At 67.1% G+C, this 56376-nt stretch carries 51 protein-coding genes and 1 pseudogene; 34 read left to right on the top strand and 18 right to left on the bottom strand.

Features of this window, described 5'->3' with window-relative positions; all coding sequences use genetic code 11:
• Window positions 1-15 precede the first annotated feature (15 nt).
• From ACYQ1Z_RS16470 to ACYQ1Z_RS16460, 3 genes are read left to right on the top strand one after another with little or no spacing between them, the layout of a single operon-like run.
• Complete coding sequence (locus ACYQ1Z_RS16470) at window positions 16-360, top strand: DUF4244 domain-containing protein (RefSeq protein ID WP_459793625.1); 345 nt, start codon at window positions 16-18, stop codon at window positions 358-360.
• Window positions 357-839 (top strand): TadE family type IV pilus minor pilin, encoded by a 483-nt coding sequence (locus tag ACYQ1Z_RS16465; RefSeq protein WP_459793624.1) that lies wholly within the window; start codon window positions 357-359, stop codon window positions 837-839. The genes ACYQ1Z_RS16470 and ACYQ1Z_RS16465 overlap by 4 nt, the downstream gene beginning before the upstream one ends.
• Window positions 836-1207, top strand: coding sequence for an Rv3654c family TadE-like protein (locus ACYQ1Z_RS16460; protein WP_459793623.1), 372 nt, complete (start codon window positions 836-838; stop codon window positions 1205-1207). The genes ACYQ1Z_RS16465 and ACYQ1Z_RS16460 overlap by 4 nt, the downstream gene beginning before the upstream one ends.
• Window positions 1208-1243: 36 nt before the next feature.
• Here the strand turns inward: ACYQ1Z_RS16460 and ACYQ1Z_RS16455 are convergent, their stop codons facing one another.
• Both ACYQ1Z_RS16455 and ACYQ1Z_RS16450 read right to left on the bottom strand, forming a co-directional pair.
• Entirely contained in the window at window positions 1244-3643 is a 2400-nt protein-coding gene (locus ACYQ1Z_RS16455; protein ID WP_459793622.1) for a DEAD/DEAH box helicase, read from the bottom strand.
• A gap of 87 nt (window positions 3644-3730) precedes the next feature.
• Window positions 3731-4423 carry a GNAT family N-acetyltransferase gene (locus ACYQ1Z_RS16450; RefSeq protein ID WP_459793621.1) on the bottom strand — a complete coding sequence of 231 codons (693 nt, stop codon included), beginning with the start codon at window positions 4421-4423 and terminating at the stop codon, window positions 3731-3733.
• A gap of 149 nt (window positions 4424-4572) precedes the next feature.
• Here ACYQ1Z_RS16450 and trhO point away from each other — a divergent pair, with 149 nt between their 5' ends.
• The gene (trhO, locus tag ACYQ1Z_RS16445) at window positions 4573-5466 is read left to right on the top strand and encodes an oxygen-dependent tRNA uridine(34) hydroxylase TrhO (protein WP_459793620.1); all 894 of its coding nucleotides are present in this window, start codon (window positions 4573-4575) and stop codon (window positions 5464-5466) included.
• Between the two features lie 39 nt (window positions 5467-5505).
• Here trhO and ACYQ1Z_RS16440 read toward each other — a convergent pair whose 3' ends face one another.
• Together ACYQ1Z_RS16440 and ACYQ1Z_RS16435 are read right to left on the bottom strand one after the other, a co-directional pair.
• Complete coding sequence (locus tag ACYQ1Z_RS16440) at window positions 5506-6078, bottom strand: hypothetical protein (protein ID WP_459793619.1); 573 nt, start codon at window positions 6076-6078, stop codon at window positions 5506-5508.
• Window positions 6079-6127: 49 nt separating this feature from the next.
• Window positions 6128-6580, bottom strand: a complete 453-nt coding sequence (locus tag ACYQ1Z_RS16435; RefSeq protein ID WP_459793618.1) for a hypothetical protein — start codon at window positions 6578-6580, stop codon at window positions 6128-6130.
• Between the two features lie 90 nt (window positions 6581-6670).
• On the opposite strand from ACYQ1Z_RS16435, the gene ACYQ1Z_RS16430 reads away from it, so the two are divergent.
• From ACYQ1Z_RS16430 to proC, 5 genes are all read left to right on the top strand, one after another.
• Window positions 6671-8290, top strand: coding sequence for a DUF7059 domain-containing protein (locus tag ACYQ1Z_RS16430; RefSeq protein ID WP_459793617.1), 1620 nt, complete (start codon window positions 6671-6673; stop codon window positions 8288-8290).
• 123 nt (window positions 8291-8413) lie between these two features.
• Complete coding sequence (gene topA / locus ACYQ1Z_RS16425) at window positions 8414-11140, top strand: type I DNA topoisomerase (RefSeq protein WP_459793616.1); 2727 nt, start codon at window positions 8414-8416, stop codon at window positions 11138-11140.
• A 50-nt stretch (window positions 11141-11190) separates the two neighbouring features.
• A complete protein-coding gene (locus ACYQ1Z_RS16420) occupies window positions 11191-11610 on the top strand; it encodes an SseB family protein (protein WP_459793615.1) in 420 nt (139 codons plus the stop codon).
• Window positions 11611-11617: 7 nt separating this feature from the next.
• A complete protein-coding gene (locus tag ACYQ1Z_RS16415; protein ID WP_459793614.1) occupies window positions 11618-12607 on the top strand; it encodes a Ppx/GppA phosphatase family protein in 990 nt (329 codons plus the stop codon).
• A gap of 283 nt (window positions 12608-12890) precedes the next feature.
• Window positions 12891-13724 carry a pyrroline-5-carboxylate reductase gene (gene proC, locus ACYQ1Z_RS16410; protein ID WP_459793613.1) on the top strand — a complete coding sequence of 278 codons (834 nt, stop codon included), beginning with the start codon at window positions 12891-12893 and terminating at the stop codon, window positions 13722-13724.
• A gap of 61 nt (window positions 13725-13785) precedes the next feature.
• On the opposite strand, the gene ACYQ1Z_RS16405 is transcribed toward proC, so the two are convergent.
• Both ACYQ1Z_RS16405 and ACYQ1Z_RS16400 read right to left on the bottom strand, forming a co-directional pair.
• Window positions 13786-14424, bottom strand: coding sequence for a potassium channel family protein (locus ACYQ1Z_RS16405; RefSeq protein ID WP_009358540.1), 639 nt, complete (start codon window positions 14422-14424; stop codon window positions 13786-13788).
• 40 nt (window positions 14425-14464) lie between these two features.
• Window positions 14465-15898 carry a TrkH family potassium uptake protein gene (locus ACYQ1Z_RS16400; RefSeq protein ID WP_459793612.1) on the bottom strand — a complete coding sequence of 478 codons (1434 nt, stop codon included), beginning with the start codon at window positions 15896-15898 and terminating at the stop codon, window positions 14465-14467.
• A gap of 105 nt (window positions 15899-16003) precedes the next feature.
• On the opposite strand from ACYQ1Z_RS16400, the gene ACYQ1Z_RS16395 reads away from it, so the two are divergent.
• Complete coding sequence (locus ACYQ1Z_RS16395; RefSeq protein WP_459793611.1) at window positions 16004-17215, top strand: acetoin utilization protein AcuC; 1212 nt, start codon at window positions 16004-16006, stop codon at window positions 17213-17215.
• 26 nt (window positions 17216-17241) lie between these two features.
• Here ACYQ1Z_RS16395 and ACYQ1Z_RS16390 read toward each other — a convergent pair whose 3' ends face one another.
• Entirely contained in the window at window positions 17242-17742 is a 501-nt protein-coding gene (locus ACYQ1Z_RS16390) for a hypothetical protein (RefSeq protein ID WP_459793610.1), read from the bottom strand.
• 95 nt (window positions 17743-17837) lie between these two features.
• On the opposite strand from ACYQ1Z_RS16390, the gene ACYQ1Z_RS16385 reads away from it, so the two are divergent.
• Window positions 17838-18419 carry an ArsR/SmtB family transcription factor gene (locus tag ACYQ1Z_RS16385; protein ID WP_459793609.1) on the top strand — a complete coding sequence of 194 codons (582 nt, stop codon included), beginning with the start codon at window positions 17838-17840 and terminating at the stop codon, window positions 18417-18419.
• Window positions 18420-18443: 24 nt separating this feature from the next.
• Here ACYQ1Z_RS16385 and ACYQ1Z_RS16380 read toward each other — a convergent pair whose 3' ends face one another.
• Window positions 18444-19793 carry an alpha-hydroxy acid oxidase gene (locus ACYQ1Z_RS16380; RefSeq protein WP_459793608.1) on the bottom strand — a complete coding sequence of 450 codons (1350 nt, stop codon included), beginning with the start codon at window positions 19791-19793 and terminating at the stop codon, window positions 18444-18446.
• A 92-nt stretch (window positions 19794-19885) separates the two neighbouring features.
• On the opposite strand from ACYQ1Z_RS16380, the gene ACYQ1Z_RS16375 reads away from it, so the two are divergent.
• A complete protein-coding gene (locus ACYQ1Z_RS16375; RefSeq protein WP_459793607.1) occupies window positions 19886-20572 on the top strand; it encodes a FadR/GntR family transcriptional regulator in 687 nt (228 codons plus the stop codon).
• 5 nt (window positions 20573-20577) lie between these two features.
• On the opposite strand, the gene ACYQ1Z_RS16370 is transcribed toward ACYQ1Z_RS16375, so the two are convergent.
• The gene (locus ACYQ1Z_RS16370; RefSeq protein WP_459793606.1) at window positions 20578-21612 is read right to left on the bottom strand and encodes a LacI family DNA-binding transcriptional regulator; all 1035 of its coding nucleotides are present in this window, start codon (window positions 21610-21612) and stop codon (window positions 20578-20580) included.
• Between the two features lie 364 nt (window positions 21613-21976).
• Here ACYQ1Z_RS16370 and ACYQ1Z_RS16365 point away from each other — a divergent pair, with 364 nt between their 5' ends.
• The 5 genes from ACYQ1Z_RS16365 to ACYQ1Z_RS16345 are packed head-to-tail and all read left to right on the top strand — an operon-like array spanning window position 21977 to window position 27881.
• Window positions 21977-23395 (top strand): Gfo/Idh/MocA family oxidoreductase, encoded by a 1419-nt coding sequence (locus tag ACYQ1Z_RS16365; protein ID WP_459793605.1) that lies wholly within the window; start codon window positions 21977-21979, stop codon window positions 23393-23395.
• Between the two features lie 34 nt (window positions 23396-23429).
• On the top strand, window positions 23430-24389 hold the full coding sequence (locus tag ACYQ1Z_RS16360) for an NAD-dependent epimerase/dehydratase family protein (protein ID WP_459793604.1): 960 nt from the start codon (window positions 23430-23432) through the stop codon (window positions 24387-24389).
• On the top strand, window positions 24386-25291 hold the full coding sequence (locus tag ACYQ1Z_RS16355; protein ID WP_459793603.1) for a 5-dehydro-4-deoxyglucarate dehydratase: 906 nt from the start codon (window positions 24386-24388) through the stop codon (window positions 25289-25291). Before ACYQ1Z_RS16360 ends, ACYQ1Z_RS16355 begins: the two co-directional genes overlap by 4 nt.
• On the top strand, window positions 25291-26394 hold the full coding sequence (locus ACYQ1Z_RS16350) for a mandelate racemase/muconate lactonizing enzyme family protein (protein WP_459793602.1): 1104 nt from the start codon (window positions 25291-25293) through the stop codon (window positions 26392-26394). The genes ACYQ1Z_RS16355 and ACYQ1Z_RS16350 overlap by 1 nt, the downstream gene beginning before the upstream one ends.
• 35 nt (window positions 26395-26429) lie before the next feature.
• Window positions 26430-27881 (top strand): aldehyde dehydrogenase (NADP(+)), encoded by a 1452-nt coding sequence (locus ACYQ1Z_RS16345; protein WP_459793601.1) that lies wholly within the window; start codon window positions 26430-26432, stop codon window positions 27879-27881.
• A 212-nt stretch (window positions 27882-28093) separates the two neighbouring features.
• On the opposite strand, the gene ACYQ1Z_RS16340 is transcribed toward ACYQ1Z_RS16345, so the two are convergent.
• The 5 genes from ACYQ1Z_RS16340 to ACYQ1Z_RS16320 all read right to left on the bottom strand — a co-directional run bounded on the left by ACYQ1Z_RS16340 (window position 28094) and on the right by ACYQ1Z_RS16320 (window position 33049).
• Window positions 28094-29209 carry a M24 family metallopeptidase gene (locus ACYQ1Z_RS16340; RefSeq protein WP_459793600.1) on the bottom strand — a complete coding sequence of 372 codons (1116 nt, stop codon included), beginning with the start codon at window positions 29207-29209 and terminating at the stop codon, window positions 28094-28096.
• Entirely contained in the window at window positions 29206-31305 is a 2100-nt protein-coding gene (locus ACYQ1Z_RS16335; protein WP_459793599.1) for a DUF6807 family protein, read from the bottom strand. The genes ACYQ1Z_RS16340 and ACYQ1Z_RS16335 overlap by 4 nt, the downstream gene beginning before the upstream one ends.
• A gap of 30 nt (window positions 31306-31335) precedes the next feature.
• A complete protein-coding gene (locus ACYQ1Z_RS16330; protein WP_459793598.1) occupies window positions 31336-32478 on the bottom strand; it encodes an acetylxylan esterase in 1143 nt (380 codons plus the stop codon).
• 77 nt (window positions 32479-32555) lie between these two features.
• Window positions 32556-32786: a hypothetical protein gene (locus ACYQ1Z_RS16325; RefSeq protein WP_459793597.1), complete on the bottom strand. Its 231-nt coding sequence runs from the start codon at window positions 32784-32786 to the stop codon at window positions 32556-32558.
• Window positions 32786-33049: a hypothetical protein gene (locus ACYQ1Z_RS16320; RefSeq protein ID WP_459793596.1), complete on the bottom strand. Its 264-nt coding sequence runs from the start codon at window positions 33047-33049 to the stop codon at window positions 32786-32788. Before ACYQ1Z_RS16320 ends, ACYQ1Z_RS16325 begins: the two co-directional genes overlap by 1 nt.
• 345 nt (window positions 33050-33394) lie before the next feature.
• Between ACYQ1Z_RS16320 and ACYQ1Z_RS16315 the strand changes: the two genes are divergently transcribed.
• The 3 genes from ACYQ1Z_RS16315 to ACYQ1Z_RS16305 all read left to right on the top strand — a co-directional run bounded on the left by ACYQ1Z_RS16315 (window position 33395) and on the right by ACYQ1Z_RS16305 (window position 36901).
• Complete coding sequence (locus tag ACYQ1Z_RS16315) at window positions 33395-34339, top strand: carbohydrate ABC transporter permease (RefSeq protein WP_459793595.1); 945 nt, start codon at window positions 33395-33397, stop codon at window positions 34337-34339.
• Window positions 34329-35270 (top strand): carbohydrate ABC transporter permease, encoded by a 942-nt coding sequence (locus tag ACYQ1Z_RS16310; RefSeq protein WP_459793594.1) that lies wholly within the window; start codon window positions 34329-34331, stop codon window positions 35268-35270. Before ACYQ1Z_RS16315 ends, ACYQ1Z_RS16310 begins: the two co-directional genes overlap by 11 nt.
• Before the next feature lie 281 nt (window positions 35271-35551).
• The gene (locus tag ACYQ1Z_RS16305) at window positions 35552-36901 is read left to right on the top strand and encodes an ABC transporter substrate-binding protein (protein ID WP_459793593.1); all 1350 of its coding nucleotides are present in this window, start codon (window positions 35552-35554) and stop codon (window positions 36899-36901) included.
• 179 nt (window positions 36902-37080) lie between these two features.
• Here the strand turns inward: ACYQ1Z_RS16305 and ACYQ1Z_RS16300 are convergent, their stop codons facing one another.
• The gene (locus ACYQ1Z_RS16300) at window positions 37081-39096 is read right to left on the bottom strand and encodes a beta-galactosidase (RefSeq protein WP_459793592.1); all 2016 of its coding nucleotides are present in this window, start codon (window positions 39094-39096) and stop codon (window positions 37081-37083) included.
• Window positions 39097-39266: 170 nt separating this feature from the next.
• Here ACYQ1Z_RS16300 and ACYQ1Z_RS16295 point away from each other — a divergent pair, with 170 nt between their 5' ends.
• From ACYQ1Z_RS16295 to ACYQ1Z_RS16275, 5 genes are all read left to right on the top strand, one after another.
• Window positions 39267-40556, top strand: a complete 1290-nt coding sequence (locus ACYQ1Z_RS16295) for an ABC transporter substrate-binding protein (protein ID WP_459793591.1) — start codon at window positions 39267-39269, stop codon at window positions 40554-40556.
• A gap of 49 nt (window positions 40557-40605) precedes the next feature.
• Complete coding sequence (locus tag ACYQ1Z_RS16290; RefSeq protein WP_459793590.1) at window positions 40606-41559, top strand: carbohydrate ABC transporter permease; 954 nt, start codon at window positions 40606-40608, stop codon at window positions 41557-41559.
• The gene (locus ACYQ1Z_RS16285; protein WP_459793589.1) at window positions 41556-42473 is read left to right on the top strand and encodes a carbohydrate ABC transporter permease; all 918 of its coding nucleotides are present in this window, start codon (window positions 41556-41558) and stop codon (window positions 42471-42473) included. The genes ACYQ1Z_RS16290 and ACYQ1Z_RS16285 overlap by 4 nt, the downstream gene beginning before the upstream one ends.
• 12 nt (window positions 42474-42485) lie before the next feature.
• Entirely contained in the window at window positions 42486-43115 is a 630-nt protein-coding gene (locus ACYQ1Z_RS16280; RefSeq protein WP_459793588.1) for a Poxvirus protein I5, read from the top strand.
• Window positions 43116-43223: 108 nt separating this feature from the next.
• Complete coding sequence (locus ACYQ1Z_RS16275; protein ID WP_459793587.1) at window positions 43224-44486, top strand: MFS transporter; 1263 nt, start codon at window positions 43224-43226, stop codon at window positions 44484-44486.
• Window positions 44487-44498: 12 nt separating this feature from the next.
• On the opposite strand, the gene ACYQ1Z_RS16270 is transcribed toward ACYQ1Z_RS16275, so the two are convergent.
• Both ACYQ1Z_RS16270 and ACYQ1Z_RS16265 read right to left on the bottom strand, forming a co-directional pair.
• Window positions 44499-45719 (bottom strand): Gfo/Idh/MocA family protein, encoded by a 1221-nt coding sequence (locus tag ACYQ1Z_RS16270; RefSeq protein WP_459793586.1) that lies wholly within the window; start codon window positions 45717-45719, stop codon window positions 44499-44501.
• 246 nt (window positions 45720-45965) lie between these two features.
• Window positions 45966-46979 carry a LacI family DNA-binding transcriptional regulator gene (locus ACYQ1Z_RS16265; protein ID WP_459793585.1) on the bottom strand — a complete coding sequence of 338 codons (1014 nt, stop codon included), beginning with the start codon at window positions 46977-46979 and terminating at the stop codon, window positions 45966-45968.
• Window positions 46980-47127: 148 nt separating this feature from the next.
• Between ACYQ1Z_RS16265 and ACYQ1Z_RS16260 the strand changes: the two are divergent.
• The 7 genes and pseudogenes from ACYQ1Z_RS16260 to ACYQ1Z_RS16230 all read left to right on the top strand — a co-directional run.
• Window positions 47128-47469: pseudogene (locus tag ACYQ1Z_RS16260) on the top strand (L-rhamnose mutarotase); the annotation flags it as partial.
• Window positions 47470-47511: 42 nt separating this feature from the next.
• Complete coding sequence (gene rhaI / locus ACYQ1Z_RS16255; RefSeq protein WP_459793668.1) at window positions 47512-48678, top strand: L-rhamnose isomerase; 1167 nt, start codon at window positions 47512-47514, stop codon at window positions 48676-48678.
• A 6-nt stretch (window positions 48679-48684) separates the two neighbouring features.
• The gene (locus ACYQ1Z_RS16250) at window positions 48685-50721 is read left to right on the top strand and encodes a bifunctional aldolase/short-chain dehydrogenase (protein ID WP_459793584.1); all 2037 of its coding nucleotides are present in this window, start codon (window positions 48685-48687) and stop codon (window positions 50719-50721) included.
• Complete coding sequence (locus ACYQ1Z_RS16245; protein WP_459793583.1) at window positions 50718-52247, top strand: rhamnulokinase; 1530 nt, start codon at window positions 50718-50720, stop codon at window positions 52245-52247. Before ACYQ1Z_RS16250 ends, ACYQ1Z_RS16245 begins: the two co-directional genes overlap by 4 nt.
• Before the next feature lie 166 nt (window positions 52248-52413).
• Window positions 52414-53517, top strand: coding sequence for a 3-deoxy-7-phosphoheptulonate synthase (locus ACYQ1Z_RS16240; RefSeq protein ID WP_459793582.1), 1104 nt, complete (start codon window positions 52414-52416; stop codon window positions 53515-53517).
• 158 nt (window positions 53518-53675) lie between these two features.
• A complete protein-coding gene (locus ACYQ1Z_RS16235; RefSeq protein ID WP_459793581.1) occupies window positions 53676-53885 on the top strand; it encodes a helix-turn-helix domain-containing protein in 210 nt (69 codons plus the stop codon).
• Between the two features lie 192 nt (window positions 53886-54077).
• The gene (locus ACYQ1Z_RS16230; protein ID WP_003792170.1) at window positions 54078-54176 is read left to right on the top strand and encodes a 30S ribosomal protein bS22; all 99 of its coding nucleotides are present in this window, start codon (window positions 54078-54080) and stop codon (window positions 54174-54176) included.
• A 122-nt stretch (window positions 54177-54298) separates the two neighbouring features.
• Here ACYQ1Z_RS16230 and ACYQ1Z_RS16225 read toward each other — a convergent pair whose 3' ends face one another.
• A complete protein-coding gene (locus tag ACYQ1Z_RS16225) occupies window positions 54299-55117 on the bottom strand; it encodes an HAD family hydrolase (protein ID WP_459793580.1) in 819 nt (272 codons plus the stop codon).
• Between the two features lie 77 nt (window positions 55118-55194).
• Between ACYQ1Z_RS16225 and ACYQ1Z_RS16220 the strand changes: the two genes are divergently transcribed.
• Complete coding sequence (locus ACYQ1Z_RS16220) at window positions 55195-55449, top strand: glutaredoxin family protein (RefSeq protein WP_459793579.1); 255 nt, start codon at window positions 55195-55197, stop codon at window positions 55447-55449.
• A 138-nt stretch (window positions 55450-55587) separates the two neighbouring features.
• Window positions 55588-56292 (top strand): redox-sensing transcriptional repressor Rex, encoded by a 705-nt coding sequence (locus ACYQ1Z_RS16215; RefSeq protein WP_459793578.1) that lies wholly within the window; start codon window positions 55588-55590, stop codon window positions 56290-56292.
• Window positions 56293-56376 lie beyond the last annotated feature (84 nt).

Here is a 56376-nt window from a genome sequence, read left to right as displayed (position 1 = left end):
CACGAAAGGAAGCACATGTCCATGAACCACCACCGCCGCTACTACGCCGGGTCCGCCGTTCCAGCCATCTCCAGGCCTGCCGTCCAGGGCGGGAACCATGACCGGTCACGCACCTCGGCCGCCAGGACCGCCAGTACCTTGCCGGCCAACGTCGTGGAACTCCGCCCGGGCGTGGGTCATCCCCGCCCCGGCCGCAAGGCGGGACTGACGGGACCGGAAGCCGGGATGGCAACCGCCGAATACGCGATAGCTACGCTCGCAGCCGTGGGCCTGGCCGGCCTCCTCGTATTCATCCTCCGCAGTGACGAGGTCCGCGGCTTCCTGCTGACCCTGATCCGCACCGCCCTGGCCCTGCCGTGAGCGGTGCACCGGCCGGGCCGCAAAAGCCGGGCGTCCCGGACGGCTCCCGGCACAGAAAGGCTGCGCCGGAACCCGCACGGGGTGCTGTCACAGCCGAGTTCGCTGTCGCGCTTCCCGCGGTGGTGGCACTGCTGGCGTTGCTCCTGGCCGGTGCCGCGACCGGTGTTACCCAGCTGCGGATTGAAGAAGGCGCCCGCGCCGGGGCGCGGGCACTGGCGAGGGGCGAGGATCCTGCCGCCGTGGAACGGACTGTCCGGACCCTTGCCGGCGGCACCGCCTCTGCGTCGGTCGCGGCCGATGGCGAATGGTTCAGCGTCACTGTCACGGACCGCCTGGGCGGGCCCCTGGGCACCTCGATCCCGTGGACCCTGACAGCCCGCGCCTCCACGCGCAGCGAAACTGCTGCTGCAACCTCCGCAGCCGGCGGACTGACAGCCGGCGGACTGACAGCCGGCAAGGACGGCAAGGGGAACCGATGACGGCACAATCCGGACCACTGCTGGACAGCGGCGGCCAGCGCGGGTCAGGCACGGTCCTGGCCCTGGCCCTGGCAATGGTGGTCATGGTGGCCATGGCCGCGATGCTGCTTCTGGCCCAGTCGGCGGTGCTGGCCAGCCGGGCGGCGTCGGCGGCGGACCTCGCGGCGCTGGCCGGGGCTGATGCGCTGCGGGGCATCACGGACGGCGAACCGTGCGCAGTGGCCGCCGAGGTAGCCGCCCGGCATTCAGCTGCAGTTCTCAGTTGCACAGAAGGTCCGGGGCAGACGCTGGAAGTACGGACAGAAATGAGGGAAAGGTCCCTGGCCGGTGCGGCGACCGGCCATGCCAGGGCAGGACCGCCGCCCTGACCTGACGGGGCCGGCCCAGGCTGGGCGGGACCCGGCCTAGGCCTGCCGCGAACTGGTGCCGCTGCTGGCTGCTGGGGCGGTGGCCACCGGCTCCTCCGTTGCGTCCTGCAACAGGACGTCAAGGAGGGTCACGGCGGCGTGCTTGTCCAGCGGATTGTTCTTATTGCCGCACTTGGGGGACTGCACGCAGGAGGGGCAGCCCGCATCGCATTCGCAGGCCTTGATCGCGTCCCGGGTGGCGGCCAGCCACACCTTGGCCTTGTCGAAACCCCGTTCGGCGAAGCCCGCCCCGCCGGGGTGCCCGTCATACACAAAGATCGTAGGCACCCCGGTGTCGGCGTGCAGGGCGGTGGAAACGCCGCCGATGTCCCACCGGTCACTGGACGCCACCAGGGGCAGGAGGCCGATCGCAGCATGTTCGGCTGCGTGGAGGGCACCCGGGAACTGGGCTTCAATCAGTCCGGCGGCCGTCAGGGACCGGTTGTCCACCACAAACCAGACGGCCTTGGTGAACAGCTCCCGGGCGCCGAGATCCAGCGGTTCCTCGCCCAGGATTTCGTTGGAGATCAGAGCCTTGCGCTGGAAGGAGACCACCTGGGTTGTGACCTTGACGTCACCGAAATGGACGGTGATGCCACCCCACTGCATGGTGCGTTGCGTGTCCAGGACCTCGATCTGGGTGACGTCCCGGGCCGTCGTGTAGTAGTCGGGGTTCGCCCGTCGGACCACCACGCAGTGGTCGTCCTCGTTGAGGTCCTCCACCACGTAGCTGTCACCCTGGTGGATGTACACCGCGCCGTTGTGCGCCTGGTAGTGGGTCTGCGGCGAATCCATGGTGCCGAGGAGTGAGCCGGTGTCCGCGTCCACAATACTGACCGGGCCGCCGCCGTCGGCCCTCAGGTTGACCATCCCGGCGGCGCTTTGGGCGTGCGTCCAGAACCATCCCGCAGGCCTTCGCCGGAGGTACCCCTGTGCCACCAGTTTGTCGAGCAGCGCCTCCGCCGTTCCGCCGAACAGGTCCAGTTCGCCCGGGCCCAGGGGCAGTTCCGCGGCGGCCGCGCACAGGTGCGGTCCCAACACATAGGGGTTGGAGGGGTCAAAAACGGTGGCTTCAACAGAGACGTCGAAAATCGCCTCCGGGTGGTTCACCAGGAAAGTGTCCAGAGGATCATCACTGGCAACGAACGCTGCGATGGCCTCCTGCCCCGCCCTGCCGGCGCGCCCGATCTGCTGGAACAGCGACGCGCGGGTGCCGGGCCAGCCGGCCACCAGTACGGCGTCAAGTCCGGAGATGTCGATCCCGAGCTCAAGGGCCGAGGTGCTGGAGACCCCCAGGAGTTCCCCGGACCGCAGCGCCTTCTCCACGGCGCGGCGTTCCTCGGGCAGGTATCCGGAACGGTAGGCGGCCACCCGCGGCGGCAGGCTGGGATCCACCTCGTCCAGCAGCCGCTTGGTGACGGAGGAGATGGTCTCGGCGCCACGGCGCGACTTGATGAAGGCGATGGTCCGGACCCGGGCGGATACCAGGTTCGCGAGCAGGTCTGCGGTTTCGGCGACGGCGGTCCGGCGCTCCTTGGCCCCGTTTTCGCCTTTGAGCTCGGTCAGGGCAGGCTCCCACAGGGCAACCGTAGTGGCCCCGTGCGGCGAACAATCCTGGGACACTGCCTGGACCGGCGCGCCGATGAGCCGGGCAAAGGACGCATCGGGGTCGGAAGCGGTGGCGGAGGCGGCAATAAACACGGGCTCCGGGAAGGACGTTCCGGCGCCGTAATAGGCACAGACCCGCCTCAGCCGCCGCATCAGGTTGGCGACGTGGGACCCAAACACTCCGCGGTAGCTGTGGGCCTCGTCCACGATGACGTACCGCAGCCGGCGGAAGAAGCCTGCCCACCAGGCATGGTTGGGCAGTATCCCGAAGTGCAGCATGTCCGGGTTGGCGAGGACGAAGTTCGCGTGGTCGCGGATCCAGCGCCGGGAGGCCGGATCGGTGTCGCCGTCGTAGGTTTCTGCCCGCACGGTGGGGAGCTTCAGGGCCCGGATAGCGTTCAGCTGGTCGGCTGCCAGTGCCTTCGTGGGGGACAGGTACAGGGTGACCGCGCCGTCGTCGTGCATCTTGCCCGGGTCCGCCAGCACCCGCAGTTCGGACCGGTGGATGGCGTCCAGCGCCGGCAGCTGGTAGGCGAGTGACTTACCGGACGCGGTGCCGGTGGCCACCACAACATGCCCGCCGCCGTGGGCGATGCCGGCGGCTTCCACTTGGTGCCGGAAGGGCTCCTGGATTCCCAGTGCGCCGTAGGCTGCGATGAGGTCCGGGTGCACCCATTCCGGCCACGGCGCGTGCACCGCTGCGCGGGCCGGGATGGTGCGGACATGACGGAGCTGCTCCGGGTCCGGGCCGCGGCCCAGCAGGGGGAGCAGGGAGTCATGGGGGTTCACCCCAATATTGTTTCACCTGGCGGGGTTCCGGCCGGCCCGGTTCGCCGTCGGGGAAACCGCGCGCGGCAACCGGACGGGCCGGAACGTTCAGCTCAGGGAGAGGTCGGACCCGTCCCGGGAAGCCGAGAGCATCAGCACCCGGGAGACGGTGCTCCAGCCCAGGTGGGAATACAGCTTCTGGCCGTCAACGGATGCCAGCAGCAGGCCGGTGGTCACATCATGCTCGAATGCCTGTGCCGCCAGTGCCCGCATGATGAAGCTGCCCAGGCCGCGGCGCTGGAACCCGGGTTCGGTGATGATTTTGTCGAAGACGGCGGTATCGCCCACCACAAACACCCGGCCGCTGGCGGCAAGGGTGGCGCCGGAGCGGACCTCGGCGTAGTGGACGCCGTTCTGCCGGGACGTTGAAAAGGCGAGGTCGTCGTCGGAAAGCCAAGGGTCCTCGGCGTCCTGCGTTTCCATGTCCACGATCATCATGGTCTGCGAATCGGAGGTCACGTTCAGCCCGTTCCGGGCGGCCAAGGCGGCGTAGCGGGCAGTGTCGTTGGTCAGGATCGTCAGGCCCCGGGGCGGCGCCTCCGCGGTTTTCGCCGCGAGGGCGGCGAATTCCTGGTCGGTGGGGTCGGACGCGAAGTACTCCCACTCACCGGTCGTGTCAGCCCGGAGTGCAGCGGGGAAACGGCCCTCTTTGGATGTCTGGTAGCCGCGGCAACCGGCCCAGCCGGCCACCCACACGTCAAGAAGGCCAGTGACGTCTTCAATCATGGTTTCCGGACTCATGGGATGAACACTATTCCAGCGTGATCGCCAGCAACAGGGTGCTTACGCAATTGTGATGCAGGAGGCGCAGGGACGTGCTGCGCCGGGAGTGCATCCGCCTCGGGACAGGCGTGGAAAGGCCGCGGAACCCGGGCGGTACCCTTAAATACGTGGCTTTGAACCGAATTGTGCTCTTCTACGGCTTTACCCCCATTCCGGACCCCGAGGCGGTGCGTCTCTGGCAGCGTGCCCTCTGCGAAAAGCTGGGATTGACGGGCCGCATCATCATCTCCAAGGACGGCATCAACGCCACCGTGGGCGGTGAAATCGGCGCCGTGAAGCAGTACGTCAAGACCACGCGCGAATACGAGGGCTTCCACGGGATCGACTTCAAATGGTCCGACGGCGGGGCGGAAGACTTCCCCAGGCTCAGTGTCAAAGTGCGGGACGAGATTGTCTCCTTCGGCGCCCCCGGTGAACTGAAGGTGGATGCCAACGGCGTGGTGGGCGGCGGGAAGCACCTCAAGCCCGAGGAACTCCACCAGCTGGTGGATGCCAAGAAACAGGGCGGCGAAGACGTGGTCTTCTTCGACGGCCGGAACGCCTTCGAAGCCCGGATCGGCCGGTTCAAGGACGCCGTGGTCCCCGACGTCGCCACCACCCACGACTTCATCAAAGAACTGGATTCCGGCAAGTACGACGCCCTCAAGGACAAGCCCGTGGTCACCTACTGCACCGGCGGCATCCGCTGCGAGGTGCTGTCCAGCCTTATGGTGAACCGCGGCTTCAAGGAGGTCTACCAGCTGGACGGCGGCATCGTCCGCTACGGCGAGGCCTTCAAGGACCAGGGCCTGTGGGAGGGCTCCCTCTACGTCTTCGACAAGCGGATGCACGTCGAGTTCAGTGACGATGCCAAAACCATCGGCGAGTGCGCGCGGTGCGCAGCGCCCACCAGCAAGTTCGAGAACTGCTCCAACCCCAGCTGCCGCACGCTGACGCTCTACTGCGCCGAGTGCGCGGCCAGCCCGGATACCCTGCTCTGCCCGGAGGGGTGCGCGGCCTGAATCGGGGGGGCCACGACGGCGGTCGGAACGCGGGACCGGTCAGAGCAGGCGCAGGCGGTAGGCGAAGTTGGCGCCCGTCCGCGCCTCCACCGTCACGGTGAGGGCGGTCTCTGCCGAGAGGTAAATGACATTCTCGCGGTTGACGCCGCAGCGAAGCCCCAGGTCCACCAGCGTCAGCGCGTCGCTCCGGACCACAAACGTCACCCGCCGCTGGCTCCGGCAGGCCAGGGCCAGTGCATAGGTGCCGGTGCCGAGGACCGGCGTCGTTTCGGTCCGCACCTCGCCGGCCGCCAGCACCCCGGCTCCCGCGTGGACCACCGGCTGGGGAGGAGCCGGCAGGGTCCGTGACACCCAGGCGTCCAGTTCGTCTTCCGGGACCGGGTCGCGCTGTAGCGGGTCGCGGGTGAAGACGGGAGCGGGCGCAGCCGTGGGCCCGGCCTCCCCGGTGCCTGTCCAGCTCCGGCCGTCGTCGTACGTATATTCGCAGCCGCCCGCAGCCAGCCCTGCCGCCAGCACAAGGCCAAGGACGACGGCGGCCGCCGGCTTCCGCGCCAGCGGCGCCCGAGGTGTCCGGCCGGGACGGGGCGCGGAAGTACTCCGCACACTGGGCATGCTCCGACTTTAAGCCCGCGCAGGCCCGGGGGCCAGACCGGAAAAACTGCTATTCGGCGGGGACCAGGTGGTAGGCGTAGATGAGCGGCGCGTCGACGCTCGAGGTGCTGATTTCCACCGCTCCGGGCTCGTCCAGCATGATCCTGGTGGTTTCGCGGCTGCCGTTGCACGCAGCCCCGGCGTCAACCACCTGGACCCCGTTCAGGGACACCGCAAAGAACGCTTTGCCGCCGCCTTCGCATGTGGCGGACAGGATGTAGCGTCCTGCCGGGACATCGGCGGCTTCGCGGATGATGCGGTCCCGGTTGAGGATCTTTCCGGCGTCCTCCAGCACGGTGCCCGGCGCGGCCGGCAGTGCGGTGGCACGCCACTGCGGCACGTCCGCGTTTTCGATGGACACCGCGGGGGAGCAGGCTGCCACCGTGAGGATGGCGGCCACCGGCGCGGCGGCTTTGTAAAGGGCGTGGCGGGCGCGCGGAAGGAAGGGCAGGCTGGACGGCATGCTTCAACGCTACCCCGCGGACAAGGCTGCCCCAGCACGGCCGTCCGCGGAGCCCCGGGAGGGCGAAGCCGGGCGGACTAAGCTTGTGCGGTGCCTAGATCCCCATTTGAGTTCACCGCCGGCAACACCCCCGACGCCCCGCGCAGCGACCTTCCGGAACTGCTCACGGCCCTGGCGCAGGACCTGCGCCGGGTCGGCTACACGCTCGACGGCGTCGCCCGGCTGCTCGGTCCCTTCGCGTCCGCGGCACTGAACCGGGACCAGGTCATTCCCGCGATGCTCGCCACCGAACGCGCGGCAACGGAGGACGACGGCGCAAAGCCGCTGGCCGCCGTCGTCAGCCTGTGGCTACTGGCTGAGCCGCAGGAACGGGACACGCTCGACGCCGCCCTGCCGGGCATCCGCGCGGAAGGCCTGGAAAGGCTGGGGCTGGTGCAGCCCGTGCCCGGCACCGCGCTGCTCGCGGCGAAAGCGGACCTGCGGCCCTACGGGTGGGATAAAAATGAGGACGGCAGCGGCGGCGCCGAGCTGTGGGTGGCCAGCGACCTTGCGGCGCACCAGCAGCCGGGCGTCCTGCGGCACGACCACGTCCTGGGCATCGGGCAGGCCTCCACCACCCTGGTGCAGACCACCGTCCGCCGGCACACCGAGCGTGCCCTGGACCTGGGCACCGGCTGTGGCATCCAGTCCTTCCACCTGCTGCACCACTGCCAGCACGTCACCGCCACCGACATCTCCGCGCGTGCCCTGGCGTACACCCGCTTCAACATCCTGCTCAACGCCGAGGCCCTCTCAGTTGACCCCGCCCGGCTGGAAGACCGGGTCAGCCTCCGCCTGGGTTCGCTGCTGGAACCGGTGGCCGGTGAGGAGTTCGGCCTGGTGGTGTCCAACCCGCCGTTCGTCATCACCCCGCGCCGTCCCGGCGAGGACGCCGCGGGCCAGTTCACGTACCGCGACGGCGGCCTGCCGGGCGACGACATCGTCGCCTCGCTCGTGGCGGACCTTCCCGGGGTTCTGGCGCCGGGCGGCACCGCCCAGATGCTCGGCAACTGGGAGGTGGCGGCCGGAACCGAATGGCACGAACGCCCCAGGGGATGGGTCCGGCCGGGCACGGACGCCTGGTTCATCCAGCGCGAGCAGGTCAGCCCCGGGCAGTACGCGGAAACGTGGCTGCAGGACGCTTCCGAAGGCCGGGACCGGCGCCACTACCGGGACGCCTACGCCGCCTACCTTGACGACTTTGCCTCCCGGAACGTGGAGGCCATCGGCTTCGGCATGGTCTGGCTGCGCCGGCCCCACTCCGGGGCGCCGGCGGCCATCAGCCGCTTCGAGGAAATCACCTACCCGATCGAGCAGCCCATCGGACCCCACCTGGGTGCCGCCGTCGAACGCTGCGACTGGCTTGCTGCGAACACCCTGGCGGACGCGCACCTGCTGGTGGCCGACGACGTGACGGAGGAACGCCACCAGCGGCCGGGCGCAGAGCACCCCGGCGTGATCCTGCTGCGCCAGGGTGCAGGGCTGCGCCGCACAAACCTGCTCAGCACCGAGCTGGCCGGCTTCGTGTCGGCGTGCGACGGCGACCTGGCCGCCGGGCAGATCGCCGCCGCCCTGGAAGCGCTGCTCGGCGGCGATTCCTTCCGGGCGGAACTGCTCGAAGAGGTGGAAAACCTGGTCCGCGACGGCTTCCTGGTCCCGGCCCCGGAGTGAACCTGCGGCGGGCCCCGGGGGAGGCCCGCCTTTTCCACATGAATGCGCAGAATTGTCCAAAATATGGTGAACTAGGCCAATATGGGCTCATCTGCCCCAGCAACCTTTTTCTGTAGGAGCACCGTGCCAAGCAAGGCCAAAACCGGCAAGAAACTCGTGATTGTGGAGTCTCCGGCCAAGAGCAAGACCATCGCCAAGTACCTCGGCGAGGGCTTCATTGTTGAGGCCTCCATCGGTCATATCCGCGACCTGCCGCAGCCGTCGGAGCTCCCCGCAGAGCTGAAGAAAACCTCGGTGGGCAAGTTCGCCGTCGACATCGAACACGACTTCAAGCCTTACTACGTGGTGTCCCCGGACAAGAAGAAAAAGGTCACCGAACTCAAGGCTGCGCTCAAAGACGCCGACGAACTTTACCTCGCAACCGATGGGGACCGCGAGGGCGAAGCCATCGCGTGGCACCTGCTGGAAGTGCTCAAGCCCAAGGTCCCGGTGTACCGGATGACATTCGGGGAAATTACCAAAGAAGCCATCCAGCGTGCCATGGGCAATTTGCGCGACGTTGACTCGGCACTGGTGGACGCCCAGGAAACCCGGCGCATCCTGGACCGGCTTTACGGCTACGAAATTTCCCCCGTCCTGTGGCGCAAGGTGGCACGCGGCCTGTCCGCCGGCCGCGTGCAGTCCGTGGTCACGCGCATGGTGGTGGACCGCGAACGCGAACGCATGGCGTTCAAGGCTGCGTCCTATTGGGACCTGACCGGCCAGTTCGGCGCCGACGCCGGCTCTTTCAAGGCAAAGCTCGCCGCAGTGGATGGCGCCAAGGTGGCCACCGGCCGCGATTTCAACGACGACGGCGAGCTAATCTCCAAGAACGTTGCCCACCTGAACGAGGAACTGGCTGCGTCTTTGGCCGCCGGCCTGCAGGAGGCGGCGTTCACGGTCCGCTCCGTCGACACCAAGCCGTACACGCGCCGCCCCGCCGCCCCGTTCACCACCTCCACGCTGCAGCAGGAGGCCGGCCGCAAGCTGCGCTTCTCCTCAAAGAGCACCATGCAGATCGCGCAGCGGCTGTATGAAAACGGCTACATCACTTACATGCGTACGGACTCGTCTGCGCTGAGTGACGAGGCCATCACCGCGGCACGCCGGCAGGCCTCCGAACTGTACGGACCCGAATACATCCCGGGCTCACCCCGGGTCTACTCCAACAAGGCCGCGAACGCGCAGGAAGCCCACGAGGCCATCCGTCCCGCCGGCGACTCCTTCCGGACCCCGGCACAGGTGGCCTCCCAGCTTTCCGGTGATGAGTTCCGCCTGTACGAGCTGATCTGGAAGCGCACCGTCGCCTCCCAGATGGCCGACGCCAAGGGCTCCACCGCCACCATCCGTCTTGGCGCCGTCGCTGCCGACGGGCGGGATGCCGAGTTCTCCGCCTCCGGCACCGTCATCACGTTCCCAGGCTTCCTTGCCGCCTACGAGGAAGGCAAGGACGAGACCCGCGGTGACGACGACTCCGACGAGGCCCGCCGCCTGCCCAACGTGGCGAAGGGCGATTCGCTGACGGCTTCCGACATCGTGGCCGTGGGCCACGAAACCTCGCCGCCGCCGCGATACACCGAAGCCTCGCTGACCGCTGAACTGGAGAAGAAGGGCATCGGGCGCCCGTCCACGTATGCCTCCACCATCTCCACCATCCAGGACCGGGGCTACGTCCGGAAGCAGGGTTCTGCACTGGTCCCCAGCTGGATCGCCTTCTCCGTGATCCGGCTGCTCGAGCAGCACTTCTCGGACTACGTGGACTACGAGTTCACCGCGGACATGGAAGGCGACCTGGACAAGATCGCCAACGGCCAGGCAGCCGGTGCGTCCTGGCTCCGGCACTTCTACTTCGGCGAGGACTCCGATCCCGGCCTGCTGAGCATCGTCAACAACCTGGGTGAGATCGACGCCCGGGAGATCAACTCCATTCCCATCACGGACGAAATCACGCTGCGGGTGGGCAAGTTCGGGCCCTACCTGGAAAGCTCCGCCGCCACTGTCGACGCCAAGACCGGTGAAATTGTCGAGTCTGCCCGCGCCAACGTCCCCGACGACCTCGCGCCGGACGAGCTGACCGCGGCCAAGGCCATCGAGCTGATGGAAACCGCGGCCCCCGAGGAACGCGTTCTGGGCAAGGACCCGCACACCGGGCACACCATCGTTGCCAAGAACGGCCGCTACGGCGCATACGTCACGGAAATCATCCCGGAAATGACCGAGGAAGAGCTCGCTGCCCAGCCGGTGGAGTACTACAAGAACGGCAAGCCCAAGCCGCCCAAGAAGCCGGTCAAGGCCAAGCCCCGCACCGGTTCGCTGTTCAAGTCCATGACCGTTGAGTCCGTCACCCTTGACGAGGCACTGCAGCTCATGAGCCTGCCGCGCGTGCTGGGCGAAGACGCCGAAGGCAACCCCATCACCGTGCAGAACGGCCGGTTCGGGCCGTACCTGAAGAAGGGCACCGACTCCCGCTCCATCGGCTCGGAAGAGGAAATCTTCACCATCACCCTGGAGCAGGCGCTGGAGATCTACTCCCAGCCCAAGCAGCGCGGCGCCCGGGCTGCCGTGCCGCCGCTGGCCGAGTTCGGCCCGGACCCGGTGTCCGAGAAGAACATCGTGGTGAAGGAAGGCCGGTTCGGCCCCTACATCACTGACGGAATCACCAACATCACCGTTCCGCGGGCCACTTCCCTGGAAGAGCTCACCCGCGAGCAGGCCGTGGAGCTCCTCGCCGAGAAGCGCGCCAAAGGCCCGGTCAAGCGGACCACCACCCGCAAGGCCCCGGCCAAGAAGAAGGCTGCCGCGAAGAAGTAAGGATTGCCCGGGGAATTGCGCGCCGCCGGCAGACGTGATCGGCTAGGGGAATGACAGAACAGACCGGAGTGACCGATCCCAGCCCGCTGAACGACCTCGAGGAAAAGCTCGCTACGGGCGGACAGCCGGATGCGAACCCGGTGGACGTGATCCTGTCCTTCCTCAACAGCGAGGTCTACATCATCAGTTCCGACGGGATTGAGGGTGTGGACTCCGAGGTGGAGCCGCTGGTGCTGGCAAACGCCGACGGCGACCCCGTCCTGGCGGTCTTCTCGCACCCCAGCCGGGTGGACGAGCAATACCTTGCAGCGGCGCCAAACGTGCTGGGCACGCAGGGCGCAGCGATCATCGCCAACATCGGCGACGAGCTGGGCCTCGTGATCAACCCCGGTGCCGCCTACGGTTTCGAGATCAACCCGGAGGGCGTGGCCAACATCAAGCGCGACTTCAAGCGCGCAGACGGGGAATAATATCCCCATGCGGCTAGGCGTCCTCGATATCGGGTCCAACACTGTCCATCTTCTGCTGGTGGATGCCCACCCCGGCGCGCGGCCCGTCCCCTTCGCCTCGCACAAGCGGCCCCTGTCCCTGGTCCAATACCTCGAACCGGACGGCAGCATCAACGAAGCGGGGCAGTATGAGCTGATCGAGTTCGTCCTGGAAGCCTGGGAGTTCGCCGCCCGGCACAAGGCAGAGGACCTCCTGGCGTTCTGTACCTCCGCTATCCGGGAAGCTGCCAACGGCCCGGAGGTGCTGGCCAGGGTCAAGCACGAAACCACGGTGACCCTGCAGGAACTCACCGGCAGCGAAGAGGCATCCATGACGTTCTTCGCCGTCCGGCGCTGGTACGGCTGGGGCGCGGGGCCCGTCCTGAACCTGGACATCGGCGGCGGCTCCTTCGAAATGGCGTTCGGCCAGGACGAGCTGCCCGAGGTGGCAACCTCCGTCCCCCTCGGGGCAAGCCGGCTCACCCGGGACTGGCTGGCCGACGATCCGCCCTCCGCCAAAAGCGTCAAGGAACTGCGGCGCTACATCCGTGCCACCTTGAAGCCGGCGGTCCGGGAGTTTGACGGCCTGGGCCGGGCGAACCTCGTGGCGGGCACCTCCAAGACCTTCCGTTCCCTTGCCCGGATCGCCGGGGCCGCACCGAGCGACGCCGGCCCCTACGTCAAACGCGAGCTTAACGCCACGGACCTTGGAATCTGGGCCCAGCGCATCTCGGCCATGAAAGCCGAGGACCGGCTGCACTTGCCCGGAGTCTCCGAAGCCCGTGCCCACCAGCTGCTCGCGGGTGCGCTGGTGGCCGAGGCAGCGCTGGAGCTCTTCAAATTCAAGAAGCTTCGCATCTGCCCCTGGGCGCTGCGCGAGGGCCTCATCCTGCGCCGCATGGACCAGCTTGTCTTCGCCGGACCGCTGGAGCCTGCACCGCACGTGGTTCCGGCGCCCGCCGCCAACGCCGCCGTCTAAGGCATCCCTGCCCGTCCGGCGCAGGTTCACAGCTGCCGCTTAAGAGCGGAAGCACCGGCGCCGGCAACAGGAAAAATGGGGGAAAACCTGTAGCCGGCCGCCGGTGCCCTGGCAGACATCCCCATGCCTGCCGCATCACTCGCACCCTCAATGAGGTACTAACTACAGTAGGCGGGCTCCTTGGGAGCCACCTGCACCCTACATGTGAGCAAGCTGTGAATCGTTAATCCGGTGTTCCCGTAAGGAATCGGCAGCCGCCGGACCAAACTGCAATGATGGATCAATGAGCAACCGAATCGCATTCCTTGGCTGTGGGTCCATGAACGAAGCCATTCTTGGCGGACTGCTGGAGGCGGGGACGGATCCGGCGGACGTCGTCGCCACCGTCCGGCGTGCGGAACGGGCAGCGGAACTTGCTGAGCGGTACCACGGCATCACCGCCATCGCAGGCGAGGAAGAACCGGACAATAACAAACAAGCCACCAAGGGGTCCGCCGTGGTCATCCTAGGCGTGAAGCCGGTCGGCATCACGGACCTTGCACGAGAGATCAGCGGCGCCCTTTCCCCGGACACCGTGGTGGTCAGCGTGGCCGCCGCAGTATCGATAGCGCAGCTCGAAGCAGCCCTGCCGGCGGGCCAGCCGGTCATCCGCACCATGCCCAACACTCCTGCCAAGCTCGGCCGCGGCGTGGTGTCCGTGTCCCCGGGCACCAACTGCACCCCGGCACAGCTGCAGAAGGTCAAGGACATCCTGCGGGGCGCCGGAACCGTCGTCGAAGTTCCCGAGGAGCAGGTGGACGCGCTCTCGGCCATCAGCGGCTCAGGCCCGGCCTACGCGTTCTACCTCGCAGAGGCGATGGCGGCAGCCGGTGAGGAACTGGGCCTGGACCGCGAACTGTCGCTGCTCCTGGCCCGCGAGACCGTCGCCGGCGCCGGTTTCATGCTCGCCGAACCCGGCGCCGATCCCAGCGCACTCCGCAAGGCGGTAACCAGCCCGAACGGTACTACGGAACGCGCCATCGCCACCTTTGACGAGGGCGGCATCCCGTCCATCATTGCCGCGGGAGCCAGAGCGGCGGCCGACCGTGCAGCGGAGATCACCAGGCAGCTCGGCTGACCCTGGGCCCGAGACCGCAGGGTACCTTGGCCGAGCTTGCGAGGTTAGGGGCGGTTGGGGATCAGGGGCGGGCGGCGAACCGCTCCAGCAGGTCCACGTGCCCGGACACGATCAGCATGTCCCGCGAGGACACCTTGGTCTCCGGCCGCGCGTACGTGAAGTCCTCGCCCGGGGACTTCACGCCCACGATCGTCACGCCGTACTTGGAACGCACCTTGGACTCATCCAGGGTGAAACCGACCGTCTCGCGTGGCGGGTACATCTTCACGATGGCGAAGTCGTCGTCGAATTCGATGAAGTCGAGCATGCGGCCGGAGACCAGGTGCGCTGCCCGGACACCGGCGTCGGCTTCGGGATAGATCACGTGGTTGGCGCCGATCCTGGTCAGGATCTTGCCGTGGGAGGGTGTGATCGCTTTGACCCACAGGTGCTCGATGCCGAGGTCCACCAGGTTCACGGTGATCAGCACCGAGGATTCGATGGACGTGCCTACACCCACCACGGCGGAGCTGAACTCCTGCGCGCCAAGCTGGCGGAGGGCGTCAATGTTGGTGGCGTCCGCCTCCACCACGTGGGTCAGGAGCGGCGCGAATTTCTGCACCAGGGTCCGGTCGCGTTCGATGGCGAGCACCTCACGGCCCTGCTTCACCAGCTGTTCGGCCGTGGAGGAACCGAAGCGGCCCAGCCCGATCACCAGCACGGGTGCGTTGTGGGCGGGGCGCCTGGGGGCGTCTGGGGAACTAGCCAATGATCGGCCTTTCTTCGGGGTAGTGGTACAGCTGGCTGCGCTGGCGCAAAGCCAAGGCAGCGGCGAGGGTCACGGTACCGACGCGGCCCATGAACATCAGGGCGGTCAGCACGTAAACGCCCGACGGCGGCACTTCGGCGCTGAGGTTCGTGCTGAGGCCCACGGTGGCGAAGGCGGAGATGGTCTCGAACAGGACCCGGTCCAGGGAAGCGCCGCTGATTTGCAGGAGCAGGAACGCGGACACGGACACCAGGGTGGCGCCGGCGACGATAACCGAGATTGCCACCCGCATGGTGCCTTGCGGAATGGTCCGCCCGTACACTTTGACGTCGGCGTCGCCGCGGGCTTCAGCCACGATAGCCAGGAACATCACGGCGATGGTGGTGACCTTGATGCCGCCGGCGGTCGATGCGGAGCCGCCACCGGCAAACATCAGGGCGTCCGTCAGGAGCATGGTGGTGGACTCCATGTGGTTCTGGTCCACCAGGTTGAAGCCGCCGGAACGCGTCATGACTGACGCGAACAGGGCATGCGTGATCTTGTCGCCCAGGTTCATGGTGCCGATGGTCCTGGTGTTGTCCCATTCCATCAGCGCCCACAGGAACGTGCCGGCCGCCAGCAGGATGAAGGACACCTGGATGGTCAGCTTGGTGTGCAGGTTCCACTTCCGCCAGTTGAGCCCGTTCTGCTGCAGCACCATCACCACGGGGAAGCCCAGGCTGCCCAGGAAGACGCCGAGCATAAGGGGGACCAGGATCCACAGGTCCGTCTCATAGGGGACGATGCCGTCCGAGTGCGGAGTGAACCCGGCATTGTTGAACGCGGATATCGCATAAAAGATGCCGTGCCAGACGGACTGCCAAAAGGGCTCACCGAGCGTCATGAACCGGGGAATGAGGGCCAGTGCCAGCGCTGCCTCGATCACCACGGACGTGGTGATCACGATCCGGAGCAGGGTGCCCACTTCACCCAGGCGGCCGGCGTTGTTCATGGACTCGGCAGCGATGATCTTGCCGCGCACACCAAGCCGCTTGCTCACCATAAGCGCCAGCAGAGACGCCAGCGTCAGGGTGCCCAGGCCGCCAATGAAAACGCCCACCAGGATGACCAGCTGGCCGAAGAAGGACCAGTGCACCGCCGTGGAAACCACTGTCAGGCCCGTTACGCAGACAGCCGAAACCGCTGTGAACATGGCCTGGTGCAGGGGGGTGGCCGTGCCGGCGGCGGACGAGACGGGGAGGGACAGCAGGAAAGTGAAAACCAGGCAAACTCCGGCGAACGCAGTCAGGGCAAGCCGTGCGGGGGAGGTGTTGGCGATGTCGTCGATGAAGTCGCGCAGCCGGGTAAGGATCCAGAGGCCCTCCCGCTCCTGCGCCGGGGGATGCCAGATGGCCGGGTTCCGGGGCCTCGACTGGCTCTGCGTCATGTGTGGCTTTTTCCTCGGTTGAATCTGCTTCCCCCAGTAGTAAACCACTATTGACCGCGTAATGGCCGGGCTGGCAGGTGCCCGTGCTCCGGTAGCCTGTGATTGATGACATACCTGCCCGGTCTCAACCAGCCCGCGCCTCCAACGATGGTGGCGTGGAGCCCTGCCATGACCGCCTACAACTTCGGCCCGGGCCATCCGATGGCCCCCGAGCGGATGGACCTGACCGCCCGCCTTGCCAGGAGCCTGGGACTGTTCGACCTGGAGCACGTGTCGGTGGAGGCCCCCGAGGTCGCCGGCGACTCCGAGCTTGAGCTGGTGCACTCGCCCGAATTCGTGGCGGCGGTGCGGCGGGTCAGTGCCGACCCCACCGAGATCGACGAGGCGAGGGGCCTCGGCACCGAAGACGACCCCGCATTTGGCGGGATGCACGAAGCAGCAGCGCGGCTGGCCGGCGGCTCCCTGCTGGCGGCGTCGCGGATCCTCGACGGATCAGCGGTGCACGCCGTGAACTTCGGCGGCGGCATGCACCACGCCGCGCGCGAGCGGGCCAGCGGCTTCTGCATCTACAACGACGCCGCGCTCGCCGTGCAGCGTCTGCTCGACGGCGGCATCAGGAAAGTGGCGTATATCGACGTCGACGCGCACCACGGGGACGGGACGGAGAGCATCTTCTGGGACGACCCGCGGGTCCTCACCCTTTCGCTGCATGAAACAGGGCTCACCCTGTTTCCGGGCACCGGGTTCGCCAACGAGATCGGCGGGCCCAACGCGGAGGGGACCGCAGTGAACATCGCCCTCCCCGCGGGGACCAACGACGCAGGCTGGCTGCGGGCCTTCTATGCCGTGGTGCCGCAGCTTGTGGCTGCCTTTGAACCGGAGGTGATCGTCAGCCAGCACGGCTGCGACTCGCACCGGACAGACCCGCTCACGCACCTCAATCTCAGCGTGGACGGCCAGCGGGAGGCGGCCAGCGCCGTCGGGAATCTCGCGGAACGCCACTGTGGCGGCCGCTGGATCGCTACCGGCGGAGGAGGGTACAACGTCCTGGAGGTGGTGCCCCGCGCGTGGAGCCACCTGGTGGCGATTGCCGCCGGCCGGCCGGTGCCGCTGCGCAGCGCCGTGCCGCAGGAGTGGAGGGACTACGTGGAGGACAAGTTCGGCGTATCCGCGCCCGGGCTGATGGGCGATGATGTCGAGCTTTGGTGGCGTTCCTGGGAGGTCGGGTTCGATCCCAACGACGCAATCGACCGGACGGTGATGGCCACCCGGAAAGCCGTGTTTCCGCTGCACGGCCTGGATCCCTGGTTCGACTGACCACTTACATCGACTAACCGGCCCCGCTACGTATCCGTCTTTTCCGTCTGGAACACCACGCCGGCGGCGCCGATCAACCAGCCGAGCAGGGACAGGGCGAACGCGCCGATGAGGTCAGTGGACGCAGTCCCCTTGACCAGCCATACAAGCAGGACCAGCAGCCCCACGGCCAGGTAGACCACGATGGCAGCAATGATCCGGCCGGACAACCGGGCCGTGACTTCGGCCGGGTTGAAGGCCGGGCCACCCCCTGCCCCGGAGCCGCCCGCACGGCGGGCGTTGGCGTTTCCCTCCGCCTGGCGGACCTCGGCGATGGTGAACCCAAGGGCGGATGCGGTCAATGAACTCAGCGATGTCGCCAGGACACCGGCGGCCGTCACCAGGGCTCCGTTGAGGGGAGGGGCCGCGGTCCGGCCGTCCGGCACCCAGTATCCGACGCGGAGCAGGACGCTGCCCCAGACCGCCACGAAGAGGGCCAGGAACACGAAGGCGATGATGTTGAAGAGCTGCTGGCGAAGCACGTGCATGCTGTGTTCTAGCACTGGCGGGGGTGCCGGGCAATAGGCCGTCGGCCATGAAATAGTTGATGCCTTTCGGCGTATATGTCGCTAGGGTGGGAGGCATGGTGACAGACGACGTATTTGCCGTCATTGCGGAATCGACCCGGCGGGACATCCTGGTCTCCCTCCGCTCAGGGGACAAGGCCGTGGGCGAGCTGGTGGAGGAGCTTGCCGCAAGCCAGCCCACCATTTCCAAGCACCTGAAGGTCCTGCGCGAGGCCCAGCTGGTGAGCATGCGGGCGCAGGGCCAGAAGCGCTACTACGCGCTGAACCGCAAGCCGCTGGAAGGGGTTGCCAGCTGGCTGGAAACGTTCGACGTCGGATCCCCGGCCGCCGCCGTGCCGGCTCCCGCGGAACATGCCGCTGCCCGGGCCGCCGCGAAGGAACCGTCGCCTGTTCGTGAAGCCGCCACCGCCGGTGAGACGCCGGAGGCCGTCGCCGCCGGAGCTGTCTCCGACGGCGTGCTGGCGCCGGACGGCGCGGAGCTGAGTCCCGCCGTCGTGATTCCTGGCGGAACCGCCGCGCCGCTCAGTGACGACAGCGTCCCCCAGCAGATCGGCCGCACCGTGGGCCGCGCTGCCACCCGCGCCGCCGACCTGCTGGCAAACCTCCCCAACCTGCCCAAATTCGGCCGGAAGAAGTAGCTGCCCCTCCCGGTGGTTCAGTGCCTACTTGTCCAGCAGCCGCACATGGTCCGGGGTCAGCTCCGAGAGCCTGCTGACGCCCAGCAGCGCCATGGTCCGGGCCATGTCCTTCTCGAGGATCTGCAGGGTGCGGTCCACGCCCGCGCGGCCGCCGGCCATCAGGCCGTAAAGGTATGCACGGCCAATCAGGGTGAAATCGGCACCCAGGGCCAGCGCGGCGACGATGTCGGCGCCGCTCATGATGCCGGTGTCCAGCATGATCGCAGCGTCCGTGTTGTCCGCCGTGAACGCCTGCTTGACTTCCGGCAACAGGTGGAACGGGATGGGTGCCCGGTCGAGCTGGCGGCCGCCGTGGTTGGAGAGCACGATGCCGTCGGCGCCGTGGTCGACAACGCGGCGGGCGTCCTCCACGGTCTGGATGCCCTTGACCACCAGCTTGCCCTTCCAGGTTTCGCGCAGCCAGTCGAGGTCGTCGAACGTCAGTGTGGGGTCGAACATGGAGTTGATCAGCTCCGCCACGGTGCCGGTGTACCGGGACAGGGACGCGAACGTCAGGGGCTCGTGCGTGAGGAAGTTGAACCACCAGGCGGGCCGGTAGGAAGCGTCCAGCACGGTCTTGAGGGTCAGCGCAGGCGGGATGGTCATGCCGTTGCGGACGTCGCGGAGGCGGGCGCCTGCCACCGCTGTGTCCACGGTGACCATGAGGGTGTCGTTTCCGGCTTTGGCAGCCCGCTCAATCAGCTCGAGGGAGCGGTCACGGTCCGTCCACAGGTAGAGCTGGAACCAGTTCCGGCCGTTCGGGGCTGCGGCAGCCACGTCCTCGATGGAAGCGGTGCCCATGGTGGACAGGGTGTAGGGGATGCCGGCGGCTTCTGCTGCCTGCGACCCCGCGTATTCGCCTTCGGACTGCATCATGCGGGTGAACCCGGTGGGGGCGATGCCAACGGGGAGCCTGGAAGGCTTGCCGAGGATGGTGGTGGTCAGGTCGATGGCGGAGACATTGCGCAGGATGCCGGGTTTGAACTCGATGTCCAGGAAGGCCTGGCGTGCACGGCGGAGGGTGATTTCCTCCTCCGCGGCGCCGTCCGTGTAGTCGAAGGGCGCCTTGGGAGTGCGGCGCTTGGCGAGGTCCCGAAGTTCCCAAATGGTGCTGGCCCGCTTGAGGCGCGCTTCCTTGCTGAACTCCGGCTTCTTAAATTGCATCAGGGGAGCAAGGTCGGAGTACTTGGGGATGCGGCGCTTCAGCGCAGGGGGGACGGGCCCGGGAGCAGCGGACGACGGCGGCGCAGGAGCGGGTGCCGCGGTGGCGGGAATGTCCGTGGTCTCCGGGGCCGGGGAAACTTCGGGGTTGTTGGGCTGGATGGTGTGGGTCATCGCGTCCTCCTAGGCGGGGCCGCATCCACGGCCGCTGTGGTCTAACCACACTGTAGGCCATGTGGTCCAACCACATCAACTACCATTTATCCATGCGTACCCACCAGCTTGTCCTGTCCTGGATCGAGAACGAACTCTCCGGCGGCAGGCTGACCGTGGGCGGCAGGCTGCCGGCTGAGCGCTCGCTCGCCGAGCAGCTTAAGGTCTCCCGGACGTCGGTGCGCGAGGCGATCCGTATCCTTGAGGCGATGGGCGTGGTGCGGGCCGGCGTCGGTTCCGGTCCTGAGGCCGGCACGGTAGTGATTTCGGATCCGACGGCGGCGCTCGGCTCGGCCCTGCGGCTCCATGTCGCCACCCAGCACCTGCCGGTGGCGGACATCGTGGAGACCCGCGTCCTGCTGGAATCCTGGGCGGTGGCCAAGGCAGTACGCGACGCGCCTGAGCTCGACCAGGCCGCGGCGCTCCTCGATGGTATGGCTGCGGAGGACCTGCCCGTCAATGAGTTTCTGGCCCTGGATGTCCGGTTCCACCTCGCCCTTGCGGACGCCGCCGGCAACGCCGTTGTGAGTGCCATGATGGGCTCGCTCCGTGAGTCCATCCAGGGCTATGCGGCCGAGCTGACGGCAGGGCTGCAGGACTGGGGGGCCACGGCGTCCCGGCTGCGTGCCGAGCACCAGGCCATCCTTGCAGCCATCCGCAGCAACGACGGCGCGCTGGCCGCAAGGCTGGTGGCCGCCCACATCGAGGGCTACTACAAGGAGGCGGGACTCGCCTCCTGACGGGGCTAGCCGTGGGTGGTGGTGCGCGCAGCCTTGGCCGGTCCCGTGCTGGAGCGGACCTCCAGGCGAGGCTGGTACCGGCTGCCCGGGGCGTCGCTCGCCTCCTTGCGGATCAGCGCGCGCAGCTGCTGCCACGCCTGCTCGCCCAGCTCGGTAATGGGAACGGCCGCGGTGGTGAGGGCCGGCGTCGTGTATTTCGCGAAGGGAATGTCGTCGAAGCCGGTGACGGAGATGTCGCCGGGAACATCGAGCCCGCGTTCGTGGAGGCCGCTCATGAGGCCCATGGCCACTAGGTCGTTGAAGGCCAGGATGCCCGTGGCCCCGCTGTCCAGCACCGCGTCTACCGCCCCATGCCCGGTGTCGAAGTCCGAGCCACCCTCCAGCATGGTGACATCAACCTGGGGATGCGCGGCCTTAAACGATTCCAGGCCCTGGAGCCGGAGTCCGTTGGAGGCGCTGCGCGGCGGGCCGGCCAGGAAGGCCAGCCGGGTATGGCCCAATTCCACCAGGTGTTCAGCAATGTCCTGCACGCCCTGGCCGTAATCGACCACCAGGCTGGGTACGCCAGCGGTGGCCGTGGTGCGGTTGATCAGCACCAGCGGGTGCAGGGAAGGGGCGATCTCCTCCAGTTCGGCGTCCGTCATGCGGGGTGCGCACAGGACCAGGCCGTCACAACGACGGCGGGCCTCGCCTGCCAGGATGGCTTCCTCGCTGGAGACCTCGAAGGAGTCGGCGATCAGGACGCGGTAGCCGTCCTGGGCGGCGGCCCGGCTGAGGCCGCGGAGGATGGCCTGGAAAGTCGGGTTTGCCAGGTCCGGCACCACGATGCCGATGGTGTCCGTCTTGCCCAGTGCCAGGCTGCGCCCCACCGGGTTGGGCTGGTACTTCAGTTCGGCCGCGGCGGCGCGGACGCGTGCCGCGATGTCCGGATCAACGGTGTAGTTGCCGTTCATGACGCGGGAAACCGTGGCGTGCGAAACGCCCGCCTTCACGGCGACATCCGCGATGCCGATGCGGCCTGTAGCCGATTTCCTGACCATTGGTGGACCCTTTCCTGGCGCCACGGACTCTACGTCCACGGCCGGGTCGCCAACGCTGCAGCAGCATCCGGCCGCCGAGGCGGCGGTGTGTTGAATGACAGCATATAACGCCATGGGAAAGCGATTTCTACTGTTTTCCCGTGTTTTCCCACCCAGTACTCCGACTTTTCCCGCACCGACGGGCACGGTGGCATAGAAAACGCTTTCTCCCAACAGCCATAATGGTTGACGTGACCCTGCCGCTGTTGGTACAAATCTTATAGCGAACCGAGAAAACGCTTTCTCAGCCGGTGCAGCAGGAGCGCCGGAGCCTCATCCCCGGGCCACCTGAACGGCCCGGCTAAAGTCTTCGAAAGGGACCCTCATGGTCAACACAGCCGAGTCCGCCGCCGCCGCCCCCGCAGCGACCGGCGCAGCACAGGAAGGCCCGAAGGCCCGCCTCGCCCTGATCGGCACCGGCGGCCGGTCCGAGATGTACATCCGCGCCGTGCTGGGCAACTACGCCCGCACCGCCGAACTTGTGGCCTTCTCCGACGTCAACCCCGGCCGGGTGGAGTTCTACCAGAAGCTGATCCAGGAACTCGGCGCGCCAGGGCCCATCGCCACCTTCGACCCTGCAGACCTGACCGCTTTCATCCAGGCCAACAGCATCGACCGCGTCGTGGTGACCACCCCGGACTACACTCACGCCGACTACATCGTCGAAGCCCTCCGCGCCGGCGCAGACGTCGTCGTCGAAAAGCCGCTCACCATCGACGCCGAGGGCTGCCGCCGGATCACCAAGGCCGTGCATGAGACCGGCCGCAACGTGGTGGTCACCTTCAACTACCGCTACTCGCCGCGCAACAGCGCCCTCAAGGAGATCATCCAGAGCGGCGTCATCGGCAAGGTCACGTCCATCGACTTCAGCTGGGTCCTGGACACCGTCCACGGTGCCGACTACTTCCGCCGCTGGCACCGCGAGAAGAAGAACTCCGGCGGCCTGCTGATCCACAAGGCTTCCCACCACTTCGACCTGGTCAACTGGTGGATCGACGACGTGCCCGAGCGCGTCTTCGCCTCTGGCGGCCTGAAGTTCTACGGCGACAAGAACGCCGCCGAGCGCGGCCTGGGTCCCCGCCCCGAACGCGGCACGCCCGACGCCGATGCGCCGGCCACCGCTGAAAAGGATCCGTTTACGCTGGACCTCCGCGAGGACGAGCGGCTCAAGGCGCTCTTCCTGGACAACGAGCACTACGACGGCTACCGCCGCGACCAGGACGTCTTCACCGGCGGCATCACCATTGAGGACAACCTCGCGCTGGTGGTGGAGTACCAGGGCGGCCCGCGCCTGAGCTACTCCCTGAACGCCCACAGCCCCTGGGAGGGCTACCGCGTGGCAGTCAACGGCACCGAAGGCCGCGCCGAACTCGAGGTCGTGGAACGCGCCGCCGTCACGTCCAGCACGGACAAGAAGACTGTAGTGGACCCCAGCGCCACCCCCATCGAGGAAGACGACGCCATCCGCCGCAACGGCGAACGCCTGGTGGTCCAGCGCCACTGGGAGGCTGCCTACGAGGTGCCCATCGTCAACGGCGAAGGCGGCCACGGCGGCGGCGACGAACTCCTGCTCTCCGACCTCTTCAACGGCCCCGGCGAGGATTCCCTGGGCCGGCCCTCCGGCTACCTGGACGGGCTGCGTTCCGTCTCGGTGGGCATCGCCGGCAACCGCTCGCTCGAATCGTCCCTGCCCGTCCGCATCGAGGATCTCGACCTCGGCGTCGACCTCCGCCGCAGCCACTGAGCGACGCGGACCACCAGACCCTAAGGAAAACACTATGAGCAGGATCTTTGTCACCGGTGGCTCCGGCCGGCTGGGACGCAGCGTTGTGGCGGGACTCGCCGAAGCCGGCCATCACGTCATCTCCGTGGACCGCGACGCCGTGCCGGCCGGGCAGCTCCCGGCCGGCGCAGTCCAGGAAACCGTGGACCTCCTGGCACCAGGCGAGGCCCTGCGCCTTCTCCGGGAAACACGGCCCGACGCCGTCATCCACCTTGCCGCGATCGCTGTCCCGTTCAGCGCGCCCGAGGACGTCATCTTCGCCACGAACACCCGGCTCGCCTTCGCCGTCATCAGCGCGGCAACCGAAGTCGGGGTGCGGAAGATCATCACGGCCAGCAGCCCCACCGTCCTTGGCTACGGCTCACCCGCCGGCTGGCTGCCGCCGTCGTTCCCGCTGGATGAGCGGACCCCGCCAAAGCCATGGAACGCGTATGCCCTGTCCAAGCTGATCGCGGAGCAGACAGTCCAGATGTTCGCCGCGGCCCAGGGGGAGAAGATCCGCTACGCGGCCTTCCGCCCCTGCTTCGTGATCTCCCCGGAAGAGTGGGAAGGCGCCCCCACCCAGCAGGGCCACACCCTGGCCGAGCGGCTCGCCGACCCCGCCCTCTCCGCCCCCGCCCTGTTCAACTACGTGGACGCCCGGGATGTGGCGGAGTTCCTGGACCTGCTGCTGGCCAGGATGGACTCCATCCCGAACGGCGAAACCTTCTTCGTCGGCGCGCCGGACGCCCTGGCCACCGCACCGCTGGCGGAACTGATGCCACGGTTCCTGCCCGGCAGCGAGGCCATCAGCGCCGGGCTCACCGGAACCAGTCCCGCGTTCTCCATTGCCAAGGCACAGGAACTGCTGGGCTGGCAGCCCAAGCGCACCTGGCGTACCGAACTTAAAACCACCCTCAACGACGAGACCTCCGCCCTGGTGACTGCCGGCAGCGGATCCAAGGAGACACCATGAAATTCGACGGAGTCCTGTTCTTCCCTGTTACCCCGTTCACGCCAGAAGGCACGGTGGACGTTGACCTCCTCAAGGAGCACATCGCCTCGCGGCTGCCGTTCGGCCCCGGCGGCGTGTTCCCCGCCTGCGGCACCGGCGAATTCCATGCCCTCAGCATCGACGAGGTCCGCACCGTGGTGCGCGCCGCTGTCGAGGTTGTGGCCGGAAAGGTGCCCGTGGTGGCCGGTGCGGGCGGACCGCTGGGCCACGCCCTCGCCGCCGCCAAGACTGCCGGGGAAGCCGGCGCGGACGCCCTCCTGGTGTTGCCGCCCTACCTGGTCACCGGCCCGCAGGACGGGCTGGTTGCCTACATCGAGGCCGTGGCCGGCGCCAGCAGCCTGCCGGTCATCGTCTACCACCGCGGCAACGCAAAGTTCACCGCCGCGTCCATGGCACGGCTCGCCGCCAACCCCAAGGTGGTCGGCTTCAAGGACGGCCTGGGCGACGTCGGACTCGCGCAGGAAATCGTCTCCGCAGTCAAGGCAGCAGGCCGCGACGACTTCGCCTTCTTCAACGGCCTGCTCACGGCCGAACTGACGCAGGGCGCCTACCGGGGCCTCGGCATCCCGCTGTACTCCTCGGCCGCGTTCGCCATGGCACCCGAGATTGCCAAGGCCTACTACAACGCCTACGTCTCCGGCGACGAGGACCGCCGCAGCGCCCTTCTCGAAGGCTTCTACGCACCCCTGGTCCGGCTCCGCGACCAGACCCCCGGCTTCGGCGTTTCACTGATCAAGGCCGGACTCCGCCTGGGCGGCCTGCCCGTAGGCTCTGTCCGCGCCCCGCTGACCGATCCCACCGAGGAACAACTCGTGGAGCTCAAGGCCATCCTCGCCAAGGGCTACGAGCTGGCCGGCCGCTGATGAGCGCTCCCGCGCCCGAGGCCGTCCGGACCGTACCCCGGATCACAGGCCTTTCCACCCGCCTGCTCACCGTGCCGCTGCGCCGGCACTGGGGGGCGGAGGCGCCGGAAAACCACGTGATCGTCACCGGGATCCAGACGGACGACGGCAGCGCGGGCCACGGTTTCTCCTGGACACCCACCATCGGCCCGCAGGCCGTCAAGGCGCTGCTGGACTATGACATCGCACCGTTTGTCACCGGGCTGCCGGCCAATGCAGAGACCGTCTGGGATGCAGTATGGAAGCGCCTGCATGAGGCAGGCGGTGGCGGGCTGACCACCATCGCGATGGCCGGCGTCGACCTTGCCCTCTGGGACCTGCACGCCCGGAACGCCGGCACCTCCGTCACCGGGCTCCTGGGCCAGCGGCAGGGCTCTGCGGAGGTCTACGGCTCCGGTGTGAACCTGCATTACACCCTGGACGAGCTCGTGGAGCAGACCCGGCGGTGGGTCGCCGCCGGGCACCAGGCCGTGAAGATCAAGGTGGGCAAGCCTGACCTGCGCGAGGACTACGAGCGGGTGGAAGCGGTCCGCTCCGTCCTGGGCCCGCACCGCCGGCTCATGATCGACGCGAACCAGCGCTGGGACCTCCCCACCACCCTCCGTGCCCTGGACGTCCTGTCCGGATTTGGGCTGGAGTGGCTGGAGGAGCCCATCCGCGCCGACGACCTCTGGGCCTACCGCAGGCTGCGGAAGCACTCACCAGTCCCCATCGCCCTCGGCGAAAACCTGCACACCATCTACCGGTTCCGCGATTTCATCGAGGCCGAAGCGGTGGACATCATCCAGCCCAACATCATCCGGGTCGGCGGGATCACCCCGTTCCGGCGGATCGTGGAGCTGGCACGGACCAACAGCATCCGCGTATTGCCGCACCTGCTTCCGGAACTGTCCGGACAGCTCGCGCTCACCCTCGCCGAACCCACCATGGTGGAGGACGTCGAGGACGCCTCCTTCGAGCAGCTCGGCATCCTGGCCGGCCCGTCGCCGGTGCGGTTCAGCGACAGCCGGGTGGCCCTGACCGACCAGCCTGGACTTGGCTTCCGGTTCCGGGACGGGCTCTGACCATAAAACTCCCAACAAACGAACAGGTACCCGACGTGACAACTGCAACGCTTTCCCTGTCCGAACTCACCGCCGCCGCAACGGAGGCGGCGAGGATTTCCGCGGCCGCCCCGGATGCCGAGCGGGCTGCCTGGCTCACCGCCGTGGCTGACGCGCTGGACGCCAACGCCGCGGAGCTCGTGGAGATCGCGGACTCGGAGACCAGCCTGGGGTCCGTGCGGCTCACCGGCGAGGTGGCCCGGACCACCGGCCAGCTGCGGCTCTTCGCCCGCGTGATCACCGAGGGCTCCTACCTCGAAGCCGTCATCGACCACGGGGACCCGGCCGCAACTCCGCCCAAGCCCGACCTCCGCCGGATCCTCCGGCCGATCGGGCCGGTGGCGGTCTTCTCGGCGTCGAACTTCCCGTTCGCCTTCTCGGTGGCCGGCGGCGACACTGCATCCGCCCTTGCGGTGGGCTGCTCCGTCATCGTCAAGGCCCACTCCGGCCACGTGCGGCTGTCCGAGCGGACCGCCGAAATCATGGCCGACGCCCTGCGCTTTGCCGGAGCGCCCGAGGGCCTGTTCGCGCTGGTCAGCGGCCGTGAAGTGGGCACCGCGCTGGTCCAGGACCCCGCCATCAAGGCTGTGGGCTTCACCGGTTCCATCCCCTGCGGCCGGGCGCTGTTCGACCTCGCCACCTCACGCCCGGATCCCATTCCGTTCTATGGTGAACTGGGCAGCCTCAACCCCGTGGTCATCACCGCGGCCGCACTGGCCGGGCGCAGCAGCGAACTCGCGGCGGGCCTGGCAGGGTCCTTCACGCTCGGCGCCGGCCAGTTCTGCACCAAACCCGGCCTGGTCTTCATCCCGGCTGGAACATCGTTTGCTGCCGAGGTAGCGGAGGTCAGCAAGGACAAGCCGGCCCACGCCATGCTGACCAGCAGGATCGCCGAGGCCTACCCGGACGGGCTCCGCAGCTTCGCGTCCGTGGAGGGCGTCGACGTCGTCAGCGGCACCGTGGACCAGGATGCGGCGGCGAACGGCGCGGCACCCGTGGTGTTCGCCACCACCGCCGCCAAGGTACTTGAACGCCCGGAACAGCTGCTCGAGGAGTGCTTTGGGCCCACCACCATGCTGATCGAATATGCGGACCAGGCCGAACTGTCAGCGGTCCTGGCCAAGGTGCCGGGCAGCCTCACCGCCACCCTGCACGCCCAGCCCGGCGAAGACACCGCCGCGCTGGTGGAGCAGCTCTCCGGACTTGCAGGGCGGGTCCTGTTTGCCGGCTGGCCCACCGGCGTGGCCGTCACCTGGGCCCAGCAGCACGGCGGACCGTACCCGGCCACGACGTCGCTGTTCACCTCGGTAGGCGCGACAGCGGTCCGCAGGTTCCAGCGTCCGGTCGCCTACCAGGACGCCCCGGAATCCGTCCTGCACCCGGCGCTGCACGAAAGCAACCCGCTGGGCATCCCGCGCCGGGTGGACGGCGAACTGCAGCTTCCGTAGCCGGAGGCTGAGCCTTCGCTCCCAAAAACAACCAACCCCGGAACCCTTCAGGTTCCGGGGTTGGTTGTTTGTCCTGATTCTGAAGCCCGTCAACGCGTCACGCACGGCACGCTTTTGGGAAGCGGACGACGGCGGCGGCCCGGTTTGCCGGGGAAGCGGCACCTGCGGTGCGCCAAAAGCCTGCCTGGCGTGACGCCGTCGCACTTCCCGGGCTAGAGCTGGAGGGTGACCGGCCGCTGCAGCCCGTTGACCGTGGTCACCGGCCAGCGCGGGTCAACCGTGAGGACCTGCAGGCCGGACTCCGTGAGCTGCACGGTGTCCTCGATCTTGACGGCGGGGCCGGAGGGGTTCCAGGTGAAGGTCTGGCCCGGCACCACAGTATCCGTAACGGATGCGGAGACGCGGGGATCGCGGCCGGCGTAACCGGCAGGGCCGCCCTGGTGGTGCTGTTCCCACTGGTCCGCGCCGAAGCCGTGCCGCCGGTAGGCGGCCTTGATCTCGCTAAAGATCCGGTCCAGCCGGGCGCCGGGGACGGTGGCGTCGAAGATGTCCGCCTCCACGGCAGCAATGCGGGCTTCGGCGTCCAGCTCATCTGGGGTGCCGGCGTCGAACCGGACCCAGCGGGTGATGTTGGCGACCAGCCCGTCGCGGCGTGCGCACACCACGGCCATGGCGCGGCGGCCGAGGGGCGAGTGGGTGGCCAGGGGGTGCCGGAAATCGCTGCGCGAACTGCCGTTGCACAGCAGGACCAGCGGTTCGGCCCCCGCTGCCACTACCCGTGCGGCGAGCTGCGAAACAAGTTCGAACTCCGTGGTGTCCGGCTGCGCTGTGGACAGCACATCCGTCATGATGGCAGCCAGTTCGCCGCTGAGGCGGGCGTAGCGGGCGCTTTCGCCGGGCAGCAGCTGCTGCCGGGCGGCCCGGAGTTCGGCAGCCACGTCCGCCTCGGCCAACGGGGCCTGCCCGTCCATGGCGCGGCCGACGGCGGCAGCAGCCTGGTGCAGGTTCCCGTACCAGGGCACGGTGTGCAGGGAGACCCCGGCGGGCAGCTCTTCGGCTTCGATGCGCCCGGCCTCGTTGTTGAAGGTAACCAGGTGGTCACCGCCGCGGTCCACCAGCACCGCGGCGATGGGATCGCCGGCGAGGCTGATGTGGACGCGGCTGCCGTCGAGGTACCAGGTCAGGGCCGTGTGGGTGGTCAGCAGCAGGGAGTCCCTGCCCGCGGCGTCGAGGATGTCCAGGACCCGCCGGCGCTTGGCTGCCCGGTCCCCGAGGGAGGCCGGGGAGGTCCGTGCGCCCAGTGGCGGTGCGGCTGTTGTCTGTGTCATGAGAGGTCCCCCAGTTGGTTGATCAAGTCTTCGATATCGGCTGTGGCCAGGATTCCGTCGGCCACAAGGACGGTGATGCTTCGGCGCACCGGCGCACCGGGTTCAGCGATCACGGGGGCGTCCCAAGCGAGGGACTGGCCCACCCCCGGGTAACCGTCCACCCGGACGAACCATGGATCGGTGGAATCCCCGGCAGCGACGAACACCAGGGTGGCTTCGCCGCCCCGCGCGCTGCCGCCCGTCCCGCCGTCGAACGTGCCGCCGTCGAACGTTCCCGCCCAGGCGAGCCAGGGCGTCACGCTGCCGTGGACCGCTGCTTCGCCGCGGCCGGCAGGTGTCCACACCTGCGCGCCATCGCACTCGGGCAGGCGCCAGAAGAAGCCGCCGTAGCCGCCTTCGTGGCGGCCGTTGGAGCCCGGGCTGCCCAGGCTGACGGGCCGGTCCCCGGCAGGGGAGAGGGCGAAGGTAAGGGACAGGCGCCACGCCGACGGTCCGGCGGCGGCCCAGGTCCAGGTGCGGTCCTCCGTGAGGAGGGGCCGGCCGTCGGGGCCGTTCCAGCCCAGGCGTTCCTGCAGCCGGCCAGGTGCGCCGGCAGCCGCGGCAGGCTGTTCAACCGGCGTTTCAACCACCGTGATGCTGCCGTGGTCGGGCCGCCAAACGTATTGCCCGGCCTCGCGGGTGTAGGTGCGGCCACCCCAGAAGTTGACGCCGTCCACGTCCTGGAGAGCCACACCAACCCCGAGGTGCCAGACGTGGTCCAGGGGCTGGTGGTCGGTGACCACGGTGCCGCCCAGGGTCCGGACGGGATGAAGGTAGGGCCGGGGTGACGAGACAGCCCGGATGTGGCTGCCGTCCTGGTACTCCGCCACCGTGGTCCCGTCGACGGTCAGCGACCGGACGGGTGGCAGGGAGCGGGCCCACGGGACCCCGAGCTCGGCGAAGGTGGCCTGCGCTTTGGCGGCCCGGTCGATCAGGTCGGCGATGCCGTGCACCACGGGGTGCGCGTCGTCGCCGTCGCCCTCCCAGGTGATGTGTTCCGGGCCGATGGCCTGCGGGGCAGGCAACCTGCGGATCGCTTCGAGGACCAGCGTGAAGGCGCCGGTGTCCTGCAGCGGGCAGAGCAGCGGCACGCCCGTGGACCGTGCAGCCAGGAGGTTCTCGAGCAGGTCGGTGCGGCTGTGGGTTTCGCGGCGCTCGCCCTCCGGGGTTGTGATGACAACTTCGTCCCGCGTATAGAACAGCGTGACCTCACCCTGGGTGCCGTGCACCGTCACTGACGGGTCCAGTTGTTCGGGTGCGCATAGGGTGAGGCCGCACAGCACAGTGGCGCCGTTGGCGGTCCGGACCCGGATCACGGAGGTGTCGTCACTTTCGGTGTCATGGGCGCGGTAGAGGTCGGTTTCCACGGACGCGAGGTCCGCCAGGGTGTGGGCCCCGGCGATGCTCAGGGCGGTCACCACGGCGTGCGCGAGTGCATTGGTGGCCACGCCGTCCACCACGTCGGTGCCGTCCAGGCTGCGCCTTCCTGCCCAGCGCGAGCGCTTGAAGTAGGCCTTGGTCCGGACCCACTGGCCCTTGGCGCTGATCCCCAGGACGTCCCCGATGCCGCCGGACCGAACCAGCTGCCGGATGGCAGGCAGCGCATGCGAACCAAGGCTCTGGAAACCAACCTGGACCAGCCGGCCGGAGCCCTCCGCCGCCTTCAGTACTTCGGTGAACTGGGCAAGGGAGGCGACCGGGGGCTTTTCCACGTAGACGTCCTTGCCGGCGGCCAGGGCGGCGGCGGCCAGCGGTGCATGGGTCTGGATGGGCGTGGCCAGGATGACGACGTCAGCGTCCGGCCGGCCTGCCAGGAGGGCTTCCAGGTTGGGGAATACTGCCACGGAGTCCTTGAGCCTGCCCGGTGCCGGCGGGTTGGGGTCAGCGACGGCTACGAGTTCCAGGGCGCCGGCTTCCTCGAGCCGCGCAAGGTTGGCCAAATGCCGTTCGCCGAAGCCGTGGACGCCCACCAGGGCGATGCGCGGGACGGCGGGCGGAAGGGACGCGGTACTGGTGCCGCCGTTGCCGTGCGGCGCGGTGGCGGTTTGCTGAGTCATCAAGGGGTCCTTGCAGGCTGGTGGTAGGGGTCAGAAAGCGGGATCCGGGGTTGGTTTCAAGGCTGATGCCAGGAAGGTGATTGCCTCGTCCTGCATCCCGGCGGTGAACACGTGGCCGCCGGGCCAGAAGCCGGCCGTGTACGTGGCGTCGGTGTGCAGTTCGTCCAGAACCTGGTGTGCTGCCCGCATCCCGTCTTCGGGGAACAGGGGGTCGGCGAGGGCGTACTGCACCAGGAAGGCGGCGTTTGAGCGGGTTGCCAGTTCGGGCCAGTCACCAAGTTTCCAAAGTCCGGGGGTCTGGAGCAGCCAGGAGTGGGCGTCCAGGTAGGCGGGGAGCAGGGAGTCGAAGGTGGTCATCATGCACGCGACCACGGCGGCGCGGATGTGCGTGCTGAGGGCCGCCAGCGCCAGGGACCTGCCGCCGCCGCCCGAGAACCCGATGCAGCCCAGCCGGTCCGGATCCACTCCAGGAAGCCCCGCAAGGATGTTGAGGGCCGCAAGGTCATCGTGGGCCACCATGCCGGCCAGGCTGGTGCCGAGCAGGCCCGCGGTCTTGGCCACAGTGTCCTCGTGGAAGCCGGCGGCGGCGTTGTAGTCCTCGGCTTCGGAAGGCACGACGCCGTCCTCCCGCCACTGCGCGCGCCGCGCCTCGAGCGCGGCGCCGGTGCGCCATGGGGGAGTGGAGAGGTCGAAGCGCCGGCTGCCCCACGCGAACGTATCGTGGGCCAGCACGGCAAAACCGTTGCGGGCCGTGGCGGTAGCCAGCGCCTGGCCATCGTAGTGGCCGGCCCGTGCCGCGGCGGCGGAAGGATGGGTGTCCGGAAGCTCCACCAGCCGGTCCGCGCCGCCGAACTTGTTGCCGCCGTGGCAGTGCAGGGCCAGTACCCCGGGCAAGGTGCCCGTTTCGCCGGCCGGCCGCACCAGCCAGGCCGTAGTCCTGGGCCCGAAGCCCAGCTGCCAGCTGAGCTGGGAGGTGGTGACGCCGTCGTGCGTTTCCTCCCACTGCACCGTCACCCGAGGTGAGCCGTGCACTGCCGGGACCCCGAGGGCGTCCGCGACTTCCTGGGATGCGGCGGTGGCGGCGGTGTAACGGGGATTATCGCGGACATAGGCAGGCCAGTCCTCGTAGCCTGCGATGGCGCTTGGCCGGGGACCGCTGGTTTCAGGTGCCACTGCCTGCCTCCTGTCTGCTGGTGTGGGGTTTTCAGAGTAGTCCGGCCGTGGTCAGGAGCGGCCGCGGCCGGAAGGGGTTAGCCCAGGTTCGAATTGACCTCGTTGATAACGCCCTTCGCGGCGTCCCGGGGTGAGACCTTTCCGAAGAGTACATCCGTGTTGTAACGGTTCAAAACTTCCATCGTGGATGAAGAACCTGCCGGGAACGGTTTGGGCGGCTGGATGTCCATTTCCGCGATCCTGTCCAGGTAGGCGGTTTCCTTCTGCTGGGTGTCCTTCAGCAGGGGAGTGATGCCTGCCTTCAGCATCAGCGGTGCGCCCAGGAACTGAACTCGGTGTTCTCACCCTGGACCTTGATGGTGGGGTTCGCCGCCTCGAAGTCCTTGATGACCTCCAGCGTTGTCTTGGCGCGGGAGTCGTTGCCCCACCAGGCGAAGCGGATGGTTACCGGGTCCTCAACCGTGCCCACCTTTCCGGGCTGCGGATTGCTCCCGCAGCCGGTAACGGCCGGCGCCAGGGATGCTGACGCCGCGGCCGCTCCCATGACTGACTTCTTGAGAGGAAACCTCATTGTCCCGCCCCTTCGGTGGTGCCCTACAGTTGAGTGATGCCCGTTGCAGAAAACGCTTTCTCAAAAATTAGCAAAGGGCTATACACGAGTCAAGAAACCGTTTACTTTGGTACGGAGCCGCTTTTTCGACAGCATTGCCGGCGGTGACCGAAGCCCGCGCAGCCACCACTCACGGTTGCTCCGGGAGCCGGCGCTCCGGCTGCCCCACCGTCGCCCCGGCGATGGCAAAAACGTGGAGGCCACGATGACCAAAGGAGACCACATGGCCGCAAAACTCATACCCAGGGCCCCGCGCCCGGCAGGAATACCAGCTGCACCCGGAGCGCAATGGACGGAGCACCTGCAGTGAGCGCCATCAGCGAACTAAGCTCGATCACCCGGCGGAAGGGCAAGGCCACCGCCGAGGAGAAGAAGGCCAACGGCCGCGACAACAAGGCCGCCTACATCTTCCTGCTGCCGTGGCTAGTTGGCCTCGTGGCCATCACCGTCGGGCCGATGCTGATGTCCCTCTATCTGTCCTTCACGGACTACAACCTCCTCCAGCCGCCGGAATGGACCGGCCTGGACAACTTCACCCGGATGCTCACCGACGCCCGGCTCCACAACTCGCTGGGCGTGACCTTTACGTACGTGTTCATCGGAGTCCCGCTGCAGCTGGCCGTGGCGCTGCTGATCGCACTGGTCCTGGACAAGGGCCTGCGCGGCCTGCCGTTCTACCGTTCGGTGTTCTACCTGCCGTCCCTGCTGGGCGGCTCCGTGGCCGTGGCCATCCTGTGGAAGCAGATCTTCGGCACCACCGGCCTGGTCAACCAGGTCCTGGCCATGTTCGGCATCCAGGGCCCGGGCTGGATCTCCGACCCCAGCACCGCGCTCGGGTCCATCATCCTGCTGCACGTGTGGACGTTCGGTGCCCCGATGATCATTTTCCTGGCCGGCCTGCGGCAAATTCCCACCATGTACTACGAGGCCGCCAAGGTGGACGGCGCCACCACGCTCCAGCAGTTCTGGCGCATCACGATGCCGATGCTGAGCCCGATCATCTTCTTCAACCTGGTGCTGCAGATCATTGGTTCGTTCCAGTCGTTCACGCAGGCGTTCATCGTCTCCGGCGGCAACGGCGGCCCTTCGGATTCCACCATGTTCTTCACCCTGTACCTCTACCAAAAGGGCTTCGGCCAGTTCGACATGGGCTACGCCTCCGCCATGGCCTGGTTCCTGCTGGTCATCATCGGCGCCTTCACCGCCATCAACTTCATCGCTTCTAAGTATTGGGTTTTCTATGACGACTAACCTGGAGACGCTGCCCGCCGCGGACAAGAAGTCCGCAGGAGCCGGCAAGCCTACGAACCACCGCAAGCCCCGCGAGTCCCGCGGCACCCTGGCCTTCAGCCGGGCCCAGCGGACCAAGTCGCTGATGAAGCACGGCATCCTGATCCTGGCCGGCGGCCTGATGATCTACCCCCTCCTGTGGATGGTGGTGTCGTCGCTGCGGCCCAACGAGCTGATCTTCCGTGAACCCGGCCTGTGGCTGAACAGCCTGGAAATGTCCAACTACACCGACGGCTGGTCCGCCCTGACCCACCCGTTCGGGCACTACATGATCAACTCGGCGATTGTGGTGATCGGCTCGATCCTGGGGAACCTGATCTCCTGTTCCATGGCCGCTTACGCCTTCGCCCGCCTGCAGTTCACGGGCAAGAAGCTGTTCTTTGGCATCATGCTGCTGACCATCATGCTGCCGTTCCACGTGGTCATCGTGCCGCAGTACATCCTGTTCTCGCAGATCGGCTGGGTGAACACCTTCTGGCCGCTGCTGGTGCCCAAACTGCTCGCCACGGACGCGTTCTTCGTCTTCCTGATGGTGCAGTTCATCCGCGGCATCCCCCGCGAGCTGGACGAGGCTGCCCGGATCGACGGTGCCGGCCACCCGCGCATCTTCCTGCGGGTGATCCTGCCGCTGATGGTCCCGGCCCTGGCCACCACCACCATCTTCACCTTCATCTGGACCTGGAACGACTTCTTCGGCGCCCTGATCTACCTCACGGACCCGGACATGTTCACCGTCCCCGTAGCCCTGCGCGCATTCGTGGACTCCCAGTCCGCCACCAGCTGGGGCTCGCTGTTCGCGATGTCCATCGTGTCCCTGCTGCCGGTCTTCCTGGTCTTCCTCTTCGGCCAGCGGTTCCTCATCAAGGGCATTGCCACCACCGGCATCAAGTAGGCCCCAGCCTGGCCCTCCCCGGCCGGAAACCTCCCCGCCCTGGAGCCTGCCCCGCCGGAAACCTGCTTCCGGACTGCAGTAATGGAACGGCCCGTCGCCTGCGGCGGGCCGTTCAGCTGTCCCCGGACTCCCCGAAACTTCCCCAAGAAACATCTTGTATTACAAGTCGCACACTTATAGCATTAGGTCTAGAAAGCGTTTTCCCGTCGAGCCCCTTCAGCCTGACGCCCCGCACCCCGATAAATCCCCAGCATCAAGATCGACGAAGATCGGAGCACGAAGTGCCGCTTTTCCCACGTTCTGCCTCAGCTGCCAAGCAGCCCGCCGAATCCTCCAAGTCAGCCCGGCGCATCCGCAAGACAGGCGTTGTCGCCGCGGCGGCCGCCGTCGTCATGGCCCTCAGCGCCTGCGGCGGCGGTTCCCCGCAAAGTGCCGACGGCACCGTTGAACTCCGGTTCTCCTGGTGGGGCGGCGACAAGCGCGCCCAGCTGACGCAGGAAGCGATCAAGCAGTTCGAGGCCGAGAACCCGAACATCAAGATCAAGCCGGAGTTCGGCGACTGGAGCGGCTACTGGGACAAGCTGGCTACGCAGGTTGCAGCGAACGATGCCCCGGACATCATCCAGATGGACGAAAAGTACATCACCGAATACTCCAGTCGCGGCGCCCTCCTGGACTTGTCCAAGTACGACATCGACACCTCAAAGCTCGATGAAGCGGCGCTGAACGCCGGCAAGGGCGAAGACGGGCTGACGGGCATCGCCGCGGGCATCAACGCGGCCACCATCCTCGCCAACCCCGCAGTGTTCGAAGCCGCCGGCGTTCCGCTGCCGGACGACACCACCTGGACGTGGGAAGACTTCGGACGCATCGCCGCCGAAATCACAGAAAAATCCCCGAAGGGCACCTACGGTGCCGCTGCCTATGGAACCGATGAGGCGTCCCTTGGTGTGTGGCTGCGGCAGAACGACAAGTCCCTGTACACCTCGGACGGAAAGCTGGGCTTCGAACCGGCCGACATCGCCGAGTGGTGGGCGTTCCTGAAGCAGCTCAGCGAGAAGAAGGCAGTGCCGTCCGCGTCCGAAGTGGTCGAAGCCGAGGCTGCATCCCTGGACCAGAGCGGGCTGGCGACCGGCAAGAACGCCATGGCTTTCTGGTGGTCCAACCAGGCGCCGGCGCTGGAGAAGGCCTCGGGCGGCGACCTAAAGATCCTTCGGTTCCCCACCAAGACCGGTTCGGCCGATGACGCCGGCCTTTGGTACAAGGCTTCCCAGTTCTGGTCTGCCTCTTCGCGGACCAAGCACCCGGAGGAAACGGCCAAGTTCATTAACTTCCTGGCGAACAACGTCAAGGCCGGCGAGACCCTCCTGGCCGACCGCGGTGTCTACCCGAATACCGAAATCCGTGCAGCGATTGAACCTAAGCTGACCCCGGCCGACGTCAAGGTGGTTAAGTTCATCGACCAGATCAAGGACGAACTCGGCGAGGCCCCGGCCGCTCCGCCGAAGGGCGCCGGCTCCATCCAGGAGATCATCAAGCGCTACACCTCGGAGGTCCTCTTCGAGCGGCTGTCGCCGGAAGAAGCCGGCAAGAAGGCGCATGACGAAATGAAGTCCGCCATCAGCAGCTAACCAGGTTTCACGCCGCCAACACGGCTCTGGACACCCGGAGGCCCTCCGAAATGGGGCACTTTGACACGGACTCGCCGGCCGCCGTCGTGATTTGCCCAGGGAATGCGTCCAAAGTGCCCCGGGACGGTTAAGGAGGCGGCGCCGTCGTACTTTCCGCGGCGGCGCCGCCACAGCCGGGCCTAGTTTTCGGCGATCACCGCGACGCTGCCCGCCTGCACAACGCCGCCAAAACGTTCGCCGGTCAGCAAGTCGGTCCCGGCCGCGTCCACAGAGGCGTCGGACGGTGTGTGGTTGATGGCGAACAGGAAGCTGCGCCCGTCGTCAGAGCGCCGGCGTACCACTTCGACGCCGGGATCGGCGGCGGCTGCCGGGGCCACTCCGGATTCGGCGAGGAGCCGATCGACGAGAGCTTCAATCCCTTCCCGGTCGGGGAACGTGGCGAGGTACCAGGCCGCTCCGCTGCCAACAGGCCGCCGGGTCAGGGCGGGCACGCCCTCCAGTGGGTATTCGGTGAAGGCCTGCACTGCTTCGGCTCCGGTCAGGTGCACGTGCTCGCTCCAGATCGACGAAACGGTGCCGTCACTGAGCTTCAGTTGGGTTCCGGCCAGCAGCGGGTGGAATTCCTCCACCCTGACGCCGAGCAGTTCGCGGAAAGCGCCGGGGTAGCCGCCCAGCCGGACATGGTCGTTTTCGTCGGTGATGCCGCTGAAGTAGCTGACGAGGACGGTAGCGCCGGCGGCAGCGGCCGCAGCGATGTTTGCGGCGTCGGCGTCCGTCACCGAGTACAGCGTGCAGACGAGCACCAGGTCATACCCCTCCAGCGGCGCCGACGGGTGCACCATGTCCACTGAAACGCCACGCAGGTACAGCGAGCGGTGGAAGGCGCGCAGCAGGTCCAGGTACTTCACGTCGATGCTGGGCTTCGAATCGATCTCGCTGGCCCACCACGCCTCGTAGTCAAATACGATGGCAGCCCGGGATTCCACCCGTGATCCGCGCACCGGTTCCAGGAGCTTCAGCGCGGCTCCGAGGCCCACCACCTCGCGCCAGACACGCGTCTCGCGCCCGCCGTGCGGGACCATGGCGGAGTGGAACTTCTCGGAGCCGGCGAAGCTTTGCCGCCATTGGAAGAACATCACGGCGTCCGCGCCGCGGCCCACGTGCGCCAGGGAGTTCCGCAGCATTTCGCCGGGCATCTTGGGCCGGTTGCGCGGCTGCCAGTTAACGGCCGACGTCGAATGTTCCATCAGGATCCACGGGTCCCCGCCCGCAATTCCCCGGGTGAGGTCCGCGCTGAAGGCGAGTTCCACGTTCCGTTCCGGGTCCACCGCCACCAGGTAGTGGTCGTTGGCGATAACGTCCAGGTCCCTGGCCCAGTCGAAGTAGTCCATGGACTTGGTGGCGCTGGAGGCCATCAGGTTGGTGGTGCACGGAACGTGGGGCGTCACCTCCCGGAGCACGGCCACGAGCTCACGGTAGTACTCCAGGAGCGCCGACGAGTTGAACCGCTGGAAGTCCAGCTGCTGGCCCGGGTTCAGGGTAGTGGGAGCGACGCCGGGCGGAAGGATCTCTTCGAATGACCCGTAGTTCTGGCTCCAGAAGGCGGTCCCCCAGGCGGCGTTCAGCGCGGCAATGGTTTCGTAGCGGCGCTCGAGCCATCCGCGGAACGCGGCGGCGTCTTCTTCGCCGTAGAACTCCGAGACGTGGCAGCCCAGTTCGTTGTCCACGTGCCAGAGGGCCAGCGCCGGGTGGTCCTTGTAGCGCTCCGCCAGTGTGCGGGTGATGCCCTTGGCGTACCGGCGGTACACGGCCGACGACGGCGTGTAGTGCCGCCGCGAGCCTGGTCCCAGCACGGTTCCGTCAGCCGTGACCGGAAGGATCTCCGGGTGTTTCCGGACCAGCCAGGCCGGGGGAGCGGCGGTGGCCGTGGCCAGGGCCACCTTGACGCCGATCCCGGCCAGGTTGTCCAGCACCTCGTCCAGCCAGCCAAAGTCGTACTGCCCCTCGGCGGGCTCCAGCAGGGCCCAGGAGAAGATCCCGACGCTAAGGAAGTTCACGCCGGCTTCCTGCATCAGCTCCAGGTCCTCGAACCGAACGCTGACGGGCCACTGCTCGGGGTTGTAATCGCCGCCGAAAGCGATGCCGTCAATGTTGTTCCAAACGCTGGCGGGGCCGGAAGCTGCCTGCAATGTCATGGGACTCCTATGTCTGCTGCTGTGATGGAACAGGTGGAACACCGGTTGGAAAACGCTTGCCCAACGACCTCAATGGCGCTATTGTATCGTTTCAGAAGCCGTGTAAGCCAACTCACTACTCGCGTTGTAGATGAGATCAGGGATTGCACACATTGAGCAAGGAGGCTCCCGTGATCAACAGAAGGCATTTCCTCACCACAGTTGCCGTCGGCACCGCATCTGCCGGCGTGCTGGCTGCCTGCGGCGCCGGGTCCAGCTCGTCGGGCGAGACCGGTTCCGCCGAGAATCCCGTCACCATCAACTACACCTGGTGGGGCAACGACGACCGTGCCGAGCGCACCCGCAAGGCCATCGCCCTTTTTGAGTCCAAGAACCCGGACATCAAGGTCAACGGCAACTTCACAGACTTCGCCGGCTACTGGCAGAAGCGCGCCACGGAAGCTGCCGGCGGCGGCCTGCCGGACGTCATGCAGTGGGACCTGTCCTACCTGCGCGACTACGGCCAGCGCAACCAGCTCCTGGACCTGGGCACCGTCAAGATCAACACCGACGCCTTCGAAAAATCCCTCCTGCCCTCCGGCCAGATCCGCGGCAAGACCTACGGCATTCCCACGAGCACCAACGCGTTCGCTGTCTACTATGACCCCGCCAAGCTCGCCTCGCTGGGCATCGCCGAACCGGACGGCACCTGGACGTACAAGGAGTACAACGAATTCCTTACCGAGGTTGGCACCAAGAGCAATGGTGCACTCTTCGGCGCCACGGACTACACGGGCGTCTGGTGGATGTTCAACATCTGGCTGCGCCAAAACAACATCCAGGCCTTCACCGAGGACGGCAAGCTCGGCTTTAGCAAGGACGACCTGAAGAAGTGGTGGAACCTCACCGCCGACCTGCGCGGCACCCCGGCCATTGTGTCTGAGGAGCGCGTTACCCAGCTGGCCCCGAAGTCACCGTTTGGCTCCAATGTCACCGCCTCGGAGGTCACGTGGGACAACTTCATGGCCGGCTACCTCGGCGACAGCGGCGCCAAGGAACTCAAGCTCGTTCCGGTTCCCTCCGACGACCCCGACAACCTGGGCCTCTTCCTCAAGCCCTCAATGCTGATGGTCGCCAGCGCCAAGACCAAGTTCAAGGACGCGGCAGCCCGCTTCATCGACTTCATGGTCAACGATCCCGAGGTGGGCCAGATCTTCAAGACGTCCCGCGGCGTCCCTGCGTCCAAGACCCAGCGTGACGGCACCACCTTCGAAGGCACCGACAAGATCGTGGTGGACTACGAGAAGTCCATCGAGCAGTACCTCAAGGACGCTCCCGAGCCGCCCATCGTCGGCTTCGGCACGCTGGAAGCCTCCTTCAAGCGCATCGCCTCGGACCTGAACTACGGCAAGCTGGACATCAACGCAGCCACCGACGCCTGGTTCAAGGAAGCCGAAGACCTTATCAAGCAGAACGCCTAATCAAGCACCCCGCCTCGATTAAGCCTTCACGACTGACGGAATTGAACTCGTGACTTCAAGCCCAACACTGAGCAGGCGTTCCGCGTCGTCGGCCCCGGCTCCGCTTCGCAAGTCGAAGCGGAGCGGGGCGGATGCCCGCGCCGGCTACACGTTCCTGCTGCCCTGGCTGCTCGGATTCATTGCCCTCACTGTCGGGCCCATGATTTCGTCGCTCTACCTGTCGTTCACCAACTACAACCTGTTCGAACCGCCCAAGTGGATCGGCTTCGACAACTACACCACTCTGTTCCAGGACGAGCGCTTCCTGCAGTCGGTAGGCGTGACTGTCAACTATGTCATTTTCGGTACCCCGTTGAAGCTGGCTGCGGCGTTGGCGGTGGCGATGCTGCTGAACAGCAAGCGCCGCGGCCAGGGCTTCTACCGGTCCGCGTTCTATGCACCATCCCTGATCGGCGCCTCGGTCTCCATCGCAATCGTTTGGAAGGCGATGTTCGGTGATTCCGGCCCTGTGGACCAGGGCTTGTCGTTCTTCGGGATCAACCTTGGCGGCTGGGTGGGCAACCCGGCGATGACCATGCCGATGTTCATCCTGCTGACTGTGTGGCAGTTCGGCGCGCCGATGGTGATCTTCCTTGCCGGGCTCAAGCAAATCCCGAACGAGCTCTACGAGGCGGCGTCGATGGACGGGGCCGGGCCGGTGCGGAAGTTTTTCAACATCACCTGGCCCATGCTCTCCCCGGTGATTTTCTTCAACCTGCTGATGGAAACCATCCACGCGTTCCAGATCTTCAACTCGGCCTACATCATTTCCAACGGTGAAGGCGGCCCCGCCGGCTCCACCCTCTTCTACACCCTGTACCTGTACCTGCGCGGTTTCAGTGATTTCCGGATGGGCTACGCCTCGGCGATGGCCTGGCTCCTCCTGATCGTGGTCGGCATCATCACACTGATCATCTTCCGCACGTCCAAGTCCTGGGTCCACTACAGCGGTGATTCACGATGACAACCATGGCAACCCCCACCCAGTCCAACCCGGACGCCGCCACCCCGGCCTACAACCCGAAGTCCGAATCCACGGGAGCCAAGCGCGCCAAGAGCGTGGCCTTCCACGCGGTGGCGCTTCTGGTTACCGCCATCGTGCTCTACCCCGGCCTGTGGATGATTGCCTCGGCGTTCAAGCCGAATTCGGAAATCGGCGGCGGAAACAGCTCGCTGTGGTCCGAGAACTTCAGCTTTAACAACTTCGTTACCGCCATGGAAGGCATCGGCGGCGTATCGACGATGCAGTTCTTCACCAACTCGCTGGTCCTGGCGATCGGTGCTGTTGTGGGCACCATCCTGTCCGCCAGCATCTCGGCGTACGCGTTTGCCCGGATCAAGTTCCCCGGCCGGGGCATCTTTTTCGGGATGATGATCGCCACGCTGCTGCTGCCCTTCCACGTGGTGATCATTCCGCAGTACATCATCTTCCAGCAGTTGGGCCTGGTGGACACCTACATCCCGTTGTTGATCGGTAAGTTCCTCGCCGCCGACGCGTTCTTTGTGTTCCTGATGGTCCAGTTCATGCGCGGCCTTCCGGCGGAGCTGGATGAGGCGGCCCGCATCGACGGCGCCGGGCATGCCCGGATCTTCGGATCCATCATGCTCCCGCTTATGAAACCGGCCCTGATCTCCACCTCGATCTTCTCCTTCATCTGGAGCTGGAACGACTTCCTCGGCCCCCTGCTCTACCTGAACACCCCGGAAAAGTACCCCTTGCCCCTGGCGCTGCGCCTTTTCCAGGACCAGACCCAGTCCTCCGATTACGGCGCCATGATCGCGATGTCCGTCCTGGCCCTGCTCCCGGTGCTGATCTTCTTCCTGATCTTCCAGCGCTACATCGTCGAAGGCGTCTCCACCCAGGGCCTCAAGGGCTAGGAAAAGAAGATAATGACCGTCATGGACAGCACCACACCCGCCTCCAACCACCACGAACCCATCCCGGTAAACCGCTTTGCGCTGTTCTCCGAGACCCTGCTGGCGGGGCTGCTGGTGCTGGTGCTGTCCCTGCCGCTGGTCACGATCCCCGCCGCCTACGCGGCGGGGATCACCCACCTGGAACGGCACCTTGCCGGCCGCGACGATTCCGTCCGCGGCCTGTGGGGGACGTTCAGGGCTGCCCTGCCCGGCAGCTGGAAGCTTGGCGCACTCACCGCGGCAGCCGCCGTCGTAATTGTCCTGAATCTCTTGCTGGCCTGGGCGGGCCAGCTGCCCGGCCGCGAGGTTGTCCTTCCGGCAACACTGCTCCTTGCCGGCTGCGGCGCCATCCTCCTGCTCCGCACCAGCGCGACATGGCCCGACGCCAACGCCGAACACGCCCAGCCGAAGGACGCCTGGCGCTCCGCCCTCGAGACCGGCAAAGCCCTGTCCCTCAAGGACTGGAGCGGCTCGCTCCTGCTCGCCGCCGCCCTCTTCGGCGCCGTCGTGTTCGTCTGGATGCTCGTGGCGCTCTTCGTTGTGGTTCCCGGCACCCTGATCCTCGCCGCAGCAGCCGTGAAACTGCGATCACACCGTGCCTGAACAAACTCCCGCCTGAACAAAACCCCGCGGCCTGACCCAACCCGTGCACCGCCAGCCCGGCGCCGCCCTTGACCTGCAGTTCCGCCCGCTATCGAGTTGAGTCCCGACGTGTCTTCCGAGCGCCCCCGTACAGACCAGTCCGTCCAGCCTCCCGAGACCCGGCCCCGCTGGTACCACCCCCTGACGCAATACAACTACCGCCTCTTCCTTGGCATGCAGCTGGCAGGGAGCGTGGGGGTATGGATGCAAAGGCTCGCGCAGGATTGGATGGTCCTGCAGCTCACGGGCAGCCCTGCCGCCGTGGGCATCGCCGTCGCCCTGCAGTTCCTGCCCATGCTGGTGGTGGGCCCGTTGTCCGGCCTGGTGGTGGATCTCTTCCCCAAGCGCCGGATCATGATGGTCTGCCAATCGGTCATCGTTCTCCTCGCCCTCGGGCTCGCTGCCTGGGTGGCGGGCGGGACCATCACGGTATGGGCCATCTACGCCAGCTGCGTGGCACTGGGCATCACGTCAGCCATCGACGGCCCCGCCCGCCAGGTCTTCGTCAATGAGGTGGTGGGAGATGCTGCTTTGCGCCCGGCAATCGGACTGAACAACGCGCTGGGCCAGCTTGGGGCGATGGCCGGCCCTGCCCTGAGCGGCGTGCTGATTGCCTCGGCCGGACCAGCTGCAGCGTTCGCGGCCAACGCGATGGTCGGCCTCCTCATGCTGGGGCTTATTGCAGGAATGCGGGCGCAGGAACTCCACCCCAGCGAGCCTGCTGAACGTGGCCGCGGCCAGTTGCTGGCGGGGTTCCGGTACGTCCGGGACAGGCCGCGGCTCCTGCTGATCATCCTGCTCGCCGGGCTCCTCGGCGCGTTTGGCATGAACGGACCCGTTGTCCTCGCGGCGTTCGCCGACCGCGTGTGGCACAACGGCGTGGAAGGCTTCGGCTTGTTCAACACCGTCAGCGCCTTGGGTGCACTGGCGGGTGCGCTGCTCGCCGCCCGGCTCCGGAACACGGGACGCAAGGGCATCGTGGCGGCGGGCGGGCTCTTCGGGCTCTCGCAGCTGGTGGCTGCGCTGATGCCCACCCTGGCGCTGTTTACGGCCATGCTTGTGGTGGTCGGGATCATGACCCTCCTGTTCCTCACCAGCGCCGCCACCGTGGTCCAGCTTGAGGCCGGCCCGGCCGTCCGCGGCCGGGTCATGGCGCTCTACCTGCCCCTGCTGCTCGGCGGGCACGCCCTGGGCGGCCTGCTCGCGGGGTGGCTGACCGAGCAGTTCGGGGTCCGGGCCGGCCTGGTGGTGACCGGCGGCCTGGGCATGCTCTCCGCAGTCGTCATTGGCCTCCTGCTGTGGCGGCACGGCCGGCGACCGGGTCCCCGCTAATGTCCGGGGCCGTCAGGAAGCAGGAAGCGTGAACACCGTGGGGGACTGACCCGCCCAGGGAAGCCCCAGTTCGCTGAACGTGGCGTGCTCGCGGCCCGCGCGTTCCAGCGCGTCCTCGATGTCCACGACGACGGCGTGGGCTGCTTCGCCCTCTCCTTCCCACCGGACGAAGGAGGCGCCGATGGGGGCGGGCGCCGGGGCGGTGCGGATGGCTTCGAGTACCAGCATGAAGGCCCCGCTGTCTGCCAGGGAACTGAGCAGGGGCGCGCCGCCGTTCCGGTGGGCCAGGAGGTTCTCGGTGAGGTCGTCGCGGCGGTACGTTTCCTCGCTGCGGCCGGCGGAGGTCGCCACGGTAAGCCGGTCCTCGGTGTAGTGGAACACGGCCGTTCCGGCCGAGCCCTGGAGGGTCACGTACGGTTCGACGGATTCGGTGGCGCAAATGGTGAGGGCGCACGTGATGGGCAGGCCGGCGATGGTGCGGATGCGGATGACCGAGGTGTCGTCCGATTCAATGCCGTTGGCGCGGTACAGCTCCGTCTCGATTGAGGCGACATCCGCCGTCGTGCGGGCGCCGGCGATCCGCAGGGCAGTGGCCACGGCGTGCGCCAGGGGATTGGTGGCCACGCCGTCCACAACATCCACGCCGTTGATGCTGCGCTTGCCGGCCCAGCGCGAGCGCTTGTAGTACGCCTTGTCGCGGACCCAGCGGCCGGTGGCGGAGATCCCCTGCAGGCTGCCGATGGTCCCGGCGGCCAGCAGTTCCTCGATGGCCTTGAGGGCGTGCGAGCCCAGGCTTTGGAACCCGACCTGGACGCTGCGGCCGGCCGCGTCCGCGGCGCTGCGAAGCCTGTCGTAGTCCGCCAGCGATGCCACCGGCGGCTTTTCCAGGTAGAGGTCGGCGTCCGTGGCGAGGGCGGCGAGTGCCAGCGGGGCGTGGGTCTGGATGGGGGTGGCGACGATGATGACATCCAGTGCCGGCGTGGCCGCGAGCAGCTCTTCCAGCCCCGCATAAACGGCGGCTGACGGCGGCGCGGAGCCCGGTGCCGGAGGCTGCGGGTCCGCCACGGCCACGAGTTCGACGGCGTCCGCTGCCTGGAGTCGCTCGAGGTTGCGCAGGTGGTGGGTGCCGAACCCGTGCACACCGACCAGGGCAACGAGGGCGGCGCCTTCCTTGTCCCCGCCCTCCCTGGCGGTTGTGGGGCGCGGGACTCCGGTACCGGCTGTCGTTCCCATCGTTCTCCTTCTGCCCTTGGGCGCGAGTTCTGCTCGCGCTGCACCGATGTCGGGCAAGCGCTTTCCGGATCCAAGTGTGCCCCATGGCCGGGCAGGCGGTCCAGTCTTTTGTAACGGTTCAGCTTTTGTAGCGCTTGTAGAGCGTGCGGGTACGTCCCTCCGGATTCCAGCCCCATGCGCTACCGCTTTTGGTTGGTGGAACCCGGGCAGGCTCAGGGGCTAATTGCAGCGCGGGGGAGGGGTGGCTTAGGCGGTCGCGGTGCTCTGGCGCACCACCAGTTCGGGGGTGAAGACCACGGAGCGGTGCGTGGCATTCTGCGATTCCACCTCTTCTGACAGCAGTTCGATGGCGGTCCGCCCCAGAGCCTCGGTGGGCTGCCGGATGGAGGAAAGGGGGACGACGGCGGACACGGCGAAGTCGATGTCGTCGTAGCCGATCAGCGCGACATCCTCGGGGATCCGGAACGTGTGGGTCATGGTCAGCGACTGCATGACGCCCAGGGCGAGGAGGTCGTTCGCGCAGAAGATGCCGTCCGGCAGCTCCTCGCGGCCCCGCTCCACCAGCGTGTTGCCCACGCTGCGGCCGGACAGGACTGTCATCCCGTCGGATTCCAGCACCTCCAGGGTGGCGTCCGGCTCCTCCTTCACTGCGCGCTGCGCGCCCTGCAGGCGGTCCGTGACCTGGCGGATGTCGGTGGGCCCGCCCACAAAAGCCAGCCGACGGCGGCCCGTGTCCAGCAGGTGCCGCGCAGCAAGGTACCCGCCGGCGTCGTCGTCGACCGCGACGGAACTGAACTTCGACTCGTCGGCCAGCCGGTCAACCAGGACGGTGGGGACGCCGCGCTCGCGCAGGAGATCCAGCCGCTCCGTCACATCGCCCACCGGTGAAATCAGCAGGCCCTGGACACGCTGCTCCTGGAAGAGGTCGATGTAGTTGGCCTCCCGGCCGGCGTCGTGGCCGCTGTCGCCCACAAGTACTGCGCTGCCCTGCAGTGCCGCGGCGTCCTCGGCGGCACGGACCACCGAAGTGAAGAAGGGGTTGCCCACATCCAGGACGATCAGGCCAACCGTGCGGCTGTGCCCGGCCCGTAGCTGGCGCGCGGCGTCATTCCGGACGAAGCCGAGTTCGTCGATGGCCTTCAGTACGCGCTCGCGGGTGCGCTGGGATACCCGGTCCGGGTAGTTCAGCACGTTTGAGACGGTGCCTACGGCCACGCTGGCATGCGTGGCGACGTCCTTGATGCTGGCTGAGCGGTTCATGATTCTCCGTGCTGGTGGTCCGAATGCGCTGCGTTCCACCACAGGCTGGACCGCTGGGTGGAGATGCTTGACACCTACTGCCATCAAGAGTACTTTGAATCGTAATAATGAAACGATTCAAAGATCCGCGGGTTCAGGAGAAATCCATATGAGGGTGTGCTTCCGCTCTTCGATCCAGCCGGAGCTGATCGACGAATACAAGCGGCGCCACGCCGCCGTCTGGCCGGAGATGCTCCGGGCCCTCAAGGATGCAGGCTGGAACAACTACTCCTTGTTCCTGGGTCCGGACGGACTCCTGGTGGGCTATGTGGAGTGCGACGACTTCGACGCGGCCCGGGCACGCATGGCACTCACCGACGTCAACGCCCGCTGGCAGGCGGAAATGGCGACGTTGTTTGAAAACTCCGGCCAGGCGCCCGATGAAGGGTTCCAGGTCCTGGAGGAAGTCTTCAACCTTGACAGCCAGCTCGCGGACGCGGAGCGGGGCGGCACCAATCAGACCACAGCAGGACAAGACACTGGAAAGAACATCATGAACGACGTAGCAACGGCGCTGGGCAGGCTCGAAGAGCTTGCCATCGAGGTCCCTTCGTGGGCCTATGGAAATTCAGGCACGCGGTTCAAGGTGTTCGGCACCCCGGGCACGCCGCGGACCGTGCAGGAGAAGCTGGCCGACGCCGCGAAGGTCCACGAACTGACCGGCCTGGCGCCAACGGTGGCGCTGCACATCCCGTGGGACAAGGTGGAGGACTACTCCGCCCTGAAGGATTACGCCGCGGGGCTGGGTGTTGGCCTGGGCACCATCAACTCCAACACCTTCCAGGATGACGAGTACAAGTTCGGCTCCCTGACGTCCTCCAACGAGGCTGTCCGCCGCCGCGCCATTGACCACCACCTGGACTGCATCCGGATCATGCACGCCACCGGCTCGCGCGACCTGAAGATCTGGCTGGCGGACGGCACCAACTATCCGGGCCAGGATGATCTCCGCGGCCGGCAGGACCGGCTGGCCGAGTCGCTGCAGGAGATCTACGCCGCCCTGGGTGATGAGCAGCGGCTGGTGCTGGAGTACAAGTTCTTCGAACCGGCTTTCTACCACACCGATGTTCCGGACTGGGGCACCTCCTACGCCCAGACCCTGGCCCTCGGAGAGAAGGCGTTCGTCTGCCTGGACACCGGCCACCACGCCCCGGGCACCAACATCGAGTTCATCGTGATGCAGCTGCTGCGGCTGGGCAAGCTGGGCTCCTTTGACTTCAACTCCCGCTTCTACGCCGATGACGACCTGATCGTGGGTGCCGCGGATCCGTTCCAGCTCTTCCGCATCATGCACGAGGTCATCCGCGGCGGCGGCTTCGGCAAGGACTCCGGCGTTGCCCTGATGCTGGACCAGTGCCACAACCTGGAAGAGAAGATCCCGGGCCAGATCCGCTCCGTCCTGAACGTCCAGGAGATGACCGCCCGGGCCCTGCTCGTGGACACCGCTGCCCTGAGCGAGGCACAGCGCGCCGGGGACGTGCTGGCCGCGAACAGCATTTTCAACGACGCGTTCTACACCGACGTCCGCCCGGTCCTGGCCGAGTGGCGTGAATCCCGGGGCCTGCCCGCTGACCCGATCGCTGCCTACAAGGCCAGCGGCTACCAGAAGAAGATCAATGAGGACCGCGTGGGCGGCCAGCAAGCCGGATGGGGCGCCTGAAAAGTTATGACGAACAAGACTGTTGAAGACCTGATTATCCGTTCGAACCGCCTGGGCGCGGACAAGCGGAACACCAACTACGCCGGCGGCAACACCTCCGCGAAGGGCACCGAAAAGGACCCGGTGACGGGCGAAGACGTCCAGCTGCTGTGGGTCAAGGGCTCGGGCGGGGACCTGGGCACGCTGAAGGAGCAGAACCTTGCGGTGCTGCGCCTGGACCGGCTGAACGCACTGAAGAACGTCTACCCCGGTGTTGAGCGTGAAGACGAGATGGTGGCCGCGTTTGACTACTGCCTGCACGGCAAGGGCGGCGCAGCCCCCTCGATCGACACCGCCATGCACGGCCTGGTGGACGCCGCGCATGTGGACCACCTGCACCCGGACTCGGGCATCGCCATTGCGACGGCGGTGGACGGCGAGGCGCTGACCACCAAGATCTTCGGCAACAAGGTGGTCTGGGTTCCCTGGCGCCGTCCCGGGTTCCAGCTCGGCCTGGACATCGCCGCGATCAAGGATGCCAACCCGCAGGCAGTCGGCACCATCCTGGGCGGGCACGGCATCACCGCCTGGGGCGCCACCAGCGAAGAAGCAGAGCAGAACTCGCTGTGGATCATCGACCAGGCCGAAAAGTACATCGCCGAGAACGGCAAGGCCGAACCCTTCGGGCCCAAGCTGGCTGGCTACGGCGCGCTTCCGGAGGCCGAGCGCCGGGCCAAGGCCGCTGCCCTGGCGCCCGTGATCCGCGGCCTGGCCTCCACCGACAGGCCGCAGCTGGGGCACTTCAGTGATGACGCCGTCGTCCTTGACTTCCTCGAAGCCGCCGAGCACCCGCGGCTGGGTGCGCTGGGCACGTCCTGCCCGGACCATTTCCTGCGCACCAAGGTCAAGCCCCTGATCCTGGACCTGCCCGCCGACGCGTCGATCGAGGACTCGATCGCACGGCTGACAGAACTCCATGCGGACTACCGCGAGGACTACCAGGCCTACTACGACCGCCACAAGGACGAGGACAGCCCGGCGTTGCGCGGCGCGGACCCGGCGATCGTGCTGGTTCCCGGCGTGGGCATGTTCTCCTTCGGCAAGGACAAGCAGACCGCCCGGGTGGCCGGTGAGTTCTACATCAACGCCATCAATGTGATGCGCGGCGCCGAGGCGATCTCCACCTACGCCCCGATCGAGGAATCCGAGAAGTTCCGGATCGAATACTGGGCCCTGGAGGAAGCCAAGCTCGCCCGGATGCCCAAGCCCAAGTCCCACGCCGCCCGTATCGCGCTGGTGACCGGTGCCGCGTCCGGCATCGGCAAGGCCATCGCCACCCGCCTCGCGACTGAAGGCGCCTGCGTGGTCATCGCGGACCTGAACCTGGAGAACGCGCAGAAGGTTGCCGAGGAACTCGGCGGTTCCGACGTCGCCGTCGGCGTCCAAGCTGACGTCACCGACGAGGCCCAGGTCGCGGCAGCGATCGACGCCGCGGTCCTGGCGTTCGGCGGCGTGGACCTGGTGGTCAACAACGCCGGCTTATCGATTTCCAAGCCGCTGCTGGAAACCACCGAGAAGGACTGGGACCTACAGCACAACGTGATGGCCAAGGGCTCGTTCCTGGTGGCCAAGGCCGCCGCGAAGGTCATGATCGCCCAGGGCCTGGGCGGGGACATCATCTACATCTCCTCCAAAAACTCCGTGTTCGCCGGCCCCAACAACATCGCCTACTCCGCCACCAAGGCAGACCAGGCCCACCAGGTCCGCCTGCTCGCGGCCGAACTGGGCGAGCACGGCATCCGCGTCAACGGCATCAACCCCGACGGCGTGGTCCGCGGCTCCGGGATCTTCGCCGGTGGCTGGGGCGCCAAGCGCGCCGCGGTCTACGGCGTGGACGAGGAGAAACTGGGCGAGTACTACGCCCAGCGCACCCTGCTCAAGCGCGAAGTCCTGCCCGAGCACGTGGCCAACGCCGCCGCCGTCCTCACCAGCAACGAACTGTCCCACACCACCGGCCTCCACATCCCCGTGGACGCCGGAGTCGCGGCAGCCTTCCTCCGGTGAGCACGCATGTTTCCGGTGAAGACACTGCCGGCGTGTTCGCCGGCAGTGTCTTCGCCGCTGTCGATATTGGTGCCTCCTCCGGCCGCGTCATCCTTGGCCGCGTCACCAGTGACGATGTGCAACTCGAAGTGGTCCACCGCTTCCCCAACGGTGTTGTAGAGATCGACGGCGGCCTCCGCTGGGACTTCGACGCCCTCTTCGCGGAAGTCCTTGGCGGGCTAGCGGCGGCGGCAGCAACGGCGGCCGCAAACGGTGAACGCATAGCCAGTATCGGCATCGATACCTGGGCGGTGGATTACGGCCTGGTGGACGCCGGCGGGAACCTGGCGGCGCAGCCGTTCAGCTACCGCGACGACCGCAGCCGTGCCGCCGTCGAACCTGTCCACCGGAAGCTGGACCCTGCGCGGCTGTATGCGACCACGGGGCTGCAGTTCCTGCAGTTCAACACCATCTACCAGCTCGCCACCGAGCCGGACCTGGACGGGCTGCAGGCGCTGCTCATCCCGGACCTGATCGCGTTCCTGCTAACCGGCGTCCGCCGAACCGAGGCCACCAACGCCTCCACCACCGGACTGTTCGATGCCGTCGCGGGGGAGTGGGCCACCGGGTTCCTCACCGCGTTGGGCCTGCGGAAGGACCTGTTCCCGCCGCTCATCCAGCCCGGCGAGTCCTACGGCACGCTCCTGCCGGGCATCGCGGAGCAGGTTGGCCTGCCTCAGGACACGAAGGTCGTGGCCGTGGGCTCCCATGACACCGCCTCCGCCGTCGCCGCCGTCCCCGCGACAGCAGACGTCGGCGGGGAGGACTTCGCCTACATCTCCTCCGGCACGTGGTCCCTGGTGGGGCTCGAACTCCAGCACCCGGTGCTGACCCAGGCCAGCCGCGAAGCGAACTTCACCAATGAACGCGGCGTGGACAACACCATCCGCTACCTGCGCAACATGGGCGGGTTGTGGCTTCTGAGCGAATGCCAGCGCACGTGGGCAGCCGAAGGTTTCCAACCCGAGCTGCCGGCACTGCTGCAGGCCGCTGCGTCCCTGCCGGCCGGCGGGCCCCAAATCAACGCGGACGACCCCTGCTTCATCGCCCCGGACAACATGCCCGAACGCATCCGTGCAGCCGTCCGGCACACCGGGGACGTCCTGCCGGACGATCCGGCCGCCATCACCCGGTGCATCATGGACAGCCTCGCCGCCGGTTACGCCAAAACCATCAGGGCTGCCGAGCAGCTGGCGGACCGGTCCGTGAAAGTGGTGCACGTGGTGGGCGGCGGTTCGCAGAACCAGCTGCTCTGCCAGCTCACCGCCGACGCCACGGGCCTCCCGGTCATCGCGGGACCCGTCGAAGCGACGGCGCTTGGCAACATCCTGGTCCAGGCACGCGCGGCGGGGTCCATCAATGGCGGCCTCGCACAGCTCCGTGCCCTGGTGGTGCTGGGCCATGACCTGCAGGAGTTTGCGCCGCTATCTGCTGGGGCGGGATTTGGTGTGCGCCGCGAAGCGGGTTATGGTCTTTCCCATGACTAACCGTTGGTATGCGTATTTTTCGTTGGCTCTGGAGGGGCCCGCGTCTAACTGACACGCATCCAACTTTCCTTCAGAGCCAACAGGGCAGAGATGATTCTCTGCCCTTCGCCGTTTCTCCGGCGGGTTCTGAACTGGGCCCGCTTCCCATCTGGAACAGGACCCGAACATGAGCACCGCAACAGCATCAGCAGCAAAATCCACCTCGAACCTGCGCGTCAGCGAATTCACCGCGCTGCCCACTCCTTCCGAACTCATCGCCGAACTGCCGCTTGACGCGAAGGTGGCGGACGTCGTCGAACGCGGACGCGATGAAGTCCGCGCCATTATGGACGGGGTGGACGACCGCCTGCTGGTTATCGTGGGCCCGTGCTCGATCCACGATCCCAATGCCGGGCTGGAATACGCGCGACGGCTGGTCAGCCAGGCGGAGAAGCACAAGGAAGACCTGCTGATCGTGATGCGGACCTACTTCGAAAAGCCCCGCACCACCGTCGGTTGGAAGGGCCTGATCAACGATCCCCGGCTGGACGGCAGCCACGACATGGTCACCGGCCTGCGGACCGCCCGGCATTTCCTGCAGCAGGTCACCGCGCTGGGGCTTCCCGCCGCCACCGAGTTCCTGGAGCCGATCAGTCCGCAGTACATGGCGGACCTCATCTCCTGGGGCGCCATCGGGGCCCGCACCACGGAGAGCCAGATCCACCGCCAGCTCGCGTCCGGCCTCTCCATGCCCATCGGCTTCAAGAACGGGACCGACGGCGACCTGCAGGTGGCCATTGACGCATGCGGAGCGTCCGCGGCGGCACAGGCGTTCCTGGGCATTGACGGCGACGGCCGGGCGGCCCTGGTGTCCACCGCCGGCAACCCGGACACCCATGTCATCCTCCGCGGCGGCCGCAAGGGCCCCAACTACTCGGCGGCCGACGTTGAAGCCGCTTCCGCCAAGCTCGCCGGCAAGAGCCTGAACCCGCGCCTGATCGTGGACGCCAGCCACGCCAACAGCGGCAAGAGCCACCACCGCCAGGCCGAGGTGGCGTTGGAAATCGGAGCCCAGCTTGAAAACGGGGGAGCCTCCGCCCAGGCGATCGCCGGCGTCATGCTGGAAAGCTTCCTCGTGGGCGGGGCGCAGAACCTGGACGTCGCGGAGCACGCCGCCGGCCGGGACCAGCTGGTTTACGGTCAAAGCGTGACGGACGCCTGCATGGACTGGGATGTTTCGGTGTCCGTGCTGGACCAGCTCGCCGCCTCGGCCCGCAAGCGCCGGGGGTAGGGTCGGGGCCGAAATAGGGGAGCATACTACTTTCACATCTGCCACAGGAACATCTACAGTATCTAGGTAGGTGGTTGGTGGATGGCTCAGCATCGGAACACCGCATTGGCATGAACCTGGGGTGACTGTTGTCCGTCCGTCAGCAAAGGAATAGGGAAATGTCGGATCAGAACTTCTCCAACGCGAAGTTCCTCACTGTGGCTGAAGTAGCCCAGGTCATGCGCGTCTCCAAGATGACCGTGTACCGGCTGGTTCACTCCGGCGAGATGCCCGCTGTGCGGTTTGGCCGCTCCTACCGGGTCCCGGAAGCTGCCGTGGAGCAGTACCTCAAAGGTGCCGTTGTGGAAGGCCGCACCGAGACCGCCTGACCCGTTTCCCGTCTGCAGCGGCCGTATTTTGGCCGGTCGGAGCTCCGCGGTCAGTAGCCGCCTCCCGGAGGCGGTACCCTGTTAAGGAACGTTTTACGTCATTGTAAGAATCTGTCAGTTGTTCAGTTCGTAGCTTCGTCCACGAACCAATTCCAGCAGACAGGTACTGCATCTAGTTTGTAAGGAACTTTCGTGGGTTCAGTTATCAAGAAGCGTCGCAAGCGTATGGCCAAGAAGAAGCACCGCAAGCTGCTTCGCAAGACCCGTCACCAGCGCCGCAACAAGAAGTAGGAATACTTCGCACAGCGTGGAAATGCCCGCCGCCTCCTTGAGGCTGCGGGCATTTTCGTTCCCAGCCCAACCAGGTAGCAGTAATTGTCGTTTTGGCGCCCCAAAACGACAGTTACTGCTACCTAGACGCGGGGGCCGCGGATCCTGGCAAAGCCCTTCCACAGGCCGTAGACAGCGCCGCCCATGGTGGCAGCCTTGAGCCCGAGCGTTGCAGCGCGGCGGCCGGCACGGAAGTCGTAGACCGGCCAGTTGTGGTCGCGGGCGTGGCGGCGGAGCCGGGCGTCAGGGTTGATGGCCACCGGGTGGCCCACCAGGCTCAGCAGCGGGATGTCGTTATAGGAGTCGCTGTAGGCCCAGCAGCGTTTGAGGTCCAGGTCCTGTTCGTCTGCGATGGCCCGGACGGCAACGGCCTTCGCGGAGCCGTGCAGGATGTCGCCCACCAGCCGGCCCGTGTAGATGCCTTCGGCGATTTCCCCCACCGTTCCCAGCGCGCCGGTCAGGCCCAGGCGGGTGGAAATAACCGTGGCCACCTCGATGGGGGTGGCCGTGACCAGCCAGACCCGGCGTCCCACGCGCAAGTGCTGCTCGGCCAGGGCCTTGGCCCCGGGCCAGATCCGTGACGCGATCATTTCGTCGTACACTTCTTCGCCCAGCGCCTTGATGTCATCAACAGTGATGCCCGCAGCCAGGGTGAGGGCCGAATCCCGGATAGCGTGGACGTCGTCGATGTTCTCGCCCCGTGCCAGGAACTTGAACTGCTTCCAGGCGAAGCCGGCGGCCTGGGGAATGGTGAAGGCGCCGCGCTGGTGCATCTTCCGCGCCACATGGAACAGGCTGGCACCGCGCATAAGGGTATTGTCCACATCGAAGAACGCCGCCTCGGCCGGCTGCGGCGCAGCAACCGGCTTGGTGACTACGGCGACGTACTTCTCCTCGGGCATGGACTTGAGTCTAGTCAATTGCGTGCCCGGAAACCGTCGGCGTGCCCGGCACTGGCGAACGGGGCTACGGTTAACCCATGGCCACACCCCGCGTCGTCCTCCTCACCAAGACCAACTGCCACCTTTGCGAAGAGGCCCGCGACGCCGTCGGGCGGGTCACTGCCGCACTGGGCCTTGAGTGGACGGAAGAGTTGGTGGACAACCAGCCTGACCTGCGCGAACGCTACGCAGAAGAGATCCCGGTGGTGCTGGTGGACGGCATCCAGCGCGATTTCTGGAAGATCGACGAGGCCCGGCTGGAACGTACGCTGCAGCGCGCCATGGCGCAGTAGCACCGGTCAGTAGCACGGGCAGTAGCACTACAGGTTGCGGCGGCTAAAGGAGCGTTCGGAGTTTGACGGCACTGGCTTTGTTGGCACCGGCGGAAGGGCCCTAGAGTGGAGTCACAACGCGACTCAAGGGAGGGGCTGGTGACTTCGCTGGACTCAACCCACCAGGCTGTCCCGGATCTTCCCGCGGCTCCGGGCACCCCTGCCAAACAGATTCCGCCCGCAGCGGTGGCCCGGCTGACCCTCTACCTGCGTGCCCTGAACACCCTGCTGGCCGACGGCGTGGAGCGCGTCTCCTCGGAATCGCTGGCGGAAGCGTCCGGCGTCAGTTCGTCCACCCTCCGCAAGGACCTCTCCCACGTCGGCTCCTACGGCACCCGCGGGGTCGGCTACGAGGTCCAGTACCTCAGCCGCCACATCGCGGCGGCGCTGGGACTGACGCACGACTGGAAGGTCGCGATCGTCGGTGCCGGAAACCTGGGCAAGGCGCTGGCGCGGTACGGCGGCTTCGAATCCCGCGGCTTCGACGTCGTGGCCATCTTTGACGCCGACCAGATGGTGGTGGGGAATGAAGTCGGCTGGCTGCGGGTCAGCGACGTGGCGGACCTGGAAACCGTGCTCCACCGGACCGGCGCCAACATGGTGGTGCTGGCACTGCCGGCAGCCGTGGCCCAGGACGTGTGCGACAGGGTGGTTGCAGCCGGCGTGCACAGTGTCCTCAGCTTCGCGCCCGTCATGCTCCAGGTCCCGGAGGGCGTCAACCTCCGCAAGGTGGACATGGCCACCGAACTGCAGATCCTCGCTTACCACGCCCAGAGGGCGCAGGCCCCGGGACAGACCGCGTAACGGCGGCGCCGCTGCACCTGCGCGGATCCGCAGCGCCGGAATCCTGGCTTTAAACAACAGTGGGGGGGGGGGGGGGGGGGGGGG

It is taken from the genome of Arthrobacter sp. AD-310 (assembly GCF_054656615.1).
Note: the sequence above shows the minus strand (reverse complement) of the source record. Positions and strands in the feature narration are given on the sequence as shown.

Coding starts and splice junctions, on each gene's coding strand:
- ACYQ1Z_RS16220 (WP_459793579.1), top strand. CDS start 55,195: ATGGCCACACCCCGCGTCGTCCTCCTCACCAAGACCAACTGCCACCTT.
- ACYQ1Z_RS16390 (WP_459793610.1), bottom strand. CDS start 17,742: ATGCACGTGCTTCGCCAGCAGCTCTTCAACATCATCGCCTTCGTGTTC.
- ACYQ1Z_RS16320 (WP_459793596.1), bottom strand. CDS start 33,049: ATGAGGTTTCCTCTCAAGAAGTCAGTCATGGGAGCGGCCGCGGCGTCA.
- ACYQ1Z_RS16240 (WP_459793582.1), top strand. CDS start 52,414: ATGAGCACCGCAACAGCATCAGCAGCAAAATCCACCTCGAACCTGCGC.
- ACYQ1Z_RS16325 (WP_459793597.1), bottom strand. CDS start 32,786: ATGCTGAAGGCAGGCATCACTCCCCTGCTGAAGGACACCCAGCAGAAG.
- ACYQ1Z_RS16460 (WP_459793623.1), top strand. CDS start 836: ATGACGGCACAATCCGGACCACTGCTGGACAGCGGCGGCCAGCGCGGG.
- ACYQ1Z_RS16365 (WP_459793605.1), top strand. CDS start 21,977: ATGGTCAACACAGCCGAGTCCGCCGCCGCCGCCCCCGCAGCGACCGGC.
- ACYQ1Z_RS16395 (WP_459793611.1), top strand. CDS start 16,004: ATGACATACCTGCCCGGTCTCAACCAGCCCGCGCCTCCAACGATGGTG.
- ACYQ1Z_RS16400 (WP_459793612.1), bottom strand. CDS start 15,898: ATGACGCAGAGCCAGTCGAGGCCCCGGAACCCGGCCATCTGGCATCCC.
- ACYQ1Z_RS16380 (WP_459793608.1), bottom strand. CDS start 19,793: ATGACCCACACCATCCAGCCCAACAACCCCGAAGTTTCCCCGGCCCCG.
- ACYQ1Z_RS16375 (WP_459793607.1), top strand. CDS start 19,886: ATGCGTACCCACCAGCTTGTCCTGTCCTGGATCGAGAACGAACTCTCC.
- proC (WP_459793613.1), top strand. CDS start 12,891: ATGAGCAACCGAATCGCATTCCTTGGCTGTGGGTCCATGAACGAAGCC.
- ACYQ1Z_RS16435 (WP_459793618.1), bottom strand. CDS start 6,580: ATGCCGTCCAGCCTGCCCTTCCTTCCGCGCGCCCGCCACGCCCTTTAC.
- ACYQ1Z_RS16250 (WP_459793584.1), top strand. CDS start 48,685: ATGACGAACAAGACTGTTGAAGACCTGATTATCCGTTCGAACCGCCTG.
- ACYQ1Z_RS16300 (WP_459793592.1), bottom strand. CDS start 39,096: ATGACATTGCAGGCAGCTTCCGGCCCCGCCAGCGTTTGGAACAACATT.
- ACYQ1Z_RS16415 (WP_459793614.1), top strand. CDS start 11,618: ATGCGGCTAGGCGTCCTCGATATCGGGTCCAACACTGTCCATCTTCTG.
- ACYQ1Z_RS16355 (WP_459793603.1), top strand. CDS start 24,386: ATGAAATTCGACGGAGTCCTGTTCTTCCCTGTTACCCCGTTCACGCCA.
- ACYQ1Z_RS16340 (WP_459793600.1), bottom strand. CDS start 29,209: ATGACACAGACAACAGCCGCACCGCCACTGGGCGCACGGACCTCCCCG.
- ACYQ1Z_RS16235 (WP_459793581.1), top strand. CDS start 53,676: ATGTCGGATCAGAACTTCTCCAACGCGAAGTTCCTCACTGTGGCTGAA.
- ACYQ1Z_RS16280 (WP_459793588.1), top strand. CDS start 42,486: ATGACCGTCATGGACAGCACCACACCCGCCTCCAACCACCACGAACCC.
- ACYQ1Z_RS16310 (WP_459793594.1), top strand. CDS start 34,329: ATGACGACTAACCTGGAGACGCTGCCCGCCGCGGACAAGAAGTCCGCA.
- ACYQ1Z_RS16225 (WP_459793580.1), bottom strand. CDS start 55,117: ATGCCCGAGGAGAAGTACGTCGCCGTAGTCACCAAGCCGGTTGCTGCG.
- ACYQ1Z_RS16270 (WP_459793586.1), bottom strand. CDS start 45,719: ATGGGAACGACAGCCGGTACCGGAGTCCCGCGCCCCACAACCGCCAGG.
- ACYQ1Z_RS16370 (WP_459793606.1), bottom strand. CDS start 21,612: ATGGTCAGGAAATCGGCTACAGGCCGCATCGGCATCGCGGATGTCGCC.
- ACYQ1Z_RS16350 (WP_459793602.1), top strand. CDS start 25,291: ATGAGCGCTCCCGCGCCCGAGGCCGTCCGGACCGTACCCCGGATCACA.
- ACYQ1Z_RS16265 (WP_459793585.1), bottom strand. CDS start 46,979: ATGAACCGCTCAGCCAGCATCAAGGACGTCGCCACGCATGCCAGCGTG.
- ACYQ1Z_RS16285 (WP_459793589.1), top strand. CDS start 41,556: ATGACAACCATGGCAACCCCCACCCAGTCCAACCCGGACGCCGCCACC.
- ACYQ1Z_RS16420 (WP_459793615.1), top strand. CDS start 11,191: ATGACAGAACAGACCGGAGTGACCGATCCCAGCCCGCTGAACGACCTC.
- ACYQ1Z_RS16450 (WP_459793621.1), bottom strand. CDS start 4,423: ATGAGTCCGGAAACCATGATTGAAGACGTCACTGGCCTTCTTGACGTG.
- ACYQ1Z_RS16440 (WP_459793619.1), bottom strand. CDS start 6,078: ATGCCCAGTGTGCGGAGTACTTCCGCGCCCCGTCCCGGCCGGACACCT.
- ACYQ1Z_RS16335 (WP_459793599.1), bottom strand. CDS start 31,305: ATGACTCAGCAAACCGCCACCGCGCCGCACGGCAACGGCGGCACCAGT.
- ACYQ1Z_RS16470 (WP_459793625.1), top strand. CDS start 16: ATGTCCATGAACCACCACCGCCGCTACTACGCCGGGTCCGCCGTTCCA.
- ACYQ1Z_RS16385 (WP_459793609.1), top strand. CDS start 17,838: ATGGTGACAGACGACGTATTTGCCGTCATTGCGGAATCGACCCGGCGG.
- rhaI (WP_459793668.1), top strand. CDS start 47,512: ATGAACGACGTAGCAACGGCGCTGGGCAGGCTCGAAGAGCTTGCCATC.
- ACYQ1Z_RS16360 (WP_459793604.1), top strand. CDS start 23,430: ATGAGCAGGATCTTTGTCACCGGTGGCTCCGGCCGGCTGGGACGCAGC.